The sequence below is a fragment of the Shinella sp. WSJ-2 genome (assembly GCF_003432075.1).
In the GTDB taxonomy this organism is placed as follows: Bacteria; Pseudomonadota; Alphaproteobacteria; order Rhizobiales; family Rhizobiaceae; genus Shinella.
Map to the genome: position 1 here is coordinate 1 of NZ_QWBU01000009.1, position 57671 is coordinate 57671.

The 57671-nt window shown below is 59.5% G+C and carries 50 protein-coding genes and 2 pseudogenes (1 of these 52 running past the window's edge); 32 read left to right on the plus strand and 20 right to left on the minus strand.

The features are described 5' to 3' along the window. Positions 1–316 precede the first annotated feature (316 nt). The 4 genes and pseudogenes from D0Y60_RS18190 to D0Y60_RS18205 all read left to right on the plus strand — a co-directional run bounded on the left by D0Y60_RS18190 (position 317) and on the right by D0Y60_RS18205 (position 4611). Positions 317–1288, plus strand: coding sequence for a hypothetical protein (locus D0Y60_RS18190; RefSeq protein WP_117371398.1), 972 nt, complete (start codon positions 317–319; stop codon positions 1286–1288). Between the two features lie 196 nt (positions 1289–1484). Beyond that, positions 1485–2255: pseudogene (locus D0Y60_RS18195) on the plus strand (IS3 family transposase); the annotation flags it as partial. Between the two features lie 74 nt (positions 2256–2329). Beyond that, entirely contained in the window at positions 2330–2635 is a 306-nt protein-coding gene (locus D0Y60_RS18200; protein ID WP_245409222.1) for a transposase, read from the plus strand. Between the two features lie 284 nt (positions 2636–2919). Beyond that, positions 2920–4611, plus strand: coding sequence for an FAD/NAD(P)-binding protein (locus D0Y60_RS18205; protein WP_117371399.1), 1692 nt, complete (start codon positions 2920–2922; stop codon positions 4609–4611). Here the strand turns inward: D0Y60_RS18205 and D0Y60_RS18210 are convergent. Then, positions 4596–5282 carry an MOSC domain-containing protein gene (locus tag D0Y60_RS18210; RefSeq protein WP_158565519.1) on the minus strand — a complete coding sequence of 229 codons (687 nt, stop codon included), beginning with the start codon at positions 5280–5282 and terminating at the stop codon, positions 4596–4598. The two genes, D0Y60_RS18205 and D0Y60_RS18210, sit on opposite strands and share 16 nt — an antisense overlap. A gap of 919 nt (positions 5283–6201) precedes the next feature. Here D0Y60_RS18210 and D0Y60_RS18215 point away from each other — a divergent pair. Continuing rightward, positions 6202–6843: an HD domain-containing protein gene (locus tag D0Y60_RS18215; RefSeq protein WP_117371544.1), complete on the plus strand. Its 642-nt coding sequence runs from the start codon at positions 6202–6204 to the stop codon at positions 6841–6843. Positions 6844–6873: 30 nt separating this feature from the next. Here the strand turns inward: D0Y60_RS18215 and D0Y60_RS18220 are convergent, their stop codons facing one another. Both D0Y60_RS18220 and D0Y60_RS18225 read right to left on the minus strand, forming a co-directional pair. Beyond that, a complete protein-coding gene (locus D0Y60_RS18220) occupies positions 6874–7836 on the minus strand; it encodes a GlxA family transcriptional regulator (RefSeq protein WP_117371401.1) in 963 nt (320 codons plus the stop codon). 108 nt (positions 7837–7944) lie between these two features. After that, on the minus strand, positions 7945–9357 hold the full coding sequence (locus tag D0Y60_RS18225; protein ID WP_117371402.1) for a PLP-dependent aminotransferase family protein: 1413 nt from the start codon (positions 9355–9357) through the stop codon (positions 7945–7947). A gap of 93 nt (positions 9358–9450) precedes the next feature. On the opposite strand from D0Y60_RS18225, the gene D0Y60_RS18230 reads away from it, so the two are divergent. The 9 genes from D0Y60_RS18230 (at position 9451) to D0Y60_RS18270 (ending at position 17589) form a co-directional block, all read left to right on the plus strand. Then, positions 9451–9870, plus strand: a complete 420-nt coding sequence (locus tag D0Y60_RS18230; RefSeq protein ID WP_117371403.1) for a cupin domain-containing protein — start codon at positions 9451–9453, stop codon at positions 9868–9870. Positions 9871–9888: 18 nt separating this feature from the next. Continuing rightward, the gene (locus tag D0Y60_RS18235) at positions 9889–10344 is read left to right on the plus strand and encodes a carboxymuconolactone decarboxylase family protein (RefSeq protein ID WP_117371404.1); all 456 of its coding nucleotides are present in this window, start codon (positions 9889–9891) and stop codon (positions 10342–10344) included. A 13-nt stretch (positions 10345–10357) separates the two neighbouring features. Further along, positions 10358–11020: an HD domain-containing protein gene (locus D0Y60_RS18240; protein ID WP_117371405.1), complete on the plus strand. Its 663-nt coding sequence runs from the start codon at positions 10358–10360 to the stop codon at positions 11018–11020. 10 nt (positions 11021–11030) lie between these two features. Next, positions 11031–11711, plus strand: a complete 681-nt coding sequence (locus tag D0Y60_RS18245) for an HD domain-containing protein (protein ID WP_117371406.1) — start codon at positions 11031–11033, stop codon at positions 11709–11711. 92 nt (positions 11712–11803) lie between these two features. Next, positions 11804–12529, plus strand: a complete 726-nt coding sequence (locus D0Y60_RS18250; protein ID WP_348627864.1) for an SDR family oxidoreductase — start codon at positions 11804–11806, stop codon at positions 12527–12529. Positions 12530–13415: 886 nt separating this feature from the next. After that, entirely contained in the window at positions 13416–14723 is a 1308-nt protein-coding gene (gene ugpB / locus D0Y60_RS18255; protein WP_117371407.1) for a sn-glycerol-3-phosphate ABC transporter substrate-binding protein UgpB, read from the plus strand. A gap of 77 nt (positions 14724–14800) precedes the next feature. Further along, the gene (ugpA, locus tag D0Y60_RS18260; protein WP_117371408.1) at positions 14801–15682 is read left to right on the plus strand and encodes a sn-glycerol-3-phosphate ABC transporter permease UgpA; all 882 of its coding nucleotides are present in this window, start codon (positions 14801–14803) and stop codon (positions 15680–15682) included. A 9-nt stretch (positions 15683–15691) separates the two neighbouring features. Then, positions 15692–16540 (plus strand): sn-glycerol-3-phosphate ABC transporter permease UgpE, encoded by an 849-nt coding sequence (gene ugpE, locus D0Y60_RS18265; RefSeq protein WP_113461630.1) that lies wholly within the window; start codon positions 15692–15694, stop codon positions 16538–16540. Beyond that, positions 16540–17589, plus strand: coding sequence for a sn-glycerol-3-phosphate import ATP-binding protein UgpC (locus tag D0Y60_RS18270; protein WP_117371409.1), 1050 nt, complete (start codon positions 16540–16542; stop codon positions 17587–17589). The genes ugpE and D0Y60_RS18270 overlap by 1 nt, the downstream gene beginning before the upstream one ends. A gap of 76 nt (positions 17590–17665) precedes the next feature. Here D0Y60_RS18270 and D0Y60_RS18275 read toward each other — a convergent pair whose 3' ends face one another. The 5 genes from D0Y60_RS18275 to D0Y60_RS18295 form a co-directional block, all read right to left on the minus strand. Then, positions 17666–18469, minus strand: coding sequence for an inositol monophosphatase family protein (locus D0Y60_RS18275; protein ID WP_117371410.1), 804 nt, complete (start codon positions 18467–18469; stop codon positions 17666–17668). A gap of 33 nt (positions 18470–18502) precedes the next feature. Further along, a complete protein-coding gene (locus tag D0Y60_RS18280) occupies positions 18503–19561 on the minus strand; it encodes an ABC transporter ATP-binding protein (RefSeq protein ID WP_117371411.1) in 1059 nt (352 codons plus the stop codon). After that, on the minus strand, positions 19558–21789 hold the full coding sequence (locus D0Y60_RS18285; RefSeq protein WP_117371412.1) for an iron ABC transporter permease: 2232 nt from the start codon (positions 21787–21789) through the stop codon (positions 19558–19560). Before D0Y60_RS18285 ends, D0Y60_RS18280 begins: the two co-directional genes overlap by 4 nt. A gap of 76 nt (positions 21790–21865) precedes the next feature. Beyond that, positions 21866–22891: an ABC transporter substrate-binding protein gene (locus tag D0Y60_RS18290; RefSeq protein ID WP_117371413.1), complete on the minus strand. Its 1026-nt coding sequence runs from the start codon at positions 22889–22891 to the stop codon at positions 21866–21868. A 108-nt stretch (positions 22892–22999) separates the two neighbouring features. Next, positions 23000–23902: an ABC transporter substrate-binding protein gene (locus tag D0Y60_RS18295; RefSeq protein WP_245409234.1), complete on the minus strand. Its 903-nt coding sequence runs from the start codon at positions 23900–23902 to the stop codon at positions 23000–23002. A gap of 335 nt (positions 23903–24237) precedes the next feature. Here D0Y60_RS18295 and D0Y60_RS18300 point away from each other — a divergent pair, with 335 nt between their 5' ends. Both D0Y60_RS18300 and D0Y60_RS18305 read left to right on the plus strand, forming a co-directional pair. After that, complete coding sequence (locus D0Y60_RS18300; protein ID WP_117371414.1) at positions 24238–24978, plus strand: response regulator transcription factor; 741 nt, start codon at positions 24238–24240, stop codon at positions 24976–24978. Next, entirely contained in the window at positions 24975–27125 is a 2151-nt protein-coding gene (locus D0Y60_RS18305; RefSeq protein ID WP_117371415.1) for an ATP-binding protein, read from the plus strand. The genes D0Y60_RS18300 and D0Y60_RS18305 overlap by 4 nt, the downstream gene beginning before the upstream one ends. Positions 27126–27707: 582 nt before the next feature. Here D0Y60_RS18305 and D0Y60_RS25080 read toward each other — a convergent pair. Then, positions 27708–27932, minus strand: a pseudogene (locus D0Y60_RS25080) (amidohydrolase); the annotation flags it as partial. A 41-nt stretch (positions 27933–27973) separates the two neighbouring features. After that, positions 27974–28825, minus strand: coding sequence for an AraC family transcriptional regulator (locus D0Y60_RS18315; protein WP_117371416.1), 852 nt, complete (start codon positions 28823–28825; stop codon positions 27974–27976). Between the two features lie 127 nt (positions 28826–28952). On the opposite strand from D0Y60_RS18315, the gene D0Y60_RS25085 reads away from it, so the two are divergent. Together D0Y60_RS25085 and D0Y60_RS18325 are read left to right on the plus strand one after the other, a co-directional pair. After that, entirely contained in the window at positions 28953–29900 is a 948-nt protein-coding gene (locus tag D0Y60_RS25085) for a lysophospholipase (RefSeq protein ID WP_245409224.1), read from the plus strand. Positions 29901–30017: 117 nt separating this feature from the next. Further along, complete coding sequence (locus D0Y60_RS18325; RefSeq protein ID WP_117371417.1) at positions 30018–30428, plus strand: ester cyclase; 411 nt, start codon at positions 30018–30020, stop codon at positions 30426–30428. Positions 30429–30437: 9 nt separating this feature from the next. Here the strand turns inward: D0Y60_RS18325 and D0Y60_RS18330 are convergent, their stop codons facing one another. Together D0Y60_RS18330 and D0Y60_RS18335 are read right to left on the minus strand one after the other, a co-directional pair. Then, entirely contained in the window at positions 30438–30866 is a 429-nt protein-coding gene (locus tag D0Y60_RS18330; RefSeq protein ID WP_117371418.1) for a MarR family transcriptional regulator, read from the minus strand. Between the two features lie 673 nt (positions 30867–31539). Beyond that, positions 31540–32463 (minus strand): AraC family transcriptional regulator, encoded by a 924-nt coding sequence (locus D0Y60_RS18335; protein WP_117371548.1) that lies wholly within the window; start codon positions 32461–32463, stop codon positions 31540–31542. A gap of 242 nt (positions 32464–32705) precedes the next feature. On the opposite strand from D0Y60_RS18335, the gene D0Y60_RS18340 reads away from it, so the two are divergent. The 8 genes from D0Y60_RS18340 (at position 32706) to D0Y60_RS18375 (ending at position 39925) form a co-directional block, all read left to right on the plus strand. Beyond that, entirely contained in the window at positions 32706–34136 is a 1431-nt protein-coding gene (locus D0Y60_RS18340; protein WP_117371419.1) for an extracellular solute-binding protein, read from the plus strand. A gap of 129 nt (positions 34137–34265) precedes the next feature. Next, entirely contained in the window at positions 34266–35144 is an 879-nt protein-coding gene (locus D0Y60_RS18345; protein WP_112691426.1) for a sugar ABC transporter permease, read from the plus strand. Then, positions 35141–35974 carry a carbohydrate ABC transporter permease gene (locus D0Y60_RS18350; RefSeq protein ID WP_117371420.1) on the plus strand — a complete coding sequence of 278 codons (834 nt, stop codon included), beginning with the start codon at positions 35141–35143 and terminating at the stop codon, positions 35972–35974. The genes D0Y60_RS18345 and D0Y60_RS18350 overlap by 4 nt, the downstream gene beginning before the upstream one ends. Before the next feature lie 4 nt (positions 35975–35978). Then, positions 35979–36182: a DUF2160 family membrane protein gene (locus D0Y60_RS18355; RefSeq protein ID WP_199564228.1), complete on the plus strand. Its 204-nt coding sequence runs from the start codon at positions 35979–35981 to the stop codon at positions 36180–36182. A gap of 4 nt (positions 36183–36186) precedes the next feature. Beyond that, on the plus strand, positions 36187–37227 hold the full coding sequence (locus D0Y60_RS18360; RefSeq protein ID WP_117371422.1) for an NAD(P)-dependent alcohol dehydrogenase: 1041 nt from the start codon (positions 36187–36189) through the stop codon (positions 37225–37227). A gap of 122 nt (positions 37228–37349) precedes the next feature. Continuing rightward, complete coding sequence (ugpC, locus tag D0Y60_RS18365) at positions 37350–38420, plus strand: sn-glycerol-3-phosphate ABC transporter ATP-binding protein UgpC (protein WP_117371423.1); 1071 nt, start codon at positions 37350–37352, stop codon at positions 38418–38420. A 24-nt stretch (positions 38421–38444) separates the two neighbouring features. After that, positions 38445–39173 carry an SDR family oxidoreductase gene (locus tag D0Y60_RS18370; protein ID WP_117371424.1) on the plus strand — a complete coding sequence of 243 codons (729 nt, stop codon included), beginning with the start codon at positions 38445–38447 and terminating at the stop codon, positions 39171–39173. Positions 39174–39196: 23 nt separating this feature from the next. Next, positions 39197–39925: an SDR family oxidoreductase gene (locus tag D0Y60_RS18375; RefSeq protein ID WP_117371425.1), complete on the plus strand. Its 729-nt coding sequence runs from the start codon at positions 39197–39199 to the stop codon at positions 39923–39925. Positions 39926–40686: 761 nt separating this feature from the next. On the opposite strand, the gene D0Y60_RS18380 is transcribed toward D0Y60_RS18375, so the two are convergent. After that, the gene (locus D0Y60_RS18380) at positions 40687–40887 is read right to left on the minus strand and encodes a hypothetical protein (protein WP_117371426.1); all 201 of its coding nucleotides are present in this window, start codon (positions 40885–40887) and stop codon (positions 40687–40689) included. A gap of 399 nt (positions 40888–41286) precedes the next feature. On the opposite strand from D0Y60_RS18380, the gene D0Y60_RS18390 reads away from it, so the two are divergent. Both D0Y60_RS18390 and D0Y60_RS18395 read left to right on the plus strand, forming a co-directional pair. Further along, positions 41287–46449: a hypothetical protein gene (locus D0Y60_RS18390; protein WP_117371428.1), complete on the plus strand. Its 5163-nt coding sequence runs from the start codon at positions 41287–41289 to the stop codon at positions 46447–46449. A gap of 587 nt (positions 46450–47036) precedes the next feature. Next, positions 47037–47225 (plus strand): YegP family protein, encoded by a 189-nt coding sequence (locus D0Y60_RS18395; protein WP_024270606.1) that lies wholly within the window; start codon positions 47037–47039, stop codon positions 47223–47225. 58 nt (positions 47226–47283) lie between these two features. Here D0Y60_RS18395 and D0Y60_RS18400 read toward each other — a convergent pair whose 3' ends face one another. After that, positions 47284–47832, minus strand: a complete 549-nt coding sequence (locus D0Y60_RS18400; RefSeq protein ID WP_117371429.1) for a cupin domain-containing protein — start codon at positions 47830–47832, stop codon at positions 47284–47286. Between the two features lie 144 nt (positions 47833–47976). Between D0Y60_RS18400 and D0Y60_RS18405 the strand changes: the two genes are divergently transcribed. Further along, a complete protein-coding gene (locus D0Y60_RS18405) occupies positions 47977–49314 on the plus strand; it encodes an aspartate aminotransferase family protein (RefSeq protein ID WP_117371430.1) in 1338 nt (445 codons plus the stop codon). Positions 49315–49374: 60 nt separating this feature from the next. After that, the gene (locus D0Y60_RS18410; protein WP_117371431.1) at positions 49375–49734 is read left to right on the plus strand and encodes a winged helix-turn-helix domain-containing protein; all 360 of its coding nucleotides are present in this window, start codon (positions 49375–49377) and stop codon (positions 49732–49734) included. 4 nt (positions 49735–49738) lie between these two features. Here D0Y60_RS18410 and modC read toward each other — a convergent pair whose 3' ends face one another. The 5 genes from modC to D0Y60_RS18435 all read right to left on the minus strand — a co-directional run bounded on the left by modC (position 49739) and on the right by D0Y60_RS18435 (position 54366). Then, positions 49739–50812 (minus strand): molybdenum ABC transporter ATP-binding protein, encoded by a 1074-nt coding sequence (gene modC, locus D0Y60_RS18415; protein WP_117371432.1) that lies wholly within the window; start codon positions 50810–50812, stop codon positions 49739–49741. Further along, a complete protein-coding gene (gene modB, locus D0Y60_RS18420; RefSeq protein ID WP_117371433.1) occupies positions 50809–51510 on the minus strand; it encodes a molybdate ABC transporter permease subunit in 702 nt (233 codons plus the stop codon). Before modB ends, modC begins: the two co-directional genes overlap by 4 nt. A 112-nt stretch (positions 51511–51622) precedes the next feature. Continuing rightward, positions 51623–52396 (minus strand): molybdate ABC transporter substrate-binding protein, encoded by a 774-nt coding sequence (gene modA, locus D0Y60_RS18425; RefSeq protein WP_117371434.1) that lies wholly within the window; start codon positions 52394–52396, stop codon positions 51623–51625. Positions 52397–52919: 523 nt separating this feature from the next. Next, on the minus strand, positions 52920–53066 hold the full coding sequence (locus D0Y60_RS18430; protein ID WP_117371435.1) for a DUF1127 domain-containing protein: 147 nt from the start codon (positions 53064–53066) through the stop codon (positions 52920–52922). A 163-nt stretch (positions 53067–53229) separates the two neighbouring features. Continuing rightward, positions 53230–54366, minus strand: coding sequence for an aminotransferase (locus D0Y60_RS18435; RefSeq protein ID WP_117371436.1), 1137 nt, complete (start codon positions 54364–54366; stop codon positions 53230–53232). Positions 54367–54486: 120 nt separating this feature from the next. On the opposite strand from D0Y60_RS18435, the gene D0Y60_RS18440 reads away from it, so the two are divergent. Then, positions 54487–54996 carry an XRE family transcriptional regulator gene (locus D0Y60_RS18440; protein WP_245409225.1) on the plus strand — a complete coding sequence of 170 codons (510 nt, stop codon included), beginning with the start codon at positions 54487–54489 and terminating at the stop codon, positions 54994–54996. Between the two features lie 3 nt (positions 54997–54999). Here D0Y60_RS18440 and chrA read toward each other — a convergent pair whose 3' ends face one another. After that, the gene (chrA, locus tag D0Y60_RS18445; protein WP_117371549.1) at positions 55000–56394 is read right to left on the minus strand and encodes a chromate efflux transporter; all 1395 of its coding nucleotides are present in this window, start codon (positions 56392–56394) and stop codon (positions 55000–55002) included. A 282-nt stretch (positions 56395–56676) separates the two neighbouring features. Between chrA and D0Y60_RS18450 the strand changes: the two genes are divergently transcribed. After that, positions 56677–57671, plus strand: partial view of an FAD-dependent oxidoreductase gene (locus D0Y60_RS18450; RefSeq protein ID WP_117371438.1) — the 5' portion only. 1567 nt of this gene lie beyond the right edge of the window; the window shows 995 of its 2562 coding nt (coding positions 1–995); it begins with the start codon at positions 56677–56679; its stop codon lies beyond the right edge, outside the window.

Consider the following 57671-nt stretch of genomic DNA (forward strand, 5'->3'; position numbering starts at 1 on the left):
GCTCATGAGCCCAAAACGACGAAGGAGAAAAGGAAGAGCTTGACCGCAACCACCGACCCGAACGACATCTAATAGGCGGGTCAATTCTCGGTGGAAATGCCGGGTCAGTTCTCAGTGGCAATCAACAATCCGGCCCAACGAATACTATGAGCTAACGGCGAAGAAGAAGAAGCTCGAAATCGAGAAGGCAGTCTTCGAGCAGGATCGAGCAATCGTTTGCAAGGCCCGTGACAAGCTCAAGCTTCAACCGGAATTCTCGGGCCTCGAGCTTAGCGCTGAAGAGCACGAGAAGGCTATTGACGAACTCCTGGTGCGATTGCGGTCGCTTCTCACGACCCGGCAGGCGAGGGCGATCGAGCTTGCCGATATTCTCGACCAGCGGGCGAGCCTCGACCAGCAGATCGCCATGGTCCAGGCCTCCGCCAACGAACTGGCAGAGGACGCCGCGTGGGCCGCAGATCAGGCGGACGAAATCATGTGTCCTACGTGCGGGGTCGTCCACGCAAACGATTTCAGGAACCGCTTCGCGATCCTTGCAGATCGCGAGGAGTGCTTTGAGTTCCTGAACGGCGCGCAGCAGAAGCGGCGCCACTTAGCCGACAAGGTTGGCGAGCTCCAGCTCATGATCCGGGAGACAGACTCGACGATCGCCGGGATGCAGCGAGTCCTTGAAGAGAAGCGTGGAGAGCTCACTCTCGAGGACGTCATTGAGGCACGGGGACGGGCGGCGGCGTATGAAGTGTTCCAGGAGCAGATCAAGGAGCTTGAACACTCGATCGGCGAAAAGGCCGGTGAGATCTCGGACGCGGAGGGCGAGATCGAGAAGCTCAAGGACCCCGCCCGGCGGGACATGATCGAGAGCTACTATGCGAAGCTCATGGGCACCTACATGCGAAATCTGAACGTGCAGGAAGCCGACAACGACGCGGTCACGAAGATCGCCGGCAACGTGGTCGAGACCGGAAGCGAGCAACCGCGTCTCCTCCTCTCCTATGTTCTTGCGCTTGCGGATACCATTCAGAAGTACACAACGGCCTTCAGCGCGCCGCTCGTTATCGACAGTCCAGTTCAGCAGGAGCAGGACATGAGCAACGCTCCCGCGATTATTCGACAAGTGATTTCTAAGCGGCCGAACGGTGGCCAGACCATCATTGGAACGATCTCGCTTCATGGCAATAATCCGCTTGATGCTGATGTTATCACGTTCACTGAAAACAGGTCGGTCTTGCGAGCATCTGAGTACGACGCAACTTTCCGGAAGCTAGAGCCAATGCTCTTGGTAATGTAAGCCACTCCGGACTGCGAGCTATTGCTATCTCAAGGTGAGAGCGGAACGTAATAGGCATCGCATCCCCCGCAACGGTTGTGGGTTTTTACGTATCATTCTTCAAGCGGGTTGGCGCTATTTCCACATTGAGATTTTTGAGTCATTCGAGCGGCAGCTTTGTATGGCTCGACGTTAAGAAGTTGCCGTTCCGGTTCCGGCCCCCTTGAAGAGCCCGCTGAGCAGGCGAGCCAACGAGGACAAGCGACAGACCGAGTTGCTCCTGAAGGCATGGGAAGAAAGCGGGAAGGTCTACGGTTATCGCAAGCTGCACGACGATCTTCTCGATCAGGGCGAGATGTGCTGCCCGAACCGGGTCGCGCGTCTGACGCGTCTCGCCGGGATCAAGGCGCAGATCGGCTACAAACGCCGTCCCGGCATCTATGGTGACAGACCGTCTGTCGTCGTCGATAATACGCTCGACCGGCAATTCGACGTGACGGCTCCAGACAAGGCCTGGGTGACGGACATCACCTACATTCGAACCTGCGAGGGCTTCGCCTATCTCGCCGTCGTCATCGACCTCTATTCGCGTCGTGTGATCGGCTGGGCACTGCAGAGCCGCCAAACCACCGACGTCGTGTTGCAGGCTCTGCTCATGGCTGTGTGGAGGCGCAAGCCGAAGGAAAAGGTGCTGATCCACTCGGACCAGGGCTCACAGTTCACCAGCATGGACTGGGCCTCGTTCCTGAAGCACCACAATCTGGTTCACTCGATGAGCCGACGCGGCAACTGCCATGACAATGCGGTGGCCGAGAGCTTCTTCAATCTTCTGAAGCGAGAGCGGATACGCCGCAGGGTCTACCGTTCACGCGATGAAGCTCGCCAGGACGTGTTCGACTACATCGAAATGTTCTACAACCCGAAACGCAAGCACGCCAGAAACGGGATGCTGTCGCCCGTAGAGTTCGAGAAGCAGCAGAAAATCTAACCCGAGGGTGTCTACGAAACTCGGGGCTATTCATCTGGACTCTCTGCTGCCGTCGGAGGCTTAGCCATCGAGGAGTGAGAAATCCAGTCTGTCCGTGGCTGTTCCTTGCCGACAAAGGCTATGATGGCGACTTCCTGCGCGAGGAACTGCTGATCCACGGGATCAGGCCTGTGATCCCGCCGAAGGTCAATCGTAAGAACCCACCCGCCTGCGACGTCAGGGCCTACAAGGATCGAAACTGCATCGAGCAGATGTTCAACCGCCTCAACCAGTTCCGTCGCGTCGCGACGCGATACGACAAGGCCCGAAAATCCTTCTCAGCACTCCTCGCCCTGGCCGCAGCTAAGATATGGCTGCCATACTTTGTCAACAGGACCTAGGATAAGCGATTTTGCGATCATGGGACAGTCTGCAATTGGCGCGAAGCGGTCATGCGTGCGGTGACTCGTCATATGGTCAACTGGCCCGGAAAGCGGAAATTATTTCCGTCCCGCGCCCCATATTGACTGATATCCAAAGCCAGGAAATTATAAGCATGAATCCATTTATTATTAGCATAAACAAAACGCGAACATCTCGTTACTCTATAAACATTGGAACAACAATTTCAGTAACGCGTTGTCGAGCTGCCCTGCGAGTTCGTCGCCGGATACAGGATACATCCATGCTTCCGAGAATTGCGATCATCGGAACCGGCCCGACCGGTCTCTACACGTTCAAACAACTCATTGGCTCCTCCGATCCTTTGTCGATCACGCTTTTTGAGGCGGAGGGCGAACCGGGCAAGGGCACGCCCTATCATCCTGATATGAACGACCCGGCGATGCTCTCGAACATTCCGAGTATCGAGCTTCCGGCTTTTACCGAAACGCTGGGCGACTGGTTGCGGCGACAGGATGACGACACGCTGATGCGCCATGGCATCCGTAGGGAGGCGATCGACGAGCGTGAATTCTACCCGCGCTTGGTGCTTGGCGACTACATGCAGGCACAGTTCCAGCGCATGCTGCAGCAGGCGGCCGATCGCGGGCATCTGGTGACTGTTCTAGCGCGCCACAAGGTCACCGATATCGAAATCCAGGCAGAGGCCATCCGGCTCAGGATCGCTGATCTTGATGGCGAGGACGATGCATTCTTTGACCACGTCGTCATGGCGACGGGCCATAACTGGCCGGAAAGCACCGAAATCCGCCCCGGATATTTCGTCTCGCCCTGGCCGGCAAGCATCCTGAAGTCGGTGCGCAACGAGGCGGTCGGCATTCTCGGTACGTCTCTAAGCGGCATCGACGCGCTGATGACGGTCGCGACAGCACACGGCATGTTCTACGCAGATGCCGCCGGCGACCTGCAGTATCATCCTGTTCCCGGCACGGAAGAGTTCCGCGCGACGCTGATGTCGCGCAAGGGCATCCTGCCGGAGGCCGATTTCTACTGCCCGCTCCCCTATGTGACGCCGCTTGTCTGCACGGAAGGAGCCGTGGATGCCCTGATCGCGACAGGTCGTCACGACCTGCTCGATGACGTCTTCGAGGTGTTCCGCGGAGAGATCGTCGCGCGCGACCCCGACTATGCCGCCCGGATCGGCCTTTCGCAATTAACTGTCGAGACCTTCGCCGCCGCCTATTACGCGGACCGGACGGAGAGCGATCCCTTCGTCTGGGCGGCCAAGAACCTGGCCGAAGCCGAGGATAACAGGCAGAAGCGTTACACGGTGCCGTGGCGCTACGCGATCCTGATCACCCACGAGATCGTGGCAAAGGTCATTCCTCACCTCGACGAAAACGACCTGAAGCGCTTTCATCGGCACTTCAAGGGCATTTTCATCGACGACTATGCAACCGTGCCGCTGATGTCGATCCGCAGGCTGCTGGCGCTGTCCCGTGCCGGCAAGCTCTCGATCCTGAAGCTCGGCGAGGATTACCGGATCCGCACGGCGGAAGATGGGCTGGAGCGCGGCGCCGAGGTCGAAGTGGATGGCGAGGTCCATCGCTTCGGCGCCTTCATAGACGCGACGGGCCAGGAGACACTCTCGGCCACGGATCTTCCATTCCCGACGCTGGTTGCCCAAGGCGGCGTGCAGGAATCGGCGACCCCGAGGGCGGCTGCGATCCGGCAACCGGACCGCGATCCCGATATGGTCCGCACCGGCGGCATCGACGTCGACGCAGCCTATCGGCCACGTCTTGGCCTGATGTCGGAAGGCCGGCTCTATTGCGCGGCGATCGCCTTTTTGCTGCACAAGGAGCCCTTCGTGCAGGGCATCACCAGCGCGCGCGACATCGGTGAAACGGTTGGCCGCGCGATCCTGAGCGATATCACCGACGAGAAAACGCCGCTGTTTCAGATCTGCGCGTAAACCGGATCGCCGACACGGATGGTGACGGGCTCGGCGGGCGTGGCATAGACTCCGAGATTGCGCTTGTTGTGGCGCATGATGCCGCGCAGCACGTCGGGCTCTTCCGCGAGGCCGGGCTGGGCGACCAGCGTCATGCCGCAGCGGCGCGAAGCTTCCGTGACGCGGATATCCGCGTCCCCGATGCGCAACGTATGGCCCACCCAGTCGTTCTCGATGAAGCCTTCACCATCGTCCGTTTCGATCAGCACGGAGGGCCGGAACCGTCTTGCGTCGAGCGGCGGGAGGCCTGTCACCGCGGCGAGCGCCTCCGCCGAGGCGGTTGTCACCAGGTGAAGCGGCGCTGCCTTGTAGCGGTTGGAGACGACGGGGAAACGGTGGTCTCCCGCGCCGACGAGGCCGACTGAAACGGCAAAACCGAAATGCTCTGCCAGGCGGTCCGGCAAGGCCCCGTCATCGAGCGAATGCTCGGCGCCGTCGGCAAAGCGCAGCACCGGCAGTCCGGAGGGCGGTTGCGAGGCGGTGATGAAAAGGGCGGGACGCCAGCGCGTTTCCTTTTCGGGCGCGGCGGCAAGACCCGTATTCGGATCGAAAAGCGCAAATCGCCGGTCGCCTATGATGCCTTCTGGCGAGACGGAGATAAAGGCGAGCGTCTCCCCGCCAAGAGAACTCACCGGATAGCGCCAGACTTCCCGCACTCGACCGATTTTTCGCATAGTGGTGCCCCGTTTCTCACTATACGCCGAACATCGTTTGGTGTTCCAGAAAAGTGCGACCGGGGGCGAAGTTCGGGCTATTATTGAGAAGTTGAGGCCACCAAACGAGGGCTTCCGGGTGGGCTCAAATGGTGTCGCCGTATGTGAGACGCCGCGATTAATGGAGATTGGTTCACCAGATCGACCGCAAGCTACTCCCGAGGAAACTACGGCTATGTCGCCTAAGGGTCACCGTCCAACACGTTGCACGTTTCTGACGCATCGGGCGCAATGTCTGCTTTTAGGCAGATGCGACGACGGCCTGTATGACAGAAATGGGGGCGCAAAGCTGCCGGGCGCTCTGTGCTGCCTCACCGCAAACTTCAGGCCCGAAGGCGGAAATTATTGCCGTTAGACCGTCTAGTTGACTGATGCCCAAAGCCAGGGCACAAAGGTTGCATCCACGGTCGCTCGCGATTGGAAAACAGAGGGAATTTCAATACTTCTGCTCTAAGTCATTGAAATCATGTGAGAATCCAGGTCTCCCAGGCAGGTCATTTTGGATCAATTTCGTAACCTAAATCGGAAATTATTTCCTTGTCCGAAAAGTGACGTCTTCTCAATACGTTGAGTAATTTCGGCCGCAGTTCCTTGGACCGTTCGCCATGTTTGAAGGCGGCTTGGAAAACTGGCTGGGGACCCAGCGACCCTGCAATAACCTTCCTTCGCCGCGGGCCAGACGCTTTGCTTTAGAAGTGCGTCGATCGAGCGTGCTGCGGCTGGCCCTTTTTGGATGCCGTTTGGCACGAACAGCATCCTCGTCCTGTTTGAATTAGGGATCGTAAGGAGCGACTGTCGGCGTCATCAACGTCCCCTTCAAGGAGAAGACATGACCGACATTCCCGCCATCATTGCAGGTATCAAGATTCCCGACAGCTCAATGGCCACAGCCGCGACCGAGCTTGTTCGAGACACGGAGACCGACCTGCTCTACCACCACTCGCGACGGGTCTTCCTGTTCGGCGCCCTGACTGGGGATCGCAAGGGCCTGAGTTACGACGCCGAATTGCTCTACATCGGCGCAATGTTCCATGACATGGGCCTCATGGATTCGCATGCAAGCGAGACGGAACGGTTTGAGGTCGACGGAGCGAATGCGGCGCGGGATTTCCTGAGCGCTTACGAAATATCCGATCGCGACGTCGATGATGTCTGGGACTCGATTGCTCTCCACACCACGCCGGGCATTCCGCAGCACAAGCGTCCGACCGTCGCGCTTGTGACCGCCGGCGTCGAAATGGACGTGCTCGGCATCGGCTACGATGACTTTACAGATCAACAGCGGGAAGAAGTGTGCGCCTGCCATCCGCGGGGCCTGAAGTTCAAGCACGGCATCCTGTCTTCCTTCTGCCTGGGAACGATCCGGAAGCCGGAGACGACCTTTGGCAACGTGAAAGCCGACGTGCTTTCCAAGATGGATCCGACGTATCGGCGCGTCGACTTTGCTGATCTGATCCTCAGCTCGAAGTGGGAAAGCTAGAAGGCGGGAACCACCTCGTCGGCGGAGTGGTTAGTCGTCCAATCGCTGGAAGCTCACTCTGTACTGACCGGGGGTGACGCCCAGCCTCCTTGAGAAGACCTGCCGCATGCGGTGCGGCGATCCGAATCCGCATTTGTAGGCGATCTCCTTAAGCGCCAGATGGCTTCCCTCCAGAAGGTTGCGGGCGGCGTCCAGCCGAGCGTTTTCGACGAACTCGGCCGGCGTCGTTCGCGTCTGTTCCGAAAAAAGGCGGGCAAAGCTCCTGCGGCTCATGTGGAGGTGGTCGGCAAGCTCGTCCACCGTCAGGCGTGACCTCAGGTTTGCCATGACGAAGTCAGAGATTGCTGCCAGCGGAGACTCCGGATCCGCCGGAGCGACAATGTATGGGCTGAATTGCGACTGACCTCCCTGGCGCTGGGCGACCACGACGAGACGTTTTGCGACCGCGAGGGCAGTCTCCGGTCCGCAATCCTCCCTGACGATAGCCAGCGCAAGATCGATCCCGGCCGTCACTCCGGCCGAAGTCAGCAGATTGCCGTCCTTGACGTAAATTCGGTCTCGGTCCACGATGGCGTCTGGGAAGCACTCCGCCAAAGCGTCAGCATTCTGCCAGTGCGTCGTTACCCGCTTTCCACCGAGAAGACCTGCATGTCCAAGCACGAACGCGCCCGTGCAGACCGATCCCGTTCGTGCTGAAATCTTCGACAAGCGCCGGATGCAATCCAGCATGGCCGTATCCGGGAGTTCATCGGGCAGTTTCGGCCCGCCAGCTACAAGCACAAGATCGTAGCCGGCGACGGCTTCGTCATATGTCCGGTGGGCTTCCATCCGCATCCCATTCGAGGCCGTGAACGTGCCCTTCGGCCCGACGACCTCAACCTTATACCGGTCAGCCTGTGGCAAAAACGCGTTGGCTTCCTCAAACACGTCCATCGGACCGGAGACGTCAATGGCCTGAACGCCGGGAAAGACGACGACAGCTACTGAGCGCATGCGAAGCTCCCGCCGTGGAATTGCCAAATGAGCACGATAGCCAACCCTGTATACAATGGGGAGCCCCCGACCCTGAAGAAGCGTTGAGTAATATGATTTGGCTGCACCTTACGAACATCGCATGATTGTCTCGATCAGGCGCTCGCACGTCCGCACCACGTTCTTGACAGGTGCGGTCGCGACGCCGAGCAGCAGCCCGGCCTCGGCCATTTCAGCGGACGCGTACCAAGGCGAAAGCGGTGCGGGAAACGTGCCGAAGGTCAATGCATCCCTGGCAATCGCGACGTCGGACGCGCCCCTAGGCAGTTTAAGGAAGACCGACAGCCCCGGAGCTGAGACCTTCTCAGGACCCAGAGCGTCGCGGAAATACTCAAGAACCGGCTGCCGGGCCGCTGCATAGGCACGTTTGATCCTCCTTAAGTGCCGCATGTAGTGTCCTTCTCGAATGAACTCGGCAATCGCCAACTGAACCGACGGACCGGGAGGCGGAGACAGGCAGGCCGCCACTTCGGCGAACCGCCCTGCGAGTTCAGCAGGAGCGATAACGAAACCGAGCCGCAGGGCCGGACTGATCGTCTTGCTGAACGAACCGATGTGAATCACACGGCCGCCGTTATCGATCGAGGCGAGCGCCGGCGCAGCCCGCCCGCTCAATTGGAGTTCGCTCAGATAGTCGTCCTCAATAATCCAGGCTTCGGCGTCCTCCGCCCATGCGAGAAGTTGCAGGCGTCGCTGCAGAGAAAGCGTTGCGCCGAGTGGTGCCTGCTGGCCCGGCGTCAGCACCGCTAGCGCCGCTTCGGGGCAGTTGCGTATCCCGTGGTCGACGTTGAGCCCTTCGCCGTCGACCGGGATCGGAACCGGGAGCACGTGAGCAAGCTCCAACGCTCGCCTTGTCCACGGAAATCCTGGATCCTCGAACCACGCCTTCTGGCCGCTCAGTGCAAGCACGTTCAGGGTCAATCCAAAGCCGCCGGCGAACCCACTGGTGACGATGACCTGAGACGGCGAGCAGTTGATACTTCTTGCTACGGCCAGATACGCTGCAATCTCCCGTCTCAACTCGAGCTCTCCGCGAGGATCCGGGTACAGAGGCGGCGCGCTCAGCTCGGCGCGAACAGCACTTGCGCGCAGCCGGGCAAGCAATTTGGAGGGCATGGTATGAGATGCCGGAATGCCCATCTGAAACAATGCCGGCCCCTGAGTCATCTCAAGATACATCTCAATAAATGAGCCTGCAGACGGCGACGTCCCCCTTTTGGGAGCGGAGCGGGGACGGTCGGCCACACGCGTTCCCGCGGCCCCCGCCGCTTCGATCAACTGCGCTGCTGCGAGCTTCTCGTAGGCAGTTCGGACCGTTCCCCGTGCGACGCCAAGCTGGACCGCAAGATCCTGCCACGACGGGAGCCGTGCACCTGGTTCAAGTACCCCGTCATCTATGGCTCGGGCAATTCCTCCGCGGATCTGCTCGGACAGGGACTGCACCTGCGTCCGGTCCACGGTCAACTTCAGCAACGTGTTCATCCGGTCATGGTACACTAATTCTTCGAGTTCTTGGTTCTTTTTTCTGGATCATGATGAGGGCATCTTGAGTGCGTCTCTGAAGGAGAATGAACCATGAAACAATCAATAATACGCGCCGCAGCCGCAATCACGGCGGCGATCTCGCTTGTCGGACCCGCACCTGCTCACGACACCGAGCGAGAAAGCGTCACGCCGAAGTTCGCGCACGCGCTCGACAACATTCCTGGCAAGTCACTGCGGGTTGTCGAGGTTGACTACGCGCCCGGCGCTTCCTCGCTCCCGCACACGCACGCTCCGTCCGCCTTCATCTACGCCTACGTCCTCGCGGGCGAGGTAGAGTCGAAGGTCAACGACGGGGAAACCCATCGGTACAAAGCGGGCGAAAGCTGGTTTGAGCCACCCGGCGCCCTTCACTCCATCAGCCGTAACGCCAGCGACACTGTGCCGGCAAAACTGCTTGCCGTCTTCGTCGTCGATACCGACGACACTAAGCTGACCACTCCCCTCAAGTGAAACAAGGAGACTGAAACGATGACAAGAAGGCTCGACTATAATCAGGTTGCGCCCAACGGCGCCAAAGCGCTTGGCGGCGTCTATGGCTATGTGCTGCAGAGCGGTCTGCCGGGTGAACTGGTGGACCTCGTCTATCTCCGGGTATCCCAGATCAACAACTGCGCCTACTGCCTCGACATGCATACCCGCGAACTCCTGAAGCGCGGCGTGAAGATCGAAAAGCTCGCGCTGGTTCAGGCATGGCAGGAAGGCGGCAACCTCTTCAGTGAGGGCGAGCGCGCTGCGCTCGCTTGGGCCGAAACCGTGACTCTTGTTGCGGAGACAGGCGTACCGGACGGCGCATACGAGGCGGCACGCCAAGTCTTCGACGAGAAACAGCTTGTCGATCTGACGATCGCCATCAGCCTGATGAATAGCTACAATCGCATGGCGATCAGCTTCCGCAACACGCCTCAAGCGGTCCTCGAGGCCTGACGGAGGGCGGAACATGGCCGGTGTTGAAATCTCTGGCATCAGGCTTCCGGACAGCCGACTCGCCCGCGAAGCGAGCAAGTTCGTCCGGGAGACGGAGAGTGTGTTGCTGTTCGAGCACTCCACGCGCGTCTACTTCTGGGGCGCGATGGCCGGGCAGCGCAGAGCCCTGAAGTTTGATCACGAACTGCTCTACACGGCGGCCATGTTCCACGACGTTGGCCTCACGGACGCCTTCAATGAGAGCAGACTACGCTTTGAAGTAGACGGTGCGAATGCCGCCCGTGACTTCCTTCGCGGCCACGGCATCTCGGAAGACGACATGCAGAAGGTCTGGCTCGCAATCGCGCTGCACACGACGCCGGGTATTCCGGCACATCTGGACCCTATCGCGTGCCTGACCGCCGAAGGTGTCATGATGGACCTCGTCGGCGCCGGCTACGACGGTTTCGACGAAAACCAGCGGGCTGCCGTCGAAGCAGCGTATCCGCGCGGAGCCGACTTTGCTGAAGGCCTGCTCCAAGCCCTTTACGATGGCCTGGAGCACCGACCGGAGGTCACTCAGGGAACAGGTCTCGCCGACGTGATGGCTGACAAGAACCCACATTTCCACCGCCGCAATTTCTGCTGCCTGACGCGGAGTTCCCCATGGGCATGCAGCGATTGCAGCTCCAGCTAAGAGGTGTTCCATGTCTAAAATTCGAGAAGGCGTACGTATTCCTGACAGCCAGATCGCCCGTGACGTCACTGAATTCATCCGTGACACCGAAAGCGACCTGCTCTTTCATCACTCCGTCCGGGTCTACTTCTGGGGAGCGATGACCGGAAACAGAAAGCGCATGATCTTCGATCCTGAACTGCTTTACACAGCTTGCATGTTCCACGACCTCGGACTGACGGGACAGTATGGCGACAGCCAACTCCGCTTCGAGGTCGATGGCGCCAATGCCGCAGCCGAGTTCCTCCGAAGCCGTGGGATCGCGTCGGAGCATATTGAGATCGTCTGGAACGCTGTCGCGCTTCACACAACTCCCGGCATTCCGGAATTCATGCGCCCGGAGGTCGCACTGGTTCAGGCGGGTGCCGGAATGGACGTCGTCGGACGTGGTTTCGACGAGTTTTCGCCCGCGGAACGCGAGGCTGTCGTCGCAGCATATCCTCGCGAGGACACCTTCGCAGACGGCATCATTGACGCCTTCTATCATGGAATGAAGCATCGTCCTCAGAGCACGTTCGGTACATTCAACGACGACGTCCTCGCGTTTAAGGATCCAACGTTCCAGCGCGTCGACATTTGCAAGGCGATATTCAGCTCCCGATGGACAGTCGGACCTTGCCGCTCCGGAAACGCTTGCGATCACGCTCATTGAGCAAATGAAAATTTCTGGGTCCGACCATCACCTGCGCTTCCTACCGCGGATGCTGGATTGTCGAGCCCAGCGCATTCGATAAGAGGAAAAATATGACCATGAAGACACGAACGTTTCTCGTCACCGGTGCGACCAGAGGCATTGGCAGATCGCTATCACATCGCCTTGCCGAAGCCGGCCATCTGGTTGTCGGCATCGCACGTGGGAAGGACTCGACCTTCCCTGGAGAGCTGGCCGCTATCGATCTCGATGACGACAGAGCTGCCGCCGAGGCATTGGCAGACATCGCGAAGAAATACTCCTTTGACGGCGTGGTGAACAATGTCGGGATGGCCAAACTCCACCGTCTCGGGGAGATCGATCTGGCCGACGTCGACGATATGCTCCGCTTGAATATCCACTCGACAATCCTGACCACTCAGGCCGTCCTGCCAGGTCTCATGGAGAAGAGATGGGGAAGGATTGTCAACGTGACGAGCCTTGTGACGACCGGGACACCGCTCAGGAGCGGATATGCGGCTGCGAAGGCTGCGGTCAACAGTCTCACTCGAACGTGGGCGATGGAACTCGCCGAGACCGGCGTTACCGTCAACGCGGTTGCGCCCGGTCCAACCGAGACCGAGATGTTTCGGCGAAACACCCCCGCCGGCAGTGAGGCCGAAGCTCGCTTTCTTTCACTGATTCCGATGAGGCGCCTGGGTAAGCCGGAGGAGATTGCCGCCGCAATCGCCTTTCTTCTCTCGGAGGACGCATCCTTCATCACTGGACAGATCCTCTTTGCGGACGGTGGCGGCTCTGTAGGACGAGCCTCAGTCTGACAGTTCATAAAGAGCGGGCCGTCGACACTGACCGGATTTCACCATACGTCCGACAGCACGGAGCGACAGGCACCAAAACAATGGCGCACTTCGCAGTGGCCGAGGCCGTGAACGGAAGTTCGGTGACATGGATGGAGAAGCCGTCAGACGACGAATACGAAAAAGGTTCGCTCGCTGATTGATTAGCGGGTCACGATGGGATCGGTTTGCCCGTCGTGACTTTCCAACGTCCTCTATTCTTCCGCATAATTTCCACCCAGTAAGCGGAAATTATTGCCGCTCGCCCGTCTGTTGACTGATGCCCAAAGCCAGGGCACAAAGGTGGTGTCCACGGTCGCTCGCGATGGGAAAACACAGGAAATTTCAAGGCTTTTCTGCTAAGCTATTGAAATCATGTGAGAATCCAGGTTCTCCAGGCGGGCCATTTTAGGCCAGTCATTCGCTGAAAATCAGCGACTATTTCTCACAGAAAAAAGCGACGCCTTCTCAACAACTTGCGCAATCGTAGCTGCTGTGTTTGAGGTCATCCGTCGTGCTGAAGTGGGTCTCGCAAATTTGGCTGGGGACCCAGAAGGTAGCATCCGTTTGGGGAGTCAAGAGCCGATGGCTGGGGTTGCGAGGTGATCTAGGCTCCCACGATTAGAGCAGCGTGGAAAGCCCGCAATTAAATTGAGTTCATGTTTTCGGAAGCCCTCCCATCTGCGCCCATTGATTGTGCACAGCTTGATACAACTGCCCGTCATAATTTCGTTGCAGGTTCATTTGTTTCCATTTTGAATGAAAGACGCTTCGAACGAAGCGCGATTAAGTCAGTTCTGGGAGGTTCTGGCGCACCAAATTTCTGGTCAGCATCACGCTGGATCAGATGGAACATTAGGGAGGCATCATGTCTACGAAACCTTTCGCTGCATCAGCAGCGACCCTCGCACTTTCGCTTTCTTTCGGCGCTTCTGCCTTTGCAGCGACGGAGCTGCAGTGGTGGCATGCCATGACCGGCGCAAACAATGAAGTTGTCGATCAGCTTGCCAAGGAATTCAATGAGAGCCAGAGCGACTATAAGATCACACCCGTCTTCAAGGGCACCTATCCGGAAACGTTGAATGCCGGCATTGCCGCATTCCGTTCCAAGCAACCACCGGCAATCATCCAGGTCTTTGATGCCGGTTCGGGCGTGATGATGGGCGCAGAAGGCGCGATCGTTCCAGTTGCGGAAGTGCTGCAGAAAGGCGGCTTCGAATTCAACAAGTCGGACTATTTGGCCGGCATTGTTGCCTATTATTCGAAGCCGGACGGCACCATGCTGTCCTTCCCCTACAATTCGTCCTCGCCAGTTTTGTACTACAACAAGGACGCCTTCACGAAGGCCGGCCTCGATACAGAAAACCCGCCGAAGACCTGGCCTGAAGTCTTCGAAGCAGCGCGTAAGATCAAGGACAGCGGTGCTGCGCCCTGTGGTCTGACCTCGACCTGGCTGACCTGGATCCAGACCGAGAATTTTGCCGCCTGGAACAACGTCTCCTATGGCACCAACGAGAACGGCCTTGCCGGCGGCACCGTCGAACTGAAGGTCAATTCTGATCTATTCGTCCAGCACTTCCAGTCGATCGCCGATCTGGCCAAGGATGGTGCGTTCCGCTACGGCGGCCGCACATCGGAAGCCAAGCAGCTTTTCCTCTCTGGCGAATGCGCGATCATGACCGAATCCTCGGGTGGTCTCGGTGATATCGTGAAGTCCGGCATGAACTACGGGATTGGCCAGCTTCCCTATTACGAAGGGAATGGTCCGCAGAACACCATCCCGGGCGGCGCGAGCCTCTGGGTCTTCGGTGGCAAGAGCGATGAAGAATACAAGGGGATCGCCCAGTTCTTCAACTTCCTGTCCCAGACGGAAATCCAGGCACGCCTGCATCAGGTTTCCGGCTATCTACCGGTCACCAATGCAGCTTACGAGGCAACCAAGTCCTCGGGCTTCTACGAAAAGAACCCGGCCCGCGAAACACCGATCCTGCAGATGACCGGTAAAGCACCGACCGAAAACTCGAAGGGCGTGCGTCTGCCGAACCTGCCGCAGGTTCGCGACATCATGAACGAAGAGTTCGAAGCCATGCTGTCAGGCTCGCAGGATGCCAAGACGACGCTCGACCGCATCGTCGAGCGCGGCAATGCAGCCATCGCTGCCGTCTCCAGCAACTGATCTGACTGAATGACAACACTGCCCGTGTCTAATGATGCGGGCAGTGCTGTTTCTCTGACCGGCTGAGGAGCTTTACCTTGCACACGGTTCACTTCCCGAACAAAATCCTGCCTTACCTGCTCTTGGCGCCTCAGATCATCCTGACGCTGGTATTCTTCTTCTGGCCGGCAAGCCAGGCGATCTACCAGTCGATGCTCAGGGAGGATCCGTTTGGGCTGAAAAGCACCTTTGTCGGCTTCGCCAATTTCTCCGACATTCTCTCGGACCCCAACTACCTGCATTCGTTTCAGGTTACGATCGTCTTCAGCGTGTTGACGGCGCTCGTCTCAATGGCGGTCGCCTTGCTTCTGGCCACCGCCGCCGACAAGGTTGTGCGCGGCCAGACCTTCTACCGCACGCTGCTGATCTGGCCCTATGCCGTGGCGCCTGCCGTTGCGGGCATGCTGTGGCTCTTCATGTTCAACCCGGCCATGGGAACGCTTGCTTATCTCTTACGCTCCACAGGGTTCGAATGGGATCCGCTTCTGAAGGGCGATCAGGCCATGGCGCTCATCGTCTTTGCTGCTGCCTGGAAGCAGATCAGCTACAATTTCCTCTTCTTCGTTGCAGGTCTCCAGGCGATCACGAAGTCGCTGATCGAAGCGGCCGCGATCGACGGTGCCCGCGGTAGCAGACGGTTCTGGACGATCATCTTCCCGCTTCTGGCACCGACAACCTTCTTCCTTCTAGTCGTCAACACGGTATACGCCTTCTTCGATACCTTCGGCATCATCCATGCCGTCACCGGCGGCGGCCCGGCAAAAGCGACCGAAACGCTGGTCTACAAGGTTTATAATGATGGCTTCGTCAACCTGAACCTTGGCTCATCCGCAGCGCAGTCGGTCATCCTGATGATCATCGTCATCGGCCTGACGGCCTTCCAGTTCCGCTTCGTCGAGAAGCGGGTTCATTACGGCTGAGGATCGGACATGATTGAAAAACGCCCCATCGCCAATCTGATCGGCCATCTGATCCTCGTCATCGGCATCATCGTCGTTGCCTTTCCGATCTACTACACCTTCATTGCGTCCTCGATGAGCTCGCAGGAGATCATCCGGCCGCCCATGTCCCTGCTGCCGGGCGACCATCTGGTCGATAACTACTCGGAAGCCATGTCAGGCGGCGTCGAGCGTGTCGTCGGCGTCAGCCTCGAACGGCTGCTGTTCAATTCCTTCGTGGTCGCGATTGCGATTGCTGTCGGCAAGATCATCATTTCGTTCCTCTCGGCATTTGCGATCGTCTTCTTCCGCTTCCGGTTCCGGATGTTCTTCTTCTGGATGATTTTCATAACGCTGATGCTGCCGGTCGAGGTGCGCATTCTGCCCACCTACAAAGTGATCGTGGATCTCGGTCTGATCGACACCTATGCGGGGCTCACGCTTCCGTTGATGGCTTCGGCGACGGCAACATTCCTGTTCCGGCAGTTCTTCCTGACGATACCGGGCGAGCTGGTGGAAGCCGCGCGCATCGACAATGCAGGGCCGTTCCGCTTCATGAAGGACATTCTGCTGCCGCTGTCGACCACCAACATTGCAGCCCTCTTCGTGATCCTCTTCATCTATGGCTGGACCCAGTATCTCTGGCCGCTCCTAGTGACGAACGACGCCAAGATGAACACCATCATCATCGGCTTGCGCCGGATGGTCGATTTCACCGACGCCTCCACGCCCTGGAATTACGTCATGGTTACGGCGATCCTTGCCATCATCCCTCCCATCGTCGTTGTGGTCTTGATGCAGCGATGGTTCGTCAAAGGTCTTGTGGAGACAGAAAAGTAATGGCCCAGATTGTTTTGAACGATGTGCGCAAGATGTATGGCAATGTTGAAGCCATCAAAGGCGTGTCTCTGGAAATCGCCGATGGGGAACTCGTGGTTCTCGTCGGCCCGTCAGGCTGCGGCAAGTCTACGCTGTTGCGCATGATTGCCGGGCTTGAGAGCATTTCGGGCGGGGAGATCTCGATCGGCGACCGGGTGGTGAACCAGTTGGAGCCCTCAGAACGCGATATCGCCATGGTGTTCCAGAACTATGCGCTCTATCCGCATATGACCGTTCGCCAGAACCTCGCCTACGGATTGAAGAACCGCAATACACCGAAGGACGAGATCGACCGCCGTATCGAACAAGCCGCCAAGGCGCTTGAGATCGAGCAGTTCCTCGAGCGCAAACCGCGTCAATTGTCCGGCGGCCAGCGCCAGCGGGTTGCCATGGGGCGGGCGATCGTGCGCGAACCGGCGGCCTATCTCTTCGACGAGCCGCTGTCGAACCTTGATGCGAAGCTGCGCGTACAGATGCGCGTCGAAATCAAGCGGCTGCAGCGGTCGCTCGCCACGACCAGCGTCTACGTGACCCACGACCAGATGGAAGCGATGACGCTGGCTGACAGGCTAGTGGTGCTGAATGCCGGGCGCATCGAACAGGTCGGCAGGCCGATCGAGCTCTACGAGCGTCCGGCAACGACCTTCGTGGCAACCTTTATCGGTTCCCCATCGATGAACCTGCTTCAGATGGCAAAGTCGACCGAGAGCTGGTCGATGACATCAGATGCGGCGGTTCCGTCAGGCACGGCTAACCTCGGTATCCGCCCCGAAGACCTGCACCTGACCACGCAGGTGCCGGGGGGCGAGATCTTCACTGCAAGCGTCAAGGTCGCCGCAGTCGAGTTGGTCGGGGCCGAGAGCTACGTGCATGGAACGCTGGCCGATGGCAGCGACATCGTCTTCCGGGTAGCTGGTCGCTCGCGGATCGAGATGGATGACATTGTGCAAATCGGTGCGAAGGCATCGGACCTGCACTTCTTCGGGTCAGACGGCGCCCGTCTCAACTGATGCCATCCGGCCAAATGTAAAGCGGGGCCTCCTCGGCCCCGCTTGAACACGACGAAGAGACGATGCGGCTGCGGTCTTAGAGATTGCTCGTGTGCAAATCCAAGAGCTCATCGTAGCAGGACCGATTTGCCGCCAGGACCGGATGGCCTTGAAGGAACTCTTCGCCACGTCCTGGGAAAGGGAGGTTTTGGCCTCCAGCTTCCCGGACAAGGCAGAAGCCAGCCATGCAGTCCCAAGCGCGCATATGCGGCTCGTAATATCCGACCAGGCGGCCAGCCGCGACATAGGCCAGCATCAAGGCACCCGAGCCGTTGCGGATGAAATTACCGCCCTGCTCCATCAGGCCTGCGATAATCGCACCGACGCGTTCGGGTGTGACGAAGTTGTTGCAGCCTATCCCCGTCATTGCATTCTGCAGATTGCGGGTGGGATCGAGGTGCAGGAACTTGCCATTCAGCGTCGCACCGAAACCGAGCGCCGAGGCGTAAAGCTCATCCGAGCAGGGCACATGGATCACGCCCACGACCGGCTCCCCATCCCGGACGATCGCAACGGAAACACACCAGGTCGGCATGCCGTTGACGAAGGGAGCGGTGCCGTCGATCGGGTCGACAACCCAGGTGAAGCCGGAGGAGCCTTCGTCGTGGCCGAACTCCTCTCCCAGGAAACCGTCATTTGCGTAGATTTCGGCAACGCGCTCCTTCAGGAAGGTTTCAACATTGCGGTCCGCGATCGACACCACATCCTGTAGATCGCGCTTCGTTTCAATCACTAGCGTATCGCGCCGGTTGAAGTAGTCGAGCGCCATGGCTCCCGCTTCCGCCGCCAGCGTCTTGGCCAGGGCAAACCGCGCTGCGAGTGCCGTATCATTCACTGTCATTCTCTTTCTCCCTGGTCTTCTTTAAAAAAATCATCAGCCGCTAATGACGGAAATGCCACGGGTCTTGAACGCCAATGTGACGTCGCTCGCGGCGGCATGAGCATGATCAACGTCGTGATCTATGACAAAGAGCGTGCCGACATCGGTCTCGACCTCATATTCGACATGACCGCCGAGATAGGCGGAGTGCAGGACGCGGCCCCTCAGGCCCTCTGCGCCGGCAGCGTCGATCCGGATGGCACCGGGCCGCACGGCGAGTTTGGCAGGGCCCCGGCCCGCCTTGGCCTGCAGGCGATGCTCAAGAGTGCTGACACGCACCAAGACTTGGCCACCTTCAGATTGGACCACCTCGCAGGGCAGCACATTCGCCTCCCCCATGAAGTCGGCAATGAAGGGCGAGGCCGGCGCTTCGTAGAGTTCGCGCGGTGCCCCCGACTGGGCGATCTCGCCATCCTTCATCACGATAATCCGGTCGGAGACGGCAAGCGCCTCGTCCTGATCATGGGTCACATAGACGGCTGTGAAGCCCAGACGCTGCTGGAGGTCGCGGATTTCGGTTCGCACTCGGCGCCTCAAGCGTGCATCGAGGTTGGAGAGCGGCTCGTCGAGCAGCAGCACCTGCGGCTCGAGAACCAATGCACGGGCGACGGCCACGCGCTGCTGCTGACCACCCGAAAGCTCGGCCGGAAGGCGATGCCCCATGCCGGCAAGGCCAACGAGTTTGAGGCCTTCCTCGGCCTTCTCACGCGCCTCCTTCTTGCCCAGTCCTGACGACTGAAGGCCGTAGGCGACGTTTTCGAGCGAGGTCATGTGTGGAAAGAGCGCATAGGATTGGAAGACCATCGAGACGTCGCGTTCGTTGGCCGGCAGCATGGTGACATCCTTTCCGCCGATCAGGATCTTTCCGGAGGTCGGATGCTCAAGCCCCGCCAGCATGCGCAAAGTTGTCGTCTTGCCGCAGCCGGAGGGGCCAAGCAGGGTGACAAGCGTTCCCGGCTCGATCGTGAGTGAAAGATCATGGATGGCGGTGAAGGCGCCGAAGGTCTTGCGGACGTTCTGGAAGGTGACGGATCCGGCTTTGACGGTGATCATGCGGTTTTCTCCTGACCGAGAGGAACGGGACTGTTGTTGCCGAGACCGGCAATGCGGTTTTCGCGACGCAGCTTGCGTTCGCCGACGAGGAGTTGGAAACCACCGATGACGGTGATCATCACGACGATCAGCATCGAGGAATAGGCAATCGCCACGCCGTATTCGCCATTTTCAACCAGGCCGACGATGTAAGAGGTAGCCATGTTGTGTTCGGCACTGACGAGGAAGATGACCGCACTGATCGAGGTGATGGCTCGCACGAAGGAGTAGACGAGCGCGGCGGTGATCGCCGGGCGCAAAAGCGGCAGGATGATCTTGCGCACCGTGCGGAAGCTGTCGGCTCGAAGCGTGAGAGAGGCTTCATCCAGGCTCTTGTCGAGCTGGCTCATCGCCGCGATCCCGCCGCGTACGCCGACCGGCATGTTGCGGAAGACGAAGCAGGCAATCAGGATCAGCGCCGAGCCGGTCATTTCGAGCGGCGGCAGGTTGAAGGCCATGATGTAGCTGACGCCGATGACCGTGCCCGGAATGGCAAAGCTCATCATCAGGGCGAACTCGAAGAGGTTCCGGCCGGCAAACTTCTGCCGGACGATGATGTAGGCGGTCAGAAGTCCGACGGCTGCGGTCAACGGCGCGGAGATGAGCGAGATCTCCATGGTCGTCCAGAAGGAGTTCCAGGCAACACCCGTCCAGGCAATCGAGCCGTTCTGGATGCTGACGGAAAAGGCTCGGGCGTAATGTTCGAGGGTCAGCGTATTGTCGAGGCCCCAAGTGGTCACGAAGCCTCCGACGAGGATCATGCCGTAGATGACGACGGTGAAGATTATCCAGGGGATAACGAGAGCATGTACGCCAATCGATATGCCGCGCGGCAGGGCAATATGGGCGCCGCTGTCTCCCTTACCGGTGACGGTCGCGAAATTCTTCCCCGACAGCCAGAGGCGCTGGGCAAGAAAGGCCGACAGCGTGAAGAAGAGGAGGACGAGCGCGAGCACGGCAGCGCGCGACGGATCGTTCTGCGAGCCGACCACGGCGAAGAAGATTTCGGTCGAAAGCACGCCATTGCTGCCGCCGAGCACCAGCGGATTGCCGAAATCGGCCATGCTTTCGATGAAGCCGATCAGGAAGGCATTAGCGAGACCCGGCTTCATGAGAGGCAGCGAGACGCGCCAGAAGGTGCGCCAGCGGTCGGCTCTCAGCGTCTGCGAAGCCTCCTCCATCGATGGGCTGACGCCCTCGACGACACCGATCAGGACGAGAAACGATATCGGGGTGAAGGATAGGACCTGGGCGATCCAGATGCCTGTCAGGCCGTAAAGCCAGCGCCCAGGCTCAATGCCGAACAGACTGGACAGGGTCTCGGTAACTACACCAGCGCGACCGAACAGCAGCACGAGGGCAAGGCCAATGACAAAGGGCGGAGTGATGATCGGCAGGACGGTGAGAAGCCGCAGCCCCTTCTTGAACGGAAAGCGCGTGCGGGTCGCCACAAGTGCGAAGGCAAGGCCCAGCAACGTGGAGGCGGACGCCGTCATGATGGCGAGCGTGAAGGTGCGCCAGGCGACGCCGCAGCGGCCCTCACCCACTAGGCAGCTCAGGCTCCAGATGCCCGGATCCTGCAGGTTGCGGATGAAGCCATCCGGCTTGAAGGAACCGTCGAAATCCTGGACGGCCGCCACCAGCATGCTGCCGATCGGATAAAAAACGAAGACGAAGACGAGGAAGACAAGCAGCGAGATCGACCCAACGACGAAGGCATCGCCCTTCATCACGCCGCGCTCCACGAGGCCGAAGGCGAACATGAGCACGAAGACGATCGCCATGGTGACGGCGCCAGCGCCCATGGAGGGTTGCCCATCGGATAGCGCTCCGAAAAGGGTTTCACTGATCCCCCAGGTCCAGCCGGAGAAGCCGACCGCAAGCCCCTGCAGGCAGAGATAGACGAGGCCTGCCGCACCTGCTGCCGCAAAAAATGCACCACGGCGCATCGGGTCGGCGATGAAGCGCGCGACAGCACCAAGACCGAAGAAGAGGATGACCCCGAACAGCCAGAGACGGCCGAAGGCCAAAAGCTGCAAGATCCCTGGGGCGGTCTCCTCGGCGAAAGGAAAGCTGCCGAGCCAGCTCAGGCCGAAAAAGCCGGCTTCTTGCCGATACCAGGGAAGCAATATGAAGGACGCGGCTCCAAATGCCAGCAACAGGTCCAGTCTGCGGTTGCCATGTCTCATGGTCGACCTCATCAGTAGAAGCGGAAGAAGGAAGGGGGCCGGCGGTCCAGAAACCGCCGGCGGATAGGATCAGGCGTCAGTTGGCGACGGCACCGATTTCACGGTCCCAGCGCTCGAGCAGTACCTTGCGCTTTTCCGGATCACCATAGGTCTTGAAGTCGTAGTCGATGAGCTTAATGTCCTCGAAGCGCGGCGCTTCCTTGGGGATCTCCGCCGTCTTGTTCGAGGGAAGCTGGAAGGACTTGGCGTCCTTCATGCGCGACTGCACTTCAGGCTGCAGCGACCAGTCGTACCAGGTCTTGGCATTCTCCATGTTGCGAGCGCCCTTGACGATCGACATGGAGCCGATCTCGTAGCCGGTGCCTTCGCAAGGTGCGATCGACTTGACCGGAAAGCCCTCGGCCGTCTGGGCCACCGCATCATGCATGAAGACGATACCGAGGCCGGTCTCACCGCGGGCAGCCGCCTTCACCGGCGCGGAGCCGGACTTGGTGTATTGCGAAATGTTGGCGTTGAGTGACTTCAGATATTCGAAGGCCTTGTCTTCGCCCATGATCTGCACGAGCGAGGCGAGCGCGGTATAGGCGGTTCCGGAGGAGTTCGGGTTAGCGATCTGGATCTCGCCCTTCAGTTCCGGCGCCAGGAGGTCGGCCCAGCAAACCGGTTCTTTATATCCCTTCTGCTTGAATATCTCGGTGTTGTAACCCCAGCCGAGCGCGCCGGCATAGACGCCCACGGTCTTGAAGCCCGAGCTTTCGGCCTGGTTCTTTGCCCAATCCTGCAACTGGTCTAACATCGGCGACTTGTATTCTTCCGTCAGCCCTTCGGAAGCGGCCTGGAGATGAGGGTCGCCGGTGCCGGCCCACCAGAGGTCGGTCTTCGGATTGCGGGCTTCGGCGCGGATCTTGGCATAGGCCTCACCGGAGGACATGCGGACCATGTTGACCTTGATGTCATGGGCCTTTTCGAAATCGCCCTTCATCTGTTCGCAGATGACGACATCGGCGGCGCAGATGAGGTTGAGCTCGCCGGCAGCCATGGCCGAACCGGCAGCCAGGCTCGTGCCGGCAAAGAGAAGGGTGGAAAGAAGTTTCAGTCGCATGGGTATCCTCCTGTTGCTTGCGTCTGATGGAAGTCAAAGAAATGGGACAAGCCTTCGGCGGCGGTGCCGAGAGGGCACGGTTTCCGGGATCGTCCGGTTGGCGGAAAATCAGTTGGTCGGGTTGATCTCGCGATCGAAGCGGCTCAAGAGCCGACTTCGCTGTTCGGGTGATCCGAAGGTGGCAAAATCATAGTCCACCATCTTGATCATCGAGATGTCGGGAGCGGCGGGCGGCAGCACGGCCCGGGCATTGGACGGCACCTGGTTCTGGCCCGCGGCAGCGCCGGTCGCCTGCCCTTCTGGGCTCAGCGCAAAATCGACGAAGCGCCGCGCCTCTTCCAGATTGCGACTGCCTTTGACGATGCTGACCGCTCCGATTTCGTAGCCGGTGCCCTCGCAAGGCGCGACGATCACGAGGGGAGCGCCCGCCTCCTTTTGCGTGACGGCATCATGCATGAAGGAGATGCCGATCGTGATCTCTCCCCTGCCCGCCGCCTTGACCGGCTCTGCACCGGCCTTTGTATATTCGGTGATGTTCTGGCCGAGTTCGCGCATATAGCCAAAAGCCTCGTCTTCGCCGAGCAACTGCACGAGCGTCACCAGCGTTGTGAAGGCGGTGCCTGACGAATGCGGGTTTCCAGACAGAATGTGGCCGCGATAGATCGGCTTGGCGAGATCCTTCCAGCAGTTGGGCGCCGGCAATCCTGCAGCCGCCAGAAGCTCACCGTTATAAGCGAATCCAAGTGCGCCGGCATAAAGGCCGACGGACGTGCCGCCGGACAAGGAAAAGAAGTTCCGAGCCCAGGGCAGAAGGTCTACTTCTTGCTGGGGACGATAGGGTTCAAGCAATCCTTCATAGGCTGCCTGCAGATGCGTGACTCCGGTGCCGCCCCACCAGACATCGACCGTCGACGCGTCTTGCTCAGCCCGCACACGGTCGAGAATTTCTCCGGTGCTCATCCGCGGCATGTTGATGGCAAGCCCGGTCTTCGCCTCGTAGGTCTTTTCCATGACGGCGCACCAGACCTCGTCGACACCGCACAGAATGTTGAGCGTGTCTGCTGCCCGCGAACTCGTAGCCGTGGCAAGGGTCACAAGCACCCCTGCGCCGATGACGGTCAATAACTTCACGTCGTCCTCCCTTGGAACCTCCCCGTTCCAATGACCGAAGCATGTCTATATCGGTTCCGGCTGGCAACCCGGAGAATGGTTACCGATCTTTCAACAGGGCCGCCTCCATGCGTTTCAGGGATTTCAAATATTACAATTGTGACGTCCAGCGATAACCAGCAAATCTTTGGCGTTTTCTCCCTGCCCGGTTATGATGCTGATGGGAGGACTGCAACGTGTTGAACCAAAAGGTGAAAATTCTGATCGTCGAAGACGATCCGGATATGGCGGAGCTTATCTGTGATCTGGTGGAGGCAGAGGGTTGGATACCCGTGACGGCGCCCTCCGCCGAGGCAGCGCAAGATCGATTGCTGCACGAGACGGTTCAACTGGTTCTGGTCGACCACAATCTGCCGGGCCTCTCCGGCCGAGCCTTTGCGCAGCGTTTGAGGGCGCAGACCGATGTCGGCATTGTCATGGTGACGGCAGCGGGAAGCGCGACGGATCGGGTGCTGGGGCTGGAGACGGCTGCGGACGACTACGTGGTCAAACCGTTCGAACCCAACGAACTCACCGCCCGGATCAAGGCGGTTCTCCGTCGTACCCATCCCCAGCTACGCCACGAGAGGGAGAGTGAGCGTGAACAGCCGTCAACGGCGCTCAGGCTCGGCGAATGGGCCGTGGATCTCGGTCAACGCCGCGCCGTTTGCCTCGCCGATCCGACGAAGACGCTGACGTCCGCCGAATTCGCCTTGCTGGAGATCCTCGCCGAGACCCCGAATACGCCTGTCAGCCGCGCGCAGATCCTCGACCGCATGGGGGCCGACTCTGATCGTTTCGTGGATCGAAACGTCGATGTTCTGGTCCTGCGGCTCAGGCGTAAGATCGAGCGCAACCCCGACCTGCCCCGCCATATCCAAACGCGACGCGGCAAGGGTTATGTGCTGCACACCGATGAAGCCGGATTATCACCTTGATCAACCGCGCCTTCCTCTCCTCCATCGCCTTTCGATTGCCCTTCGCAATCGCCTTCATCTGCGTCTCGGTTGTCATACTTTCGACCGTCGCCATCTACGGCCTGCAGAGGGCGCGCAGTGAAATGTCGGCCTACAGCGTGCAGGCCTTTTCAAGCCTCGCCAAGGCCTCGCTGGTATCTAGGCAAGTTTCCGACCTTGTTTCGAGCGCGCCATTCCTGATGAATGCCACTTCTCCCTATCGTGTTTCGAGCGAAAGCCGCGCCGTGGTCGCGCAGGTAGAGACACTTCTGGAGACCATGGCACCGGATAAGTCCGGCGCTGCCATACCGGGCACCGGCGCGCACCGGATCATTGAACTGCTCGAGAGCATCGAGGCCCAGACACTGGCACTTGCGGCAAATGCAGATGCCGCACAGGTACACAAGGCCGAAGCGGCCGTCGCACTCGGAGAGATCGCGACCGCTCGCGCCATTCAGGATCAGGAGCTACGGCAGCGTCTGAACGACATCGCACAATCAGCCTCCACCTCGGACAGTCTTTTCCAGCTTGGCGAACTTCAACGACGTTTCGTCGCCGAGACGACCGTCCGAATGCTGGTACCAGGCCCCAACTTGAGGGTCTCGCCTGAGCAACTGGAACCCTACCGTCGGATCTTTGAGGCACAGACCCGTTACCTGCTGGAGATGTTCACCATCCGCGCATCGGTCTCACGGCTGCACACAGTCTCGCGCGACCTTTCGCATGCAACCGAAACCCAGAGCGCATTCGTTGCCAGCGCGCTGAACAAGAATCTCGAAGCCACCTCAAGCGCATTGCGCCAACTGCTTGTCATGATCGTGCTCGCATCCTTCGCGGTCGTTATCCTCGCTATTCTCTCAATTCGCTCAGTTATGCGCGTTTCACACGGAATAGGTGACCTCTCGCGCGGCATGAATGCGCTGGCTCGCGGAGAGGAAAATGTCGGGCCGCCCGTTTATGCTGGGACTGAAACGGAGCTGATCCGCTTGCTTGACGCCTTTCGCGCTTTCAAGGAGAGCGTCGATCGCGTGTCCCGTCTGAGACGCACGGCAGAAGCGGCTGCTCGGACGATCCGATCCACTTTCCGGACAATGAATGAAGGCATCGCCCTCTTCGATCCGACAGGTAGGCCGATCACCATGAACCGCCGCATCATCGAACTGATGCGGCAAACGGGATCCTCGCGAAAAATGTCGCTGAGACGGTTCGTTGGAACGGTCCCGGAGATCGATCCCCTTCTTATGCCCACCGAAAATGAGAGCGGATCGCTTGTCGAGCGTCAGATGCTGCGGCACCGGTTTGCTGACGACCAGGTGGTGGAGATTTCTGCATCAAGGCAACCTGACGGCGGCGTGGTGCTGCTCGCCCGCGACGTGACGGCCATGGATCGCCAGGAGATCGAGGCGGCCCGCGCCCAGCGCCTGGATGTGGTCATGCGCATGACGCATCAGGTAAGCCACGAGGTTGGCAACATGATCGGGATCATCACCGGTAGTCTTGGCCTACTGGAGCGCGAACCAGAGTTCACCGAACGGCAGAAGCGGCACCTCGGGCGCATACGAAAGGCCGCTGAACGAGGGCGCGCACTCGCCTCCAGCATGTTATCCGTCGGTAGCCAGCAGCAGATACGGCCAGCCTCGATAGACATCGCCACGATCCTTCAAGGGATGGCCGATGTTCTGGAAATGGCAATTGGCGCCCGCAATCGTCTGGAGCTGGAGCTCGCCACCAATCTGCCAACCGTTAGCCTTGATCCTGCGCTGCTCGAGCAATCCATTCTGAATCTTTGCCTCAACGCGTCGGCCGCCATGCCGGATGGCGGAACAGTCCGAATTGAAGCGCGCGGGGAGGCAAACACGGTCACCATCGCAGTCATCGACGAAGGTGTCGGCATGTCGCCCGAAGTTCTCGACCAAGCGATGGAACCCTACTTCACTACGAGGTCGAAAACCGGAGGATCAGGCCTCGGGCTCGCCATGGTCTATGGGTTCGTCCGCCAGTCTGGTGGTGAAGTTAGGATTACCTCTCGCTTAGGCGAAGGCACACGCGTGGAGCTTTGTTTCCTTCCGTCGAAGTCGGATGCGACGTCGTGGCAGGCTGAACACGAGCGGGTCCGAGCTCACCATTGAAGGCCTCTAGCCCTCACCATTCAACCGAGCATCACAGGAACATGGATAACCGAAAGCGGAAATAATTGCCGCTCTCGCCATGTTGACGTCGGCCCAAAGCCAGGGCACAAAGATGGCATCCACGGTCGCTCACGGCAGGAAAACACAGGGAAAATCAAAGGCCGCTTACTTAAGCCTTTGAAATCATGTGAGAATCCAGGTTCTCCAGGCAAGCTATTTTAGGCCGGCTTTCTGCTGAAAATCAGCGACTGTTTCTCACAGAAAAAAGCGGCACCTTCTCAACAACTTGAGCATTCGTGGCTGGTGTTCTTGAGGCCATCCGTCGTGCTAAAACGGGGTCTCGCAAAATGGCTGGGGACCCTCTAGCGATGACCGCAACGGAGGCCAGTGGTTAGATCAAAAACACAGCACGGGGCCAAGAAGCTACGCAAACCTGTAACCGGATGCTGCCGAAGCGCTTGGCGGCGTTGTATCTAGACAGGCTTACGCGTCTTCCCAATGCGGCTCTATGAGGTTGCGCCACGACGCGCTGGAGCCTACTCACCTGCGGGCTCCAAAGGCCCCAAACAACCACTATTTCGGTTAGCAGGATTTCATCGATAAGTTTGTGCTCGGCATAATATGATCCAGGATCGGACAAACATATGGCTCATTTTGCATGGCGGTTTGCCACTCGTCCTTCGCTTTAGCTAAAAGGTCTGGTGAGGTCGCCAGATCCAAACCAGTCGAAGCGAGAGCTTTTGCTGCGTGCACCATTGCTTTATGAGCGGCCGGATTTCTTCCCTGCGCTACCACCTGCCACGTATGCTGTCGATTCCTTCAGCTCGGTTACTGAAGCCCGCTTCTCGTCACGGCATGTCCTTTCGAGGAGGTGCACCGAACTGAGCCGTGTATTCTCTGCTGAATTGAGAGGCGCTTTCATAGCCAACAGCAAAGGCAACGCTGGACACAGTCCGCGCCTCCAGAAGGAGACGACGTGCCTCGTGGAGCCGGACCATCTTGTGGTAGGCGCCCGGGCTGAGATTTGTCACAGATTTGAAGCGCCGATGAAACGTCGTAACTCCCATTCCCGCGATCTTTGCCAGCAGATCGATGCTCACTTTTTCTCGGGAATTGGCCTTGATCCAGTCGATGGCACGTTGAATCTGCGCCGACTGGCCACCTACCCGTAGCGCATCTCGCAGATGATGGCCCTGCGGGCTCTGGCCTACGCGATACAGCAGTTCGCGCGTGTAGAGAGGGGCAAGATGAGCTGCATCTGCCGGCATCTCCATCAATGCGGTCAGGCGCGTCAGAACATCGGCGATTGGCCCTGACATAGAGCCAACTGCGAAGGCAGGGCCCGCTTCCAGCGGCAGAGCGGGAAGCATCTCAAGAGCGCCTTCGCGGGCGAGGTCACGTGAAAGCCTGATCTCGATCCCGAGAAAAGGCTTCTCACTCGACGCCTGCAAGACCCGTGCATTTACCGGGACGTCCACCGACAGGATGAGAAAGTGCGCTGCGCCATAGGTGAGTGATTCACGGCCAATCGAAAGCTGTTTTTCTCCTTGAAGCACGAAATAAATCATCGGCTCATACATCAGCGCCTCGTAGCCGGTCGTTCGCTCGGTCCTGCGAAGAGCGAGGTTCGGGATGAGGTTCGGGAGTACGGCGTGCTTGCTAAGCCGGTCAGTCAAATTGCGCAGTTCTGATAGGCTCATAGCGATGACTAATCACGGAAGATGAACAATAACGGCAGAATTGGCAGGATCGGGCAAGACGAAGGCAGGATCTGGCTCATGGATGCTTTCTCATGCCCCCACATCAGCGGTGTTACCAATGGAGGGAATGAACACCATGACTCATTTCGCTGAAACCCCTGCTTCGGAAGAAACACGCGAAACGCTCAAAGGGATTGCCACACAGATCGGCTACCCGATCCGTGCACCTCTGCTCAAGAGCCCGCAAGACTATGGCCTCCGGTATGAGAGAGTATCTTTTCTCTCGCTTGACGGAGTGCCACTTGAGGCTTGGTTCATCCCACGCGAGGGATCAGACAAACTCATCATCGCCAATAACCCCTTATGGTTCAACCGCTATGGTCTGCCTGCCCACCTCGAGCCTTGGAAGTCGATCGGCGGCCCTCTCAACGCATTTGAGGTGAATTACGTCCCCGACTACAAGATCCTGCACGACGAAGGATACAATGTGCTCGCTTATGACATGCGCAATCTCGGACAGAGCGGCAGCGCCAATGGTGGGATCAGCAGCGGAGGCCGCTTTGAAGCGCGAGATGTTCTTGGATCGATCCAGTATGCCCGAACCAACCCGCGGCTTAGGGATATGATCATCGGGCTGTTCAGCCGCTGCCAGGGCTGCAATGCGACCATTTATGCCATGGCGGAGTCTCCTGATGCATTTGAAGGAGTTCGCTGCATGGTGGCCCCTCAGCCTCTGTCCGTGCGTGTGGCGATCGAACAGCTTCTCGCGGCCATGGGCCTGGATGAACACATCAACACTGTCGAGCAAGAACTGATGGCGATCAACAGCTTCAGGCTGGATGAGATGTCCCCGGTACCATTTGCAAGACACGTCCGGATTCCCACGCTTCTCTATCAGGTGAAGGACGACGCCTTGACAAGGCCTGATGACATTCAGGGCATGTTCGACAACATCCCCATCCCGGAAAAGGAGCTGATCTGGATCGAGGGAACCTCGTCACGCTGGGACGGCTACTTGTATTTTCAGCGGAAGCCTGAACGCATGATCGCTTGGTTCAATCAGTACATGAACTGATGGAAGCCGAAAGCTCAAGGCATTGGGAGGGCCTCCAATTGCAAAAGAGATAAAACGCACCTATAAACGATATATACAGTCAGACTGTATATATCGTTTATCCTTGAAGGGTCGACAATGTCTAATGAGAACAAGGAAGTGGTCCGCCGCTTCAACATCGAAGTGATCCAGAATGGCAACGAAGCCGTGTTTCAGGCTCTGATGTCTCCCAGCTTCATAAATCACTCCGCCCCCCAAAACATGCCTCGCGGTCCTGAAAGCATGTGGAACACCTTTGAGAGCGTTCTACGTCCCGCTCTGTCGAACCTGAAAATAGAGATCCACGACCAGATCGCTGAGGGAGACAAGGTCACCACCCGGAAAACCATCAGCGGAATTCACTCTGGCCCGCTGTTCGACATTCCGGCGACAGGACGAGAGGTGACAATTAGCGTCATCGATATCGTGAGAATTGAAGGCGGCAGATATGCGGAGCATTGGGGCTTGAACACGCTGTCGAACGTGATTGCCGCTCTGTCGAAGGACTGATCTGTCTCGCTAGCAGAGCCGTTCGATGATGCGGATGGCCGCTTCGAGCGTTCGTCTGTCCTCTTCGGACAGGCGCTCCTCGATCCGTTCGGCGATCTGCGCCGTTCGGGCTTGGCGGGCGCGGGTTAACCGCGCACGCCCCTCCTCAGTGAGGAAAAGAAGTTCGCTGCGCCGGTCCGCCGGATTGGGCATCTTGTCAATGAGGCCCTCGATTTCCAACTGACCGACAACCAGCCGCATGCTTTGGTGGCGAACGTTGCGACGGTCGGCCAGTTGGGCAACACTGAGTGGCCCCTCCCGATCCAAAAGCGACAGTGTTTCTGACTGCGAAGTTGTCGGTGTCTGTGCCCCGGACCTTATGTCGCGGATGAAGCTGCCGAGCGCATGACGGAGCGTTTCAGCAAGCGTGAGCGCATCTATCTGACTACTGGAGCTCATCTTTTGATTTTCATTTCTTCGGTGCGACCTCAGGACAGCGATTCCGCAACCCTTCGCAGTGCGAGGATCAACCGCAGGATGACTGCCAGAAATAGGCATCATAAGTAATAGCAGTCTGCAAGAAGGGAAGCAGACCGAGTGCTTTCAGGTCAAGATACAGCTAGCCCCAACGTCACTCGAAGGGCGAAGCGGTTGCACGGAATTGCTCGCCACAGCTCCGACCTCGCACTCCGGAGCGGAAATCATTGCCGCTCTCCCGCCATGTTGACGTCAGCCCAATGCCAAGCATAAAGATGGCATCCAACGGCGCCCTCGGCGGAAAGATATAGGGAAATCAAAGGCTATATTGTTGAGCCTCTGACATCATCTGAGAACCCAGGTCTTCGAGGCAGACTGTTGTAGATCGGTTTTCCGCTGAAACTCCGCGTCCGTTTCTCACAAGAAAAAGTAATGCCTTCTCAACAATCTGAGCAGCCCTGGCCGCCGTTCTTCATGCCATCGTTGTGCGCAAGCAGGCCTCCTAAAGTTGACTGGGGACCCGAAAGCAATTAATTTACGGAAACAAACAGTCGGCTATTGGCGCAACGCATAAGATGAAGCATGCATTTCAAATGCCGATTAATCTGCATGATGTCTTCGTCATGCAGGAAGTGCGAGAGCCCAATCACTGCAACTAAACCGGCACATGACCCGACCCTGCCTGAGCGAGCGGCACAGTCCTGCGGTTTGCCGACAGTTTCCGGTACCTTGTCGGCGTGAGATTGTGGTGTCGGAGAAAGACACGATTGAAGTTCGAGAGATTGCGATAGCCCACTTCGAAGCAGATGTCCGTGATCGGCATCGAGGTATCGGTCAGTAGCTGGCCCGCCTTCCAGATCCGAAGCTTATTGACATGGTCAGTAAAGCTGTTGCCGCTGTTCTTCTTGAAAAATCTCGAAAAGGAACTGTCGCTCATACCGACCATTCGTGCCATGTCCGGCAAGCGGATATCTTCCGAGAGATTTGCGAAGATATATGCAAAGACCTGTTGCAAGGCTTCGAGGGAACCATAGCTCAGGTCCGGCACATAAGCCTCCGAAGACAGGATATCGACTTCGTCAGTGTCGCGCAGCAGCGAGAGCAATGACAAAAAGGTCGCAAGGCGTGCCGATCCCGTCTGAAACTCCATGTCGAGTATCAGCGCTTCTGCCTTTTCCCTCGCCCGCCCCTTGAATGAGAGCCCACGTTGCGCGCGGACGAAGAAATCGCGCAGCCCCGCAAGTTCCGGAAGAAACGCAGAGGCCTGCTCCAGCTTTGACGGCAAGAACTGGATGACAATATCGCGCCCAGGAATGCGCTCACCGTCACCAAGTGGCGTGACCCAGTCATGCGGCAGGTTGCTTCCGATCAAGGAAATATGGCCCGGCGTAAACGCGCCGACATGATCACCTGCAAGCAGAACACCGCTGGCATTGGGAATGTAATGGATCTCCACCTCCGGGTGGAAATTCCAGACATTGCGTTCCCACGGATAGTCGTCACGGCGCCAGAGGAATGTCTCGTCAGCGCCAGTCAACACATATTCAAATCTCGCGACCGTTGGCGAAACAACCGATATGGCCACCCCTCCCCTGGCTTTCCAGACTTCGCATCACGTCGACAATCGGTATTAGATTGTGCAACGCACACAAGATTTCATGGATATTCCTGAGATCTCGCGCATTAAAGTATCAGTATGGCGCAACGCCGACGCTTGTGTCCACCCCGTCTTTCCAGAAGTATCGAGGTCCGTTGAGCGCGTCGGAGGAGAGTTTAGCACGCACAACCGGAGCGATTTCGCGATCCAAATGGAGGAGAACAATGAATAATTTTGCAAAAGCCGTGGGCGTCGGCTTCGTCTCGCTTGGCCTTTGGAGTTCAACCGCGCTTGCGCAGGATTCCTGGTGGAAGACTGCCGCGGAGCCGTATCAGGGCGCGACCATTCGGGGCATTTCCGAATCCACCCCGGCGTCGAAATATGTCGAGCAGGTCCTCGGCCCGAAATTTACCGAGGAGACCGGGATCAAGGTCGAATTTGAGGCCACGTCTTGGGACCAGATGTACGACAAGGCGATCAAGGACATGGAGGCCAATACCGGCATCTACGACTTCGTCTACATCGAGCAGGACATTGTCTACACCTATCTGGCCCGCCACTTCCTGGTGGATATCACCAAGTCGCTCGCCGACAACGCAAAGATCGCGTCGCCGGACTTCAAGCCGGAGAACTTCACCACGTTCCTGAACTATTTCAAGGATCCGAAGTCAGGCAACGTCATGGGCGTGCCCATGGAAGCATTCATCAAGCCTTATCTCTACCGCAAGGATCTGTTCGAGGATCCCGCGATCCAGAAAGCCTACAAGGATGCGACCGGTGCGGATCTGAAGCCCGCGACCACGCATGAGGAATACACCCAGATCGCCCAGTTCTTCACGCAATATGGCGCAGACAAGGAGCTTTGGGGCACGACCGTACAGGCCTCGTCGAGCCATCCCGCTGCCTTCTACGAGTTCTTCGAGTCGGTCGCGCCGACCTTTGGCGTCTACAATTGGGGCATCGATGGCACGACCTTCGCCGCCACGGAAGCCAACGGCGGCCAAATGAACTCCGCCGCGGCGAAGAAGGCGCTCAACTACTGGGTCGACCTCCTGAAATACGCGCCGCCGGAATCGACGTCGTCCACTTGGGACGAGGTTGCCGGCACATTTGCCGCCGGCCGCGCCGCCCAGGGCCTCGTCTACGGCGAGAACGCTGCGTGGATCGCGACCGACGAAAGCAAATCGACCGTCGTCGGCAAAGTGGGCGTGGCATTGCCGCCGGTTGAGGCAGGCGTGATGGAAGCGGCCGCATCCGGCAAGGGGTACATCGGCTACTACGATGGCGGCGCCTTCGGCATCCCGCATTCTTCCAAGAACAAGGACGCCTCACTGCTCTTCCTGCAGTATATCGGGCAGGCTTCCGTGCAGACCAATTGGGCGCTGGCCGGCTCCCGCATCGTCATGAACTCGACCTATGACGACCCCAAAATCGTCGAGCAGGACAAGAAGATGAACGGTTACTACACGCTAATGCGTGACGACGGAAAGCTCTTCGCCGGAGCGCCGCCATACCCGTTCCACTCGCAAGTCCTGCAGGTGGTCGCGCCGTTCATCTACAAGGCGATCGTTGGCGAGATCAAGCCGGACGACGCTCTGGACCAGGCCGCCGCTGCGGCCGAAGCTGAACTCGTGAAGCTCGGCTACCGCAAGTAAGAAGCCGCCCCTCCCAGCGGTTGGCGGCCGCCTTCAGCAAGGTGGCCGCCCCTTCCTCACTGGAGGTTGCGGACTTGTTCACAAAGCTGCTGGTCGAATTGATACCAATGACGTCTGACGGAGCGTAGGATGAGACAATCCAACATCGGATGGCTGTTTCTAGCGCCAGCCACCCTAATCCTGTTCGTTGTCGGGTTCATTCCCTTCATTTACATCCTATATGTCGGTTTCTTCGACTGGAACACCAATGCGCTCGATCCCACCCTGCGCTGGGCTGGTCTGCAGAATTACCGCAACCTCGTCTTTGACACGACATTCCTGAACTCGCTTGCGCGCACGCTGGTCTTCGCCTTCATCGTGGTCATCAGCGAGCTGTTGCTGGGCTATGTGCTGGCCCGCGCGCTGATGGCAGACCGTTTGTGGGGCCGCCAGTTCTTTCGGACCATCCATACGCTGCCGATCGTTGTCGCGCCCATTGCAGTCGGCGCGACCTGGCGGCTGCTCTGCGTTCCGGGATTCGGCATCGTTCCCTATTACCTGAAACTGTGGTTCGGCATCGACTACAACATTTCGACCAATGCCTATCACGCCTTCGGCACGGCGATCATCATGGACCTTTGGCACTGGACGCCGTTTGTCACGCTGTCGCTGATGGCGGGGCTCACCGCCCTGCCGAAAGAACCACTCGAGCAGGCGCAGATCGACGGCGGCAACAAGCTGCAGATCTTCTGGTACGTGATCGTGCCGATGCTGAAGCCGGTGTTGCTGACTACCGTCTTCATCCGGCTGATGGACGCCCTTCGCTCCGTCGATGAAATCTGGATGCTGACCAAAGGCGGCCCCGCCGAGGCGACCCGATTCATTGGCCTTCATATCTGGATCAACGTCTTTCCGAAGACGGACTATGGCTACGGCGCCGCCATGTCCCTTCTCACGCTTTACGTCACGATCGTTTTGAGCTGGCTGCTCTTCGTCGCAATGACCGGCCGCAAGGGAGGCGCACAATGAGACGCTCCGGTATAGGTTCCTTCGTCCTCTGGATTGGCTTGACCTTCCTGACGCTTCTTCCGGTCTGGTGGATGCTGGTCGTTTCGATGCGGCCTCGGGTGAAGCTGTATTCGAAATCAGTCCTCATCGACGATCTCTACTGGGACAATTTTCTGGCCGTCCTGAACAGCTCGACCTTCCTGCAATATCTCTGGAATTCGATGGTCGTGGCGACATCGAATGCAGCGCTTGTCTGCGCGCTCGGCCTGCTCGCTGCGTTCGGGCTGTCGCGTTACAAGATCAGCGGCGGTGACAACGTATTCTTCTGGCTGATCACCAACCGCATGGCGCCGCCTGCCGTCTTTCTGTTGCCGCTCTTTTTGCTGTTCACCAAATGGTTCGTCTTCGGCGACTTCATGTTGTTCGACACGAAAATCGGTCTGATCCTCCTTTACTGTGTGTTCAACCTGCCCTTCGCCATCTGGCTCCTGAAAGGCATGCTGGACGGGATACCGCTGGAGCTGGACGAAGCGGCACGCGTCGATGGGGCGACAACCGGCCAAGTGCTCTCCCACGTCATCCTGCCGCTGGCACGCCCCGGATTGGCCGTCACCTTCATCCTCACCTGGATCTTCGCCTGGAATGAGTACTTGTTCGCAGCAACGCTCACCTCGTCGGCTGACGCCAGAACCGTGACGACAGCGCTCGCCGAATATGTCTCGGTCACCGGAACGAACTGGGGCGAGATGGCGGCCATGGCGTTCCTGACCACGCTCCCGGCTCTGGTCGTGCTCGGCTTCGTCCAGAAGCACATCGTGACCGGCCTGACGTTCGGCGCATTGAAAGGATAAATTGATGGCTGCCATTCAACCCCAGAAATCCGAGCGCGACGGGTTCCTACCGATCCGCACCAACGGCTTCGACAGAGGCTTCATCTCGGTCGTGATCCTGATCCTGGTGCATCTTCTGTGGATGCGCTTTCTTGAGGGCGTGCTGCCTCTGTGGGTGGCGACGGTGCTCTGCCTGGCCCTCGCCGCATTCATTATCCGAAAGGGCTGAACATATGAGATCGCTCGTTCTCGAACGAAAAGACGAACTGCGCATTCGCGACCTGGACCCGAAAGAGGTGCTCGGTCCCACCGACGTGCGCATTGCCATCAAGACCGTGGGGGTCTGCGGATCGGACGTTCATTATTATACGCACGGCGCCATCGGTCCCTTCGTCGTCCGCGAGCCGATGATCCTCGGCCATGAAGCAGCCGGCATCATCGAAGAGGTCGGCAGCGCGGTCCAGAACCTGAAGGTCGGCGACCGCGTGTGCATGGAGCCCGGCATTCCCGACCCTCAAAGTCGCGCGTCGCGGCTGGGTCTCTACAATCTCGATCCGGCAGTGCGCTTTTGGGCGACCCCCCCGGTGCATGGCGTATTGAGGCCGAGCGTAGTCCACCCGGCGGCCTTTACCTTCAAGCTTCCGGACAATGTTTCCTATGCCGCCGGCGCCATGGTCGAGCCGCTCGCCGTAGGCTTCCACGCTGTCGCCAAGGCAAGGCTGACGCCCGGGGCCATCGCACTGGTTACGGGTGCGGGACCGATTGGCATGGTGACGGCAATCGCGGCACTGTCGGCTGGCTGCGCCAAAGTCATCGTCACCGACGTGGTCGACGAGAAACTTGCCGTGGCGCGCAAGCTCAGCTCAGCCATCGTGACCGTCAACGTGCGATCGCAGGACCTGCAGAGTGTTATCGCCCGGGAAACCGACGCCTGGGGCGTCGATGTGGTTTTCGAATGCTCAGGCGCGGCCGACGTCGTCGCAGACACCGTCCATCATGCCTGCCCCGGCGGCGCCCTTATCTTCGTGGGTATGCCGGTGAAGCCGGTTCTGTTCGATGTCGTCATCTCACAAACCAAGGAACTGCGCGTCGAACATGTATTCCGTTACGCCCATGTCTACCCGCGCATCATTGCGCTCCTGGGCTCCAACCAGATCAACGTCGATGCTCTGATCACCGACACCTACGCCTTCGAGGATTCCATTGAGGCGTTTGACTACGCGGTGCGGCCGAAGCCGTCCTCCGTCAAGATCCAGATCCAACTCGGCACCTGAAATGGATCGACGGACATCGGATCGCAGCACCCCAGGCAGGACACAAGCCATGCTGAAGCTGACCGTTTACCCATCCCGAAAGACCGGCGGCCTCGCCGCTTCAACTGACTGAGGATTGAGATATGGCGACGATAGAGCTCGACCAGGTCGACAAATATTACGGCTCTTACCACGCACTGCGCAACATCTCGTTCGACATCGCGGATGGTGAATTCGTGGTGCTGGTAGGACCTTCTGGTTGCGGCAAGTCTACATTGCTTAGGACCCTTGCCGGCCTCGAAGAAATCACCGGTGGCACGATCAAGCTCGGTGGACATCGCGTCGACAACATCGCAGCGAAGGACCGTGACGTAGCCATGGTGTTCCAGAACTACGCGCTTTATCCGCATATGACGGTCCGGGAGAATATGGCTTTCGCGTTGAAGCTGCGCGGAGAGAACCTGGCCGATCGCAACGCCAAGGTCGACAAGGCTGCAGAGATGTTGCGGCTTACGCCCTATTTGGACCGATATCCGAAAGCGCTCTCCGGTGGTCAGCGGCAGCGTGTCGCCATGGGACGCGCAATGGTTCGTAGTCCAAAAGCGTTCTTTTTCGACGAGCCTTTGTCGAACCTCGACGCCGCACTGCGCGTGGACATGCGTTCAGAGATCAAGGCTCTTCACCAGCGCCTCGGCGCCACATCAGTCTATGTTACGCACGACCAGATCGAAGCCATGACCATGGCGGATCGCATTGTCGTGCTGCGCAGTGGCAAGGTGGAGCAGATCGGGGCGCCTCTGGAGCTTTACGACAGACCGGCCAACACCTTTGTCGCCGGATTCATCGGGTCGCCAGCGATGAACATGCTGCCGGCCACGATCGACCTTGCCTTGAACTCAGCGCGGCTTGCGGACGGGTCGACCCTCCCTCTTCCGCAAGGCACCCGGGCGACCAACGGGCAAGACGTCATCTATGGCGTTCGCCCTGACCAGTGGGTTCTGCACCATGGCGAGATGGGCGTACCGGCGACCGTCGAACTGATCGAGCCGACGGGGGCAGAAATACTCCTCGCTGCCCAATTGGCCGGGCAGCGGATCTTGTGCGCCTTTCGCGAGCGCCACCCGTTGAGGCCGGGGGACAGGATTAGGCTCGATGTCGATCCTGCCGCGGCCCATGTGTTCGACAGGCAAACCGAACTGAGAATCTCACCCTGAGCAAGACGCATCGAGGGATCATCCATGTCAGACTTCACCGGGAAGACGATCATAATTACGGGCGCCGGCAAGGGTATAGGCCGCGCCTGCGTTGAATTGTTCACTCGTCGTGGCGCGCGCATCATCGGGCTTTCGCGCTCCCAGGCCGATCTTGATCATTTGGCGCAAGCCTTTGGCACGACCGTCATTTCGGTCGATCTCGCCGACAATGCCGCAGCACGCGACGCCATGAAGAAGGCAGGGCTCGCAGACGCTCTCGTCAATTGCGCGGGAACGAATGTGCTCGAGAGCGTTCTCGACATGACTGAAAAGGGCTATGAACAGGTTCTCGGCATCAATCTGCGGGCCGCGCTGATTTGTGCTCAGGAATTTGCCCGGGCCCGCATTGCCAACGGCGGAGGCGGTACGATCGTAAACGTGACCTCAATCGCCGGGCATCGTGGTTTCGTGGACCACGTGGCCTATGCCGCTTCGAAGGCCGGACTGGAGGGCGCAACCCGCGTTATGGCCAAGGAACTCGGCGCGCGCGGCATCCGCGTCAATGCAGTGGCGCCGACGGTGACCATGACGGAACTTGCCGCGAAAGCATGGTCAGAGCCCTCCAAACGAGACCCGATGATGGTTCGCCACCCGATGGCGCGTTTCGCAGAGGTCGATGATGTCGCGCGCTCGATCGCGATGCTGATTTCAGAGGACGCGGCCATGATCAGTGGCGCCGTCCTGCCCGTCGACGGCGGCTTCCTTGCCGTCTGAAAAACCAAAAGCGAGAGAAGAAGATGACGAAACCACTCGAAGGAAAGATCGCTGCAGTTACCGGCGCAGCTTCTGGGATTGGGCTTGCAACGACCCGCGCCCTGATCGATGCTGGCGCTAGGGTCGTGATGGTCGACTACAACGGACAGGCGCTCGAGTCCTTCGCCGCCGAGTTTGGTGAGGCTGTTGTCATACAGGTGACCGACCTTCTGGACACAGCAAGCTGTGCAGCCATGGTGCCGGAAATCCTGGCGAAGGTGGACCACATCGATATCCTGCACTGCAATGCAGGATCCTATATTGGCGGCGATCTGATCGAAACCGATGGGGCAGCAATCGATCGGATGCTCAATCTCAACGTGAACGCGGTCATGAAGAACGTGCACGCTGTCGCTCCGCATATGATCGAGCGGGGGACCGGGGACATCCTCGTCACCTGCTCCGTCGCCGGCCATGCGCCGATCCCATGGGAGCCGGTCTATTCCAGTTCCAAATGGGCGATCACCGGTTTCGTGCAGATCATGCGCCGGCAGTTGAAGAACCACGGCATCAGAGTGGGCCAGGTCTCGCCCGGCCCAGTGGTCTCCGCTCTGCTTGCCGATTGGCCCGCGGAGAACCTCGAAAAAGCCAAGGCCAACGGGAGCCTGATTGAGCCCACTGAAGTCTCCGAGGCGATCATCTTCATGTTGACCCGACCGCGCAACGTTACGATCCGGGACATGATTGTCTTGCCGACCAATTTCGACGTGTAGGTCTGGAGAACAAGTCGGTGGAGGCGCGGGATGTCAGGTACTGCGAAGTGACCTGCGGTAGTAACAAGACCCTTCCGCAGGACTGGGGCACTAAGGCGGGGCGTTTCGCCACCACAAAGTCATATGAAGCGCAGGTTCCGCTTCTGCGACAAGCGGCACCTGTGAAACGTCGACGAAGCGGGCGCGATGCCGTGTCGGCAGGTGCTCGCCTCACGTGCGGCCTGGCGCTCCCGAGCGGAAATAATTGCCGCTCTCCCGCCATGTTGACGTCGGCCCAAAGCCAGTGCACAAAGATGGCATCCACGGTCGCTCGCGGCGGGAAAACAGAGGAAAATCAAAGGCTATTTTGCTAAGACTTTGAAATCATGTGAGAATCCAGGTTCCCCAGCCAATCTCCTCCTAAGTCACTTAAATCGGTCGAATGCCTCACGCCAACGTCGGCGGATGCAGGCTTTTTGCTACAATCCGCTGCTACAAAACCGCCTCAAGGCGGCTGGCGGAACCCTTGGCAATATCGAACGTCATCCGCCGTGGCGGAACCTACCATTTCCGGCGAGCGGTGCCGGTCGAGCTTCGTCAACGGATCAGCAGGCGCGAACTGGTTTGCAGCCTCGGAAGCTGCAACGCGAAGACCGCACGGCTTTTTCGGATCAGCTATTCATTCATAGCGTCTCTTGTTTCCCGTCTCTGCCCGGCTTTGGCGCGGGCGCCTGTTAATAGGCCGCCCTCGCAGTCAGGGGCCGGCACGTCAAATCGGCCTGTCATTTCAAGTGAAGGGCGACGATCGACTGTGTGATCAGCCGCATTTGCACGCTGGGGACATGGCGTACCCCGCGCGGTGCGATCTCGTGCATTGCAAGCAACTCGACCGCGGCATCGCGGGTGGCCGCAAACGACGTGGTCTGTTCGTCAAATATCACGAGGCTGGCTTCATCTTTCCAAGCCAAAGGGCGACCTGTCATGACTTGTCGTACAACACACCATCATGTCTTTCCCGAACCTCCACCACGCAACGATCCCGTCGTTGTGTCGCGAGATCATGGATGTGATTCAATTTTGGGTTCATCCGCTCGCGGCTCGGTTCTTATATTGATCCTGCCTGCTGACACTGGTTAAGAGGAACCAGATCCCAAGGACACCCCATGAAATCAGCCATCTACCGCCTGCGGGCGCCACCGTCGCATAGCTGATGTGAAACAGACCCCGAATGTCGGCGGCATGTGCGCCATCCTCATTCGGATACCCGACAGAGATATCCATACTCTCCCGGCGGCGGCGCGGTAGCGACGTCCGCCATCGACGCGGCGTGGCCCGTAAACACTGGTTCCGCACACTCGATACGAACACTAGGAGCCGTCCATATGACCACGTTTGCCGAGATAGAGGCCAATATCCAACCCGGCCTGCCATCGCAAATAATCAATCTGGGCGACAACAGAGCCAGCCTTACCATCGCACAGGCCGAACTGCTCGTGTCGCAAGGTGTGGTATTCGCCGGCGACGACCTGATTTCGATCAAGGACTTGGCAGGCAGCATCGAGAGCCTGAGCGCTGCGCGCATCGCCGCTCTGAAATCCTTGGGCGTATCGCAAATTCTGGCCACGGACGGCGGCCTCTCCCTCGGCCTCGACCAGATCAACGCTCTCGCAGCGAGTGACATTAGCACCGGAACGCAATACGAAACGATGAGCGCTGCCTCGGCGGACGATATCCTGGTTGGACGCGGAATCGGATCGGGAATAGGGCAGTCCATCGTCGCGTTGGCCGATGGATCCTATGTCGTTGTCTATCGGGGCCCGACGGACGAAGGCATCGGTCGTAACATCTACGCCCAGCACTATGGCGCCTCCGGCCAAGCGCTGGGAGCGGTGGCCCGCGTCAGCGGGACGGAGCTCACGAACGAATCGCAGGCGACCGTGGCTGGGCTGGCCGACGGAGGATATGTCATTGTCTGGTCGCACAACAGCAAGTCGATTTACGCGCAAAGGTTCGATGCGGACGGCGATGCCGTCGGCGGTCCAACCCCGTTGTCAACAGCCCTGCGTATCTTCGCTCCGAACGTGACCGGACTTTCAGATGGCGGTTACCTGATCACCGCCTATCAAAACACCGGGTCTGGCTACGCGCTGACTGCTCTGCGCTACGATGTCAATGGCCAGCCAATCGGCACGGTCCAGACTCTCACGCCGTCATTCGATATGAGCATTTCTCCCAACGATGAGGGCGCGAAGATCACGGACAGCGTGGAAATGTCCGACGGCCGCGTCATGATTATATGGCGTGCGTCGGACAGCAGCGACGGGGGTCTTGCCGCCCAGATCATCGACACCAACGGGGAAAAGTTGGGAGACGCCTTCTTCATCAACACGCATACAGAATATTCGCAGGAGGCGCCATCTGTGGCCTCTCTTGCGGATGGTCGTTTTGCTGTCGCATGGATCAGCTACACCCACGAAAATTCGATCCTCGTCCAGCGTTTCGACGATGAAGGTAAAAAGCTCGGCTCCGAAATAACCATCAATTCCAGCAATTACGCGCAGGATCCGCCGAAGATAACCGCGCTGGAAAACGGACGCTACGTTACCACCTGGACATGGTATGGTCAGGATAATCCGAACGCGACCTCCGGCCAGCACGGCGGCATCTATTCGCAGATTATCGATGCCGACGGAACGAAAATCGGCGCCGTCTCGCTTATCAACACGACGGTTGTCGGCGACCAATTCGATCCGCAGATCGTCGCGCTCGCCGGGGGCGGCTATGTGGTCGTCTGGTCGGAGCATGTCGATACGAGAGGCGATCTATTCGAAATCAACGCGCAGGTTTTCAGTGCCGCTGGCAGCAAGGTTGGCGAGGAACTGGAAGTCACCGTAAAGCACTCAGGTAACCAATGGTTCCAAAAAATCGCGGCGCTAGCGGATGGCGGCTTTGCCATCGCATGGCATGACGCCGACGACGGGAAATATTATACCCGCACCTTTCAGAACGACGCGGAAAAAGCGACGATGAGCGGGACCGCGTCGGCGATTTCCGCGCTTACCGTTTCAGAGGTAGCAAACCTCCGTGAACTCCATATCGACACCATAACGGTCTCCAACGGCGGCGACATCACACTTACCCAGGCAGTTGCGGCCGCCCTTATTGATATTTCCGATTTTCGCATCATTGGCGCCAGTGGCGTCGTGGTCAGTGGTACGGGCGCGGTGCTGGACGACTTTTCCGTTACCGATATCGCCAAACTCAATACGCTGGGCGTGACGGGTCTCGACGCCATCGACGACAAGATCACACTGGCCCTTGATCAGGCCATGGCCTATGTCAACGCGGGCATTACGCTTGCCAGCGGCGATACGGCGACGGTTGAGATGACATTCCTTCAGCTCGTGGCGCTGGACAGCGATATCAATGCGTTGACCACCTTCGGCATGAAAATCATCGATCTTGCAGAGAACGAGATCGCCCTCGGCCTGGTTGGATACCGCTATCTCGACAGCATCGGCGTGCGCTTTGCAGCCTCAGATGTACTGACACTGACCGACTACAAGTTCAACATCGTCAACCTGACGGTGGCACAAATCGCCGAACTAGCCGAATGGGGCGTAACGAAAATCGACACGCATGTCGCTGAAACGGAACCGGCTGTTCTCTCCCTGCCGCAAGCGAGGGCTTTCGCCGCCGGCGGTATCAGCTTCGCCGCTGACGAGCTGGTTCATCTTTCCGACAGCGTTACGGCCTTGTCCGGCCTCAGTGCTTCCGACATTGCCGATCTCGCGACTGTCGGCGTTTCCAAGGTAGTCGCTGAGCAGGATCTGGCGCTCACTGTTTCGCAGTTCGCCGCCTATGCCCAGCACGATGTCCGTATAGAATCCGTGAACGGTACTGTTTCGGTACAAGACAGCGGAGCCAATTTCGCTGCACTCGCTACCGACCGGATCGCTGGTCTTTCGGTCCTCGGCATCACAGCGCTCGACGCGACGGACGACAAGGCCGTGCTTTCGCTGGCCGCCGTCAAGGCCTTTTCGGCCGTAAATGCTCATTTCGCCGACGGCGACCGCATCGTCATGGGCGTGACGACCGCATCGCTTGCGCAGATGAGCAGCAACGACCTCTCCCGGGTGAAGGCTTTTGGAATTGCCGCGATTACCACGGCGGAGCTCAGTTTGGATCTCACCGTCGCAACAGCCAGGACGGTCAAAAATGCTGGCTTGCCGCTCGATTCGGATTTTACCGCCCGCATCGCCGATACGGCGACTAATCTTCTCACGGTCAGCTTCCAAGACGTTTCCAACTATCGCGAGATGGGGGTGGATATTCTCAGGCTGGTCGATAGTAGCAGCGCGATCGCTGGCCTGTCACTTGCCAACATCGCAAATCTCGCAGGCAGGAGCGTCAGCGAAGTCGATGTTAGCAACGGCGCCGTGACGCTGAGCCTCGCGCAGGCAAACCAGTTTGCCGCTTCGGAAATCGTCTTCGACGCTGCCGATACCGTCGTCGTCACCGCTTCCTCGGTGACACTAAGCGACCCGGATACGCTCGATCTCATCGGGTTGGCGGCCATTCATATCGACCGGGTCGATGCCTCGGACAACAAGCTTACCCTGACACTTGCCGCAGCCCGGACCTATTTGGGCGCCGGCATCGGGTTCACGGCCGCCGATGCCGTGACGGTAAAGATAGGTTATGCCGAAGCAAAAACGCTTACCAAGGCGATGGGCAGCGCACTGCATGCCGCCGGTGTGGATCGTATTGACATTGATATGACGGCGGGCGAGCTGCAAGCGCTGACCTATGCCGAGTTGAAGGCTTTCGTCGCCGCGGGCGTGGATGGCATAACGGGGTTGACGAGTATCGCCTTCTCCAACCTCACCTACGATCTGGCTACCCATAGCGCGAACTACAATCCCGTCATCACCTCCAACGGTGGTGGTGCGACCGCCGCCGTCGCCATCGCCGAGAACACGAAAGCCGTCACCACCCTCAAAGCCACCGACAAGGAAGCGGCAACGCTCACCTATTCCATCGTAGGCGGTGCGGACAAAGCTTTCTTCACAATCAACGCCCAGACCGGGGCGCTCGTCTTCAAGGCCGCTCCCGACTACGAGACCCCAAAAGACGCAGGAAAGAACAATATTTATGATATCATCCTACAGGTCAGCGACGGAAAGCTGGTCGATACGCAGACGCTCGCGGTAAGCGTGAAAAACGTTAACGAGGCCCCCTCCATTCCCACTCTCTCGGGCACTTCCACCAAGGAGAACGTCGCGACGGGAACCCTTGTCGGAATCTTCGCGTCGAAAGACCCGGAAGGCAAGGCGCTGAGCTACAAGCTGCTCGATACGGCAGGTGGCCTCTTCAAGCTCTCGGGCTCCAAACTGGTGACGGCGCAGGCGATCGATTACCAGAAGGTGCAGAAGGACACGGTTACGATCGAGGTTTCGGATGGTGTGAACAAGGTGACGAAAGTGTTCACCATCACCATAGGCGATATTCTCGAAACCATCATCGGCACGACAAAAGGCGACGTCCTCAGGGGCGGCATCGGCATGGACCGCATCCTCGGCCTTGCAGGCAACGATACGCTGTACGGATATGGCGGCAGCGATCTTCTGGAAGGTGGCGACGGCAATGACGTGCTGGTTGGTGGGGCCGGTGCGGACCGTCTCCTTGGCGGCAATGGCATCGACACCGCGTCCTATGCGGGTGCGGCGACGGGTGTCGTGGCAAGCCTCGCCAACCCTTTGATCAACACGGGTGACGCCAAGGGCGATACCTATTCGTCAGTCGAAAATCTTATCGGCTCGTCCTATGCCGACAGATTGATCGGCGACGGAAAGACTAACATGCTCGACGGCGGCGCCGGCGACGATCTGCTCGAGGGTGGCGATGGAGACGATGTATTGATCGGCGGCATCGGTGCAGATCGTCTTATCGGCGGCGCCGGAACCGACACGGCATCTTATGCAGGTGCGAAAGCAGGGGTCGTGGCTAACCTATTGAAACCCTCTGTCGGCACCGGCGACGCCAAAGGTGACACCTATTCGTCTATCGAGAACCTCGCCGGCTCCTCCTATGCCGATCGTCTCACGGGCGATGCAAAGGCCAACATCATCGATGGCGGTGCGGGAGACGATGTACTTTCTGGCGGTGCGGGAAATGACCGGCTCATCGGTGGTGCAGGTTTCGACGATCTCTACGGCGGTGCGGGCAGCGACCGCTTCGTCTTCCGGTCGGCAAAGGAACTCGGAGCATCGAAAACCGCGACGGACACGATTCTTGACTTCTCACAGAAGGAGAAGGATGTGATCGATTTCACCGAAATCGATGCGAGCCTGAAAAAAGCAGGAGATCAAGCCTTTGCTTTCATCGGTACGGCCAAATTCTCAAACACCGCAGGCGAGCTCCGCTACGAAAAGGCGAAGGCTGACACTTACGTCTATGGTGATATCAATGGTGACGGAAAAGCTGATTTCGTCCTGCATATCGACGCTGCCCTCAACCTCAAGGCGGCCGACTTCCTGCTGTAAACAACCGGAACTGCCGTGCAGCAATGCATGAACTATGTCATCGCCGATATCGCTGCTCAAGCCAAGCGGTGGGGAAAGCCGACAAATGCGTAGGAGACAGATGTCATAGACACCCTGCCGCACGGCACCCTCTTCACTCCGTAAATTATTGTATCAGCTTACTTTCTGCCTCCTATTAACGAAATAGGGGGCTTTTCTTCCCGCTATTCATTTTCTTCCAGATTTTTCCGTCCGCTCGCATAGGAGCGTGGGCGGGCTTCAGTTCCTGCACTTAGCACCACCACTTCCAAATTGATTGGTGAGCTCCGAATAAACGCGAGGATGACGGCATTCGCGACGCGGAAATCCGGTCTACACATCAAGCGAGAGCTTCACCAACGATGTGAAGGATAACCACGTAACCAAGTTTTATTGCGACCCGCAGTCAATCGTGGCGGACCTTCCAAGTATACGCGCTTGCGCCGCAACACGGTTCAGGCGGCAGATCCGACTAATAAACAAGTGTTTTGAAACGCTCTCTTGTCAGCGCTGCCGGCGGCTGGCAGGTTACTCGTGTCTGATTCACACCTGCACGGAGGCAAAGGCCCATGGCGCACAAGTTCGAGATCTACAAGGACAAGGCTGGCGAGTTTCGTGTTCGCTTCAAGTACAACAGCGAAGTGATGTTCTCGACGGAAGGTTATTCCTCGAAGGCCAGCGCGCAGAACGCCATCGACTCCATCAAGAAGAACGGTCCCGGCGCGCCTGTCGAAGACAACACGACGCCGCAGGCCTGATTGATCTTGCCTCTTGAAAAGCCCGCCTCCGGCGGGCTTTTTGCATTTCAGGCCATTGTCAGAAGGTCGGCGGAGTGCAGGCGCTGATGACCTCGCAGGGCACCGGGCCGACGCAGCGGAAGCGGTGCGGGCGGCGGCTTTCAAAATAATAGGCGTCACCGGGGCCGAGAATGCGGCGTTCGTCGTCGACGGTCACTTCCAGCCGGCCGGACAGCACGATGCCGCCCTCCTCGCCCTCGTGCACTAGCAGCACCTTCCCGGTGTCGGCGCCGGGCTGGTAGCATTCCTTCAGGATCTGCAGGCTGCGGCCGAAGGTGTTTTCGCCGATCTGGCGGAAAGAAATCGGGCCTTTGCCGATCTCCACCAGTTCGTCAGCGCGGTAGAACGCCTTTTTCGGGCGGTCCGGTTCGAAGGCGAAGAATTCGGCAAGGCCGATGGGGATGCCGTCGAGGATGCGCTTCAGCGCGCCCACCGAGGGATTGGAGGCGTTCGATTCGATCAGCGAGATCGTCGAATTGGTCACGCCGGCCCGTTTGGCGAGCTCGCGCTGGGAGAGATTGTGGGCCATGCGCAGGTGACGCAGCCTACCCCCGATATCGACCGACATGGCATTTCCTGTTCTAGATGTTCGAAATAGCGAAAAATGTCCTTTCCGCATCCTTTGATTTCAAAGGCTTGACGTCAACCAGAAAAGGACTTGTTCGGCATGGCAAATCATGGCGTCTATCGCGCCAGCCAGAGGAGATCTGCCATGAACGCCCATAATAAACCCAATGCACCGGTGCTCGACAGCTACTGGATGCCCTTTACCGCCAACCGTCAGTTCAAGGCAGCCCCGCGCCTGCTCGCGAGTGCCGAAGGCATGTATTACACCAGCGCCGACGGCCGGAAGGTGCTTGATGGCACCGCCGGCCTGTGGTGCGTCAATGCCGGCCATGGCCGCCGGCAGATCGCATCCGCCGTCGAGCGCCAGCTGACGCAGATGGATTTCGCGCCCTCCTTCCAGATGGGCCATCCGATCGCCTTCGATTTCGCTGAACGCCTCGCCGAGATTGCCCCCGGCCCCGCGGGCGCCAAGCTCGACCGCGTGTTTTACACCGGCTCCGGCTCCGAATCGGTCGACACCGCGCTGAAGATGGCGATCGCCTACCAGCGCGCCATCGGCCAGGGCACGCGCACGCGCCTCATCGGCCGCGAGCGTGGCTATCACGGTGTCGGCTTCGGCGGCATCTCGGTCGGCGGCATTCTCAACAACCGCCGCGTCTTCCCGCAGCTCAACGGCTCCGACCATCTGCGCCACACGCATGACCTCGCCAAGAACGCCTATGTGAAGGGCATGCCCGAGCACGGCGCCGAGCTTGCCGACGATCTCGAGCGGCTGGTCGCGCTGCATGGCGCCGAGACGATCGCCGCCTGCATCGTGGAACCCGTTGCCGGCTCCACCGGCGTGCTGATCCCGCCGAAGGGCTATCTCGAAAAGCTGCGCGCGATCTGCGACAAGCACGGCATCCTGCTGATCTTCGATGAAGTCATCACCGGTTTCGGCCGCCTTGGCGCCGCTTTCGCGACGGATTATTTCGGCGTGACGCCCGATCTCGTCACCACCGCCAAGGGCCTAACCAATGGCGCGATCCCGATGGGAGCGGTCTTCTCCAGCCGCAAGGTGCACGATGCGCTGATGCATGGTCCGGAAAACGCGATCGAGCTCTTCCACGGCTACACCTATTCCGGCCATCCGGCCGCATGCGCCGCCGGCATCGCGACGCTCGACATCTACCGCGACGAGGGCCTCCTGACCCGCGCCGTCGAGCTGCAGGACGACTGGCATGCCGCGATGCATTCGCTGAAGGGCCTGCCGCATGTCATCGACATCCGCACGATCGGCCTCATCGCCGGCATCGAGCTTGCCCCGCGCGATGGCGCCGTCGGCGCGCGCGCCTATGACGTCTTCGTCGATTGCTTCGAGAAGGGCCTGCTCATCCGTGTGACCGGCGACATCATCGCATTTTCGCCGCCGCTGATCGCCGAAAAGAAGCACTTCGAGGATATCGTCTCGATCCTTGGCGACGCGCTGAAGCGCGCAGCTTAAACTTCCCACGGCGCAAAACGCTGTTATATCTGGGCCCGTATCCAGTACGGGCCCATTTTCATGTCAGCATCCGGCAAAAGCGAACCGAAACTCATCTTCCGCCTGCAGTTCGACCCGGAGGGTCGGATCGGGCGCGGCAAGATCGAGCTCCTGGCGCACATCAAGGAAACCGGTTCGATTTCCGCCGGCGGCCGCGCAATGGACATGTCCTATCGCCGGGCCTGGCTTCTGGTCGACGAAATGAACCGATTGTTTCGCGAGCCGGTGGTGGAATCGCAACGCGGCGGCAAGCAGGGCGGCGGCGCGGTGCTCACACCCTTCGGGAAGGCGTTGATCGCGCATTATCAAGCCATGGAAGAGAAGGCACGGGCGGCACTTGCCGACGAGATCAACTGGATCGTCGCCAATCTCGCGGACTAAGAGCCTATTCCAGAGCAACCGTTTTAATGACGGCATGAACCGGCAGGCCCGGCGTGAGGCCAAGCCGCTCGATCGACCAAGCGGTGATGCGGGCGCGCACATGATCGCCGCCGCAGGCCAGGCGCAGGCTCGCCATGCCCTCCCCGTCGGGCTCGATGGCCTCCACCACGCCTTCCAGAATGTTGAGCGCGCTCAAGCCTTCCGGACGCACCGTCGCCACCATCACGTCGCGGGCGGGGACACGCAGGCGCACCGCGTCACCCGGAGACACCATGGCGCCCGGCACGAGGATAGCGGAGCCGCCATCGAGGCGGATGGTAGCGAGGCCATGTTCGGCATCGCGCGCCTCAACGCGGCCCGCCAGCACGCTACCGGCCTCGCGGCGATCGATGGCGGAGGCAAGGCGCGGACCGCCGAGCACATCGGAAACCGAGCCGACGGCTTCGACGCGGCCGCCAGACATCAGTACCACCCTATCAGCAAGCCGCGCGACCTCCGCGACGGAATGGCTGACATAGACGATGGGAATGCGGGCTTCGTCGCGCAGGCGTTCGAGATAAGGCAGGATTTCGGCCTTGCGCTCCTCGTCCAATGCGGCGAGCGGCTCATCCATCAGCAGCAGACGCGGGGATGCCAGCAGCGCGCGGCCGATGGCGACGCGCTGTTTCTCGCCGCCCGAGAGGTTTGCCGGCTGGCGGTCGATCAGGTCGCCGATGCCGAGCAGATCGATGACGCGGCCGGGGTTTTCCGAGCCGGCACCCTTCGGTGAGAACCAGCGGCCGTAATTCAGGTTCTGTCGCACCGTGAGATGCGGGAACAGACGCGCTTCCTGAAACACATATCCGAATCGACGGCGGTGCGGCGGCACGAAGAGGCGGCGGCTCGTATCTACCAGCACGTCGTTGCCGAGCTGCACGCGGCCTTCGGACGGCCGCGTCAGGCCGGCGATAATGCGGATGAGCGAGGTCTTGCCCGAACCCGAGCGGCCGAACAGGGCGGTCACGCCGCCCTCGGCGATGAAGCCGGCATCCAGCGAGAAATCGCCGAACCGGTGGCGGGCTGCGACCACGAGGCTCATTCGAGGTGTACCTTTCGGCCGAGGCGCTGCGCCAGGATTTCGGAGGCGAGCAGCGCGACCATGGAAATGGCGATGGCGACGAGCGTGAGGCGCAGCGCGCCGGCATCGCCACCCGGCACCTGGGTGAAGGTGTAGATCGCGGCCGACAGCGTCTGCGTCTCACCGGGAATGTTGGAGACGAAGGTGATGGTGGCGCCGAACTCGCCCATTGCCTTGGCAAAGGCGAGGATCATGCCGGCGAGGATGCCGGGCAGGGTCAGCGGCAGGGTCACGGTGAGAAAGACCCAGGCGGGGCTCGCACCCAGCGTGCCGGCCGCCTCTTCCAACTTGTAGTCGACGGCCTCGATGGAGAGCCGGACGGAGCGCACCATCAACGGGAAACCCATCACGCCGCAGGCGAGTGCCGCACCCGTCCAGCGGAAGGAGAGTACGATGCCGAACCAGTCGTTGAGGAACGCGCCCACGGGGCCACGCCGGCCGAACAGGATGAGCAGAATGAAGCCGACGACAACGGGCGGCAGGATGAGCGGCAGATGAACGATACCGTTGAGCAAGGATTTGCCCCAGAACCGGCCGCGCGCCAGCGCCAACGCCACGAGAATGCCGAGCGGCAGGCTGACGAGCACGGCCACCGAAGAAACCCGAAGGCTCAGCCGGATCGCCGTCCACTCCTCATCGCTCAGTGTTAGCCAGTCCACTCGATTTCCTTCTAAAAAGCGAAAGCCCCGGCAACAAGACCGGACCAGACGTCGGCAAGGCCCTCGATCAACCAAGACGGGTGTAACGCCCTGACCTATCGCGAGGCTCGCCTCACTTCAGGATGGTGAAACCCTGCTCAGTGAAGAACAGCGCGGCCTTGTCGGACTTCAGGAAATCCAGGTAGGCGGCAGCGGCGGCACTCTTGGATTCCGAGAGAATGGCGGCTGGGTAGATGATCGGCGGGTGGCTGTTTTCCGGGAACGTGCCGACCACGGCGACGCCCGGATCCGCGGCAGCATCCGTCTGGTAGACGATGCCGTAGGGCGCTTCGCCACGTGAGACGAGCGCGAGCGCGGCGCGCACGCTTTCCGCGCCAGCAACCTTGCCCTCGACGGACGACCAGACGCCGAGCTTTTCCAGCGCCGCCTTGCCATATTTGCCGGCCGGCACGCTGTCGACCGCGCCCATGGCGAGCTTGCCGTCGCCGACGAGACCGGCGAGATCGAAGCCTTCCTTGATCTCGACCGTCGAGGCCTTGTCCTTGGGGGCGACGAGCACAATGCGGTTGCCGAGCAAGTTGACGCGGGTGTCGTCCTTGACCAGCTTCTTCTCGGCGACATAGTCCATCCAGGCAAGATCGGCCGAGATGAAGAGATCGGCGGGCGCCGCGGCCTCGATCTGCTTGGCGAGCGCCGAGCTTGCCGCGTAAGAGACGGTCGTTTCGTTGCCGCTGTCCTTCGACCAGGCGGCATTGGCGGCATCCAACGCATTCTTGAGGCTGGCGGCGGCGAAGACGGTGACCTTTTCGGCAGCGGCGGCCGGCAGGGCCAGCGGCAGGGATGCGAAGGCTGCGACCACGAGTTTCAAAATCAGGCGACGATTCATTCCGGCTCTCCCTTATCCTGCTTTCCAGCAGCGTGATATCTTATTGGATATATCGGCATTTACGGCTTGGCCAGCGCTATATTTTCAAAAATACAGGGAAACAGACTCGTAAAAAGCCTGTGATGGCCAGGTTGAAAACGCGGCAATTGAGGATTGAGAGGTAAAGCAGGGCCCAGAAATGGAAAAGCCTGCCGCGGGAGGAGGTGCGGCAGGCTTTCCGATAGAACCGAATGGCGACTGGGAGGAGGAGTGCCGCCATTCCCGCAGTCGGCCCTGGGAGGAGGAGTGGGCCTTCTGCACAATCGAAGCTTCGTGGGAGGAGGTACGTTGCTTCGATAAATATGACTATATCCGATTCTTGATCATTTCATAGGCATCGTTTTGCAATGCAGCTATGCGCTATGCGCGGATCGAATATCTCAACTCGCCGAACCAATCCCGATCGCGGAGAAGTTGTTCGCACATGCAAAAACGCCCACCGGAAGGTGGGCGTTCCAAATTCTGCGGCTTTGCAGCCCGTCGATCAGAAACCGACGGCAGCGCGGGCGACGGTCTTGATTTCCGAACGTTCGATGCCGAGATCGCGCAGTTCACGCGTGGTCATGCGGTCGAGTTCGTTGACGGTCTGACGGTACTTGCGCCAATTGTTGAAGGAACGTGCCATGTTCATGATGATCCCCTTTCCGGAGGCTCTCTGTTCGGCACCGGTCCGTGGCGCCGCGTCTTTCGATGACCGCGTTATAGCTTTATGCTGCAATGCGGAACAGCGCTGAGATAGCAGAACACCCATGCGAATGGCGCATGGGTGTCGCAAGCCTTCGTTAAGGAAGCGTTCAGGCGGCCCGTGCTGCCTGCTCCTTCCTGAGGAACGCGGAGATTCGCTGGAGACCCTCGTGCAGCACGGCTTCGCCATTGGTGTAGCCGATGCGCAGATGCCCTTCCATATCCATGGCACTGCCGGGCGTGAGCATCACCCCTGTGGTCTCCAGAAGCTTGGTGCAAAAGGCTTCCGACGTCATGGGCAGGTCGTATTTCAAAAGCGCCGTCGTGCCGGATTTAGGCTTCACCCAAGATATCAACGGCTCGTTCTCCACCCATTCGGCGAGGATGGCGAGGTTGGTGCGGGTGATGGCATGGCTGCGCGCAAGAATCTTGTCGCGGTTTTCCAGCGCGATTGCCGCGAAATGATCGTCGAGCATACCGACGCTGATCGTGTTGTAGTCGCGGTGGATGGAGACGGCATGCAGCAGCGCCTGCGGCCCGACGATCCAGCCGAGGCGCAGGCCGGCCAGCGAATAGGTCTTGGACATGCTGCCCGTAGAAATTCCCTTCTCGTAGAGATCGGCAATCGAGATTGTCATGCCGTCGCCGTCCTGGTCCGTGCCGCGATAGACCTCGTCGCAGAGGATCCAGGCACCGGCGGCGCGGGCGATCTCGACGACCTGAAGCAGGAAGTCGCGGTCCATCAGCGAACCGGTCGGGTTGTTCGGATTGTTGAGGCAGATCAATTTGGTGCCCGGCGTGGCGAGACGGCGCAGTTCCTCGAGATCCGGCAGAAAGCCGTGTTCGGCCGTCAGCTTGAGTATCTGCACGTCGGCGCCGAAACTTTCCGGGATGGAATAATGCTGCTGGTAGGTCGGCAGGACCGAGATCACGCGATCGCCCGGCTCCACCAGCGTTTCATGCACCAATGCGTTGGCGCCGATCGCGCCGTGGGTGACGACGACGTTTTCCAGCCCCTGCTTTTCATAGAGGCCGCAGATCAGCCGGCGCAGCCGCTCGCTGCCTTCGATGGCGCCATAGGTCAACTTCATCGGCAACAGCTCGGCAAGGATGACCTCCTTCTTACCGGCCATATCGAGCAATTCCTCCACCGTCAGCGATTCCACGCAGGTTTCGGCAAGGTTCAACTCGCAATGGTTTTCATAGCGGTTCATCCAGATCTCTACGCCGAAATCACGTATCTTCATGGCGGGCTCCTTTCGGGTTAGAAGGTGTCATGCGGCAATGCCGATTTTTCAACAAACGATATGAGCAGTATATTGCACAGTCAAGAACGCAGTGACGTCCTCACCCACGTGTCCGGCAATTTGCGACGTCTGCGTCAGAGGGCAGGCCTCAGCCAGGCAGCCCTTGCGGAGGCCTCCGGCATCAGCCGGCGCATGATCGTGGCGGTCGAAGGGGGCGATGCAAATATCAGCCTGTCGAGCCTCGACAAGCTCGCAGCCGCCATCGGCGTCGGCTTCGTCGATCTGGTGCGCGACCCCACCCGCCCGCCATCGTCGGAGATCAACGAGGTGACGTGGCGCGGCGCAAACGAGGAGAGCGCCGCCGTGCTGCTCGGCTCTGCACCCGCAACGACCGAGGCGCAGATGTGGCACTGGTCGCTCGGGCCGGGCGAACGTTACGAAGCCGAGCCGGACCCGGCAGGCTGGCACGAGATGATCTTCGTCACCGAGGGCACGCTGCGGCTGGACCTGTCCGGCACCGCGAAGGATTTTCCGGCGGGCAGCTTTGCCGTCTATGCCACCGACCAGCGCTATTCCTATCTCAATGCCGGCGACGGCGTGGTTCGGTTCGTGCGCAATGTGGTGGTCTAAGACCTAAAGAAGTGTCCAGAGCATGCCGGCAAACGCCGAGAGGCCGAGGACCAGCAGCACCGAGATCTTGAACCGGAAGAGCGCGACGGCGGCGGCCACGGCCAGCAGCGCCGACGGCAGGATGATCGTGGCCGGCGCCGGCAGTTCGAGGCGAAGCGGCCCGGCGACAAGCACCGTTACCTGGCCGAACAGCGTGTGCACGGCAAACCAGACGGCGAGATTGAGGATGACACCGACGACGGCGGCGGTGATTGCCGAAAGCGCGCCGGACAGCGCCGCATTACCGCGCAGCCGCTCGATGAAGGGCGCGCCGAGGAAAATCCACAGGAAGCAGGGCACGAAGGTGACCCAGGTGGTGAGGATCGCCGCCAGCGTTGCCGCCGCCATGGGGCTGAGGCTTCCGGGATCACGGTAGGCGCCGAGAAAACCGACGAATTGCAGCACCATGATCAGCGGCCCCGGCGTCGTCTCGGCCATGCCGAGGCCGTCGAGCATCTCGCCGGGCTTCAGCCAGCCATAGTGCTGCACCGCCTCCTGCGCGACATAGGCAAGCACCGCGTAGGCGCCGCCGAAAGTGACGACCGCCATCTTGCTGAAGAAGATGCCGATCTGCGCGAAGACGCTGTTACCGCCGGCGACGAACCAGATGAGCGCGACCGGCAGCAACCAGAGGCAGAGCAGCGTGCCCGAGATTTTCAGCGACCAGCCAAGACCGGGCCGCGCATGGGCGGGCATCGCCTCGCCGAGCAGCGAATCGCGATCTTGCAAGATCGCGCCGTTCGCCGCGGCATGGCCGCCGGCGGTGCGAAACAGGCGCGAGCCGGATTTCGAGCCGAGATAGCCGATCACACCGGCCAGAAGCACGATGAGCGGGAACGGCACCCTGAAGGCGAAGATGGCGATGAAGGCGATTGCGGCAATCGCGAGCATGGCCGGATTGGTGAGCGCCCGGCTGCCGATGCGGAACACCGCCTGCACGACGATGGCGAGCACCGCCGCCTTCAGCCCGAAGAACAGGCCCTCCACCACGCTCGCATCGCCGAAGATGACATAGACATAGCTCAGCGCGAGGATCGACAGGAAGCCGGGCAGGATGAACAGCAGGCCGGCGATGAGACCGCCAAGCGTCCTGTGCATCAGCCAGCCGAAATAGACGGCGAGTTGCTGCGCCTCCGGTCCCGGCAGAAGCATGCAATAGTTGAGCGCATGGAGGAAGCGGCCCTCGCCGATCCAGCGTTTTTCATCGACGACAATGCGGTGCATGACCGCGATCTGCCCCGCCGGCCCGCCGAAACTCAGCGCCGCCACCCGCGCCCAGACCTTTAACGCCTCGCCGAAGGAGACCCCGTGGGCCGATTGAGGAGAAGCCAGATCGGCCTGCGCCGCCGTGTCGTTCACCAATTCCCCTCCCCTTGCCGATGCGCCCCGCGCTCTACCCCGTCGATATATAGCAAATGTGACAGGCGATGCCCGGCATGGGTTTCCAAAGTCAAGGTGCCGCGCGCAAAGCGCAACTCACGAAAACCGTTGCGCGGGCAGGATGATCCGCTAGGGTCGGCTTACCAGACACGGGCCGGACAGGGCACTGTCGGAACTGGTCGCAGCCCCGTCGCAGACAGGCTTTAATGGCGCAAACACAGGCCCTAAGATCGGCCGCAATATTTCATCGGGGTCCAGCACATGGCAGAGTTTCCGCAAAAGGCGAAGGTCGTCATCATCGGTTTGGGTGGCATCGTCGGCGCGTCCATCGCCCATCATCTCATCGAGCGCGGATGGGACGATATCGTAGGCATCGACAAGTCGGGCATTCCGACCGACATCGGTTCGACGGCACATGCCTCCGACTTCTGCTACACGACGAGCCACGACTATCTCTCGGTCTGGACCACGCAGTACTCGATCGATTTCTACGAGAAGATGGGTCACTACGCCCGCATCGGCGGCCTGGAAGTCGCGCGCACCGGCGACGACACCTGGATGGAAGAGATCAAGCGCAAGCTCTCCTCCGCCAAGGCGTTCGGCACCCGCGCGCACTATGTTTCCCCCGCCGAGATCAAGGAAATGTTCCCGCTGATCGAGCAGGATCAGGTGATGGGCGGCATGTTCGATCCGGACGCCGGCCTTGTCATCCCGCGCTCGCAGACCGTCGCCGGCAAGCTGGTCGATGCCGCCGAAAAATCCGGCAAGCTGCAGGTTTACGGCAACACGCCGGCCCAGTCGCTGATCGTCGAGGGTGGCCGCATCAAGGGCGTTGTCACCCATCGCGGCACGATCATGGCCGATCACGTCATCGTCTGCGCCGGCATCTGGGGCCGCCTGATTGCCGAAATGGTCGGCGAGGATCTGCCGGTCATGCCGGTCGACCACCCGCTGACCTTTTTCGGTCCGTACAACGAGTTCGAAGGCACCGGCAAGGAAATCGGCTTCCCGCTTTTGCGCGACCAGGGCAACTCCGCCTATATGCGCGACACGGGCGACCCGAAGACCACCGAGGGCGGCCAGATCGAGTGGGGCTATTACGAGCAGACCAATCCGCGCCTCTGCCACCCGCGTGACATTCTCGAAAAGCACGAGGCGCGCCTGTCGCCCTCGCAACGCGACCTCGACATGGAGCAGATCCTCGAGCCGCTCGAAAAGGCCATGGAACTGACGCCGATCCTCGGCGAACTCGGCTA

Bases quoted from the DNA above. Each gene is read 5' to 3' on its own strand.
- ugpE (WP_113461630.1), top strand. From the start codon at position 15,692: ATGATTGAAAAACGCCCCATCGCCAATCTGATCGGCCATCTGATCCTC.
- D0Y60_RS18370 (WP_117371424.1), top strand. From the start codon at position 38,445: ATGTCAGACTTCACCGGGAAGACGATCATAATTACGGGCGCCGGCAAG.
- ugpC (WP_117371423.1), top strand. From the start codon at position 37,350: ATGGCGACGATAGAGCTCGACCAGGTCGACAAATATTACGGCTCTTAC.
- D0Y60_RS18390 (WP_117371428.1), top strand. From the start codon at position 41,287: ATGACCACGTTTGCCGAGATAGAGGCCAATATCCAACCCGGCCTGCCA.
- D0Y60_RS18410 (WP_117371431.1), top strand. From the start codon at position 49,375: ATGTCAGCATCCGGCAAAAGCGAACCGAAACTCATCTTCCGCCTGCAG.
- D0Y60_RS18400 (WP_117371429.1), bottom strand. From the start codon at position 47,832: ATGTCGGTCGATATCGGGGGTAGGCTGCGTCACCTGCGCATGGCCCAC.
- modA (WP_117371434.1), bottom strand. From the start codon at position 52,396: ATGAATCGTCGCCTGATTTTGAAACTCGTGGTCGCAGCCTTCGCATCC.
- D0Y60_RS18240 (WP_117371405.1), top strand. From the start codon at position 10,358: ATGGCCGGTGTTGAAATCTCTGGCATCAGGCTTCCGGACAGCCGACTC.
- D0Y60_RS18275 (WP_117371410.1), bottom strand. From the start codon at position 18,469: ATGACAGTGAATGATACGGCACTCGCAGCGCGGTTTGCCCTGGCCAAG.
- D0Y60_RS18250 (WP_348627864.1), top strand. From the start codon at position 11,804: ATGACCATGAAGACACGAACGTTTCTCGTCACCGGTGCGACCAGAGGC.
- D0Y60_RS18325 (WP_117371417.1), top strand. From the start codon at position 30,018: ATGTCTAATGAGAACAAGGAAGTGGTCCGCCGCTTCAACATCGAAGTG.
- D0Y60_RS18405 (WP_117371430.1), top strand. From the start codon at position 47,977: ATGAACGCCCATAATAAACCCAATGCACCGGTGCTCGACAGCTACTGG.
- D0Y60_RS18245 (WP_117371406.1), top strand. From the start codon at position 11,031: ATGTCTAAAATTCGAGAAGGCGTACGTATTCCTGACAGCCAGATCGCC.
- D0Y60_RS18235 (WP_117371404.1), top strand. From the start codon at position 9,889: ATGACAAGAAGGCTCGACTATAATCAGGTTGCGCCCAACGGCGCCAAA.
- D0Y60_RS18330 (WP_117371418.1), bottom strand. From the start codon at position 30,866: ATGAGCTCCAGTAGTCAGATAGATGCGCTCACGCTTGCTGAAACGCTC.
- D0Y60_RS18280 (WP_117371411.1), bottom strand. From the start codon at position 19,561: ATGATCACCGTCAAAGCCGGATCCGTCACCTTCCAGAACGTCCGCAAG.
- D0Y60_RS18295 (WP_245409234.1), bottom strand. From the start codon at position 23,902: ATGGAAAAGACCTACGAGGCGAAGACCGGGCTTGCCATCAACATGCCG.
- ugpB (WP_117371407.1), top strand. From the start codon at position 13,416: ATGTCTACGAAACCTTTCGCTGCATCAGCAGCGACCCTCGCACTTTCG.
- D0Y60_RS18225 (WP_117371402.1), bottom strand. From the start codon at position 9,357: ATGAACACGTTGCTGAAGTTGACCGTGGACCGGACGCAGGTGCAGTCC.
- modC (WP_117371432.1), bottom strand. From the start codon at position 50,812: ATGAGCCTCGTGGTCGCAGCCCGCCACCGGTTCGGCGATTTCTCGCTG.
- D0Y60_RS18375 (WP_117371425.1), top strand. From the start codon at position 39,197: ATGACGAAACCACTCGAAGGAAAGATCGCTGCAGTTACCGGCGCAGCT.
- D0Y60_RS18355 (WP_199564228.1), top strand. From the start codon at position 35,979: ATGGCTGCCATTCAACCCCAGAAATCCGAGCGCGACGGGTTCCTACCG.
- D0Y60_RS18270 (WP_117371409.1), top strand. From the start codon at position 16,540: ATGGCCCAGATTGTTTTGAACGATGTGCGCAAGATGTATGGCAATGTT.
- D0Y60_RS18285 (WP_117371412.1), bottom strand. From the start codon at position 21,789: ATGAGACATGGCAACCGCAGACTGGACCTGTTGCTGGCATTTGGAGCC.
- D0Y60_RS18220 (WP_117371401.1), bottom strand. From the start codon at position 7,836: ATGCGCTCAGTAGCTGTCGTCGTCTTTCCCGGCGTTCAGGCCATTGAC.
- D0Y60_RS18430 (WP_117371435.1), bottom strand. From the start codon at position 53,066: ATGAACATGGCACGTTCCTTCAACAATTGGCGCAAGTACCGTCAGACC.
- D0Y60_RS18360 (WP_117371422.1), top strand. From the start codon at position 36,187: ATGAGATCGCTCGTTCTCGAACGAAAAGACGAACTGCGCATTCGCGAC.
- D0Y60_RS25085 (WP_245409224.1), top strand. From the start codon at position 28,953: ATGAACACCATGACTCATTTCGCTGAAACCCCTGCTTCGGAAGAAACA.
- D0Y60_RS18345 (WP_112691426.1), top strand. From the start codon at position 34,266: ATGAGACAATCCAACATCGGATGGCTGTTTCTAGCGCCAGCCACCCTA.
- D0Y60_RS18350 (WP_117371420.1), top strand. From the start codon at position 35,141: ATGAGACGCTCCGGTATAGGTTCCTTCGTCCTCTGGATTGGCTTGACC.
- D0Y60_RS18290 (WP_117371413.1), bottom strand. From the start codon at position 22,891: ATGCGACTGAAACTTCTTTCCACCCTTCTCTTTGCCGGCACGAGCCTG.
- D0Y60_RS18380 (WP_117371426.1), bottom strand. From the start codon at position 40,887: ATGACAGGTCGCCCTTTGGCTTGGAAAGATGAAGCCAGCCTCGTGATA.
- D0Y60_RS18340 (WP_117371419.1), top strand. From the start codon at position 32,706: ATGAATAATTTTGCAAAAGCCGTGGGCGTCGGCTTCGTCTCGCTTGGC.
- D0Y60_RS18205 (WP_117371399.1), top strand. From the start codon at position 2,920: ATGCTTCCGAGAATTGCGATCATCGGAACCGGCCCGACCGGTCTCTAC.
- D0Y60_RS18395 (WP_024270606.1), top strand. From the start codon at position 47,037: ATGGCGCACAAGTTCGAGATCTACAAGGACAAGGCTGGCGAGTTTCGT.
- D0Y60_RS18435 (WP_117371436.1), bottom strand. From the start codon at position 54,366: ATGAAGATACGTGATTTCGGCGTAGAGATCTGGATGAACCGCTATGAA.
- D0Y60_RS18230 (WP_117371403.1), top strand. From the start codon at position 9,451: ATGAAACAATCAATAATACGCGCCGCAGCCGCAATCACGGCGGCGATC.
- D0Y60_RS18315 (WP_117371416.1), bottom strand. From the start codon at position 28,825: ATGAGCCTATCAGAACTGCGCAATTTGACTGACCGGCTTAGCAAGCAC.